This window comes from Streptomyces sp. NPDC005722, from assembly GCF_040630935.1.
Taxonomy (GTDB): domain Bacteria; phylum Actinomycetota; class Actinomycetes; order Streptomycetales; family Streptomycetaceae; genus Actinacidiphila.
The window spans coordinates 228,269-284,216 of the sequence record NZ_JBEXYN010000004.1; the positions used below are offsets into that span (position 1 = coordinate 228,269).

Here is a 55,948-nt window from a genome sequence, read left to right on the forward strand (position 1 = left end):
GCGCCCAGCGGTTCCGCCTCAACGCCGCCCACGACCTGGTCAACGTCCAGGCCGACAAGTGCGTCCAGGCGGAGGACTCGCCGGCGGTCAACGGCACCAGGCTGCGGCTGCGGAGCTGCAGCGGCGCGGACGACCAGAAGTGGAGCCGCGCCTGACGGCCGGTCCGCGAGGAAGCGCGGGCGGCGGTCAGGAGTTGTCGTTCCGTGCCAGGCACAGCACGTACTTGGTCGAGCCGTACTCCGCCAGGAACGCGGCCACCGTGCGGGGGTAGACGTCGCAGCGGCCGGTGTCGGTGGTGTCCTCGAAGCGGCCGACGACCTCGTACTGGGCCTCCGCGGAACCGCAGTCGACGACCTTCACGTCCGGGAAGAAGGTCTGCCCGTTGCTGTGGACGCAGTCGCCGGCCTCGGCGAAATCGGGGTCGTCGTGGAGCACCAGCCAGCCCGCGCCGATCAGGAGCACGGGTATCAGCAGGCCCAGGGCGGTGGGGCGGAGCAGGATCGGCCGGCCGGGGTCGGCGGGCGTGCCGGGGGCACCGGGGACCGGCTCGGCCAGGCGGTTGATCCTCCGGCGCTGGAACAGGTTGACCAGCAGCGTGAGCGGGTTGACCAGCATCGAGGCCGGGCTCCACCAGCCCTGCACCAGGCTGTTGGAGACCATCTCGCGGTGCTTGGCGATGCCGCAGCGCCGGCAGAACGGGGCCCGGACCTTCAGGAAACGCATCATCACGACCATGCCCTGGTGGCCGCGGACGGTCGCCTGGACGGCCGGCACGGAGCCGCAGAACAGGCAGGAGCGTCCGTAGCCCGGCACCTCCTGCCCGAACGGCGGCAAGGGTCTCGGCCGCGCGGCCGGGGGCACCGCCGGTGCCTGCGGCGGCGGTTGGGGTCCTGAGGGGGGCTGGGACTGCGCGGGCGTGGGCGTGGGCGTGGTCAAGGGGATCACCTGGGGTCCGTGTGAAGCCGATGTGAAGGGCGAGCGGAACCCTAGTGGGTGGTACCGACATCCATCGACCCCGTTCCCGGACGGCTTTCGCGCCTCCTTCTTGACCCGCGCGCCAGGGTCGCCCTATGTTCACAGTAGTTCCGCATGACAAAAGAAGACTTCCGCTATGTGGAATGTCGAAAGGTCGTGGGGAAGTGTGGAGCACCGGGCGCGACAACCTGGCCAGCAGGACGACGCAGGAGTGACCGAATGCCTCGAATGACCGCCGCCCGAGCGGCAGTGGAGATCCTCAAGCGCGAGGGCGTGGACACCGCGTTCGGCGTGCCCGGCGCCGCGATCAACCCCTTCTACGCCGCCCTCAAGGCCTCCGGCGGCATCCAGCACACGCTGGCCCGGCACGTGGAGGGGGCCTCCCACATGGCCGAGGGCTACACCCGTACCGCCCCCGGCAACATCGGCGTCTGCATCGGCACCTCGGGTCCGGCCGGCACCGACATGATCACGGGCCTCTACTCGGCCACCGGCGACTCGATCCCGATCCTCTGCATCACCGGTCAGGCGCCCACCGCCGTGATCCACAAGGAGGACTTCCAGGCCGTGGACATCGCGTCCATCGCCGCGCCCGTGACCAAGGCGGCGACCACCGTCCTGGAGGCGGCCCAGGTCCCCGGGGTCTTCCAGAAGGCCTTCCACCTCATGCGCTCCGGACGTCCCGGCCCGGTCCTGATCGACCTGCCGGTCGACGTCCAGCTGACCGAGATCGAGTTCGACCCCGAGACGTACGAGCCGCTGCCGGTGTGGAAGCCGGCCGCCACCCGCCGCCAGATCGAGAAGGCGCTCGCCATGATGACCGCCGCCGAGCGGCCGCTGATCGTGGCGGGCGGCGGGGTGATCAACGCCGACGCGGCCGGACTGCTGGTGGAGTTCGCCGAGCTGACCGGCACCCCGGTGGTGCCGACCCTGATGGGCTGGGGCGCCATCCCGGACGACCACGACCTCAACGCGGGCATGGTCGGCCTGCAGACCTCGCACCGCTACGGCAACGCGACCTTCCTGGAGTCGGACTTCGTCCTCGGCATCGGCAACCGCTGGGCCAACCGCCACACCGGCCGGATCGACGTCTACACCAAGGGCCGCACCTTCGTGCACGTCGACATCGAGCCCACCCAGATCGGCAAGATCTTCGCCCCCGACTTCGGGATCGCCTCCGACGCCGGCGCCGCGCTCGAGCTGTTCGTCGAGGTGGCCGAGGAGCTGAGGGCCGCCGGCGAACTGCCCGACCGCTCCACCTGGGCGGCCTCCGCCCGGGAGCGCAAGGCGACCCTGCACCGCCGGACGCACTTCGACGACATCCCGATGAAGCCGCAGCGCGTGTACGAGGAGATGAACCGCGCCTTCGGCCCCGACACCCGCTACGTCACCACGATCGGCCTGTCCCAGATCGCGGGCGCGCAGATGCTGCACGTCTACCGGCCGCGGCACTGGATCAACTGCGGCCAGGCGGGGCCCCTCGGCTGGACCGTGCCGGCGGCCCTGGGCGTGGCGAAGGCCGACCCGTCGACCCCGGTGGTGGCCCTGTCGGGCGACTACGACTTCCAGTTCATGATCGAGGAGCTCGCGGTCGGCGCGCAGCACCGGATCCCGTACGTCCACGTCCTGGTGAACAACGCCTACCTGGGCCTGATCCGCCAGGCGCAGCGGGCCTTCGACATCGACTTCGAGGTCAACCTGGAGTTCGAGAACGTCAACTCGCCCGAGCTGGGCGCCTACGGCGTCGACCACGTCAAGGTCGCCGAGGGCCTGGGCTGCAAGGCGATCCGGGTCACCGACCCGGCCGGGCTCGGGGCCGCCTTCGAGCAGGCGAAGAAGCTCGCGGCCGAGTACCGGGTGCCGGTGGTCGTCGAGGCGATCCTGGAACGGGTCACCAACATCTCCATGAGCGTCACCAACGACATCGGCAACGTGGTGGAGTTCGAGGAACTGGCCACCGAACCCGGCCACGCGCCCACCGAGATCATCCCGCTCGCGGGCTCCTGAGACCGGCTCGCCCCACGTGCCACCGGCCGCCGCGTCCTGACCTCCCGGGCGCGGCGGCCGGACTCCACGCGCGGCCGACCCGGGAACCGCGGCGGGTCCCGGGGCAGCAGGCTCAGAGCGGCCCGAACAGCCAGTTGCCGGGGGCCTCGGGGTCGGTGCCGATGTAGTACGCGCGGATGGCCGCCACCAGTTCGGCCGTGCTCACACAGCCGTCGCCGTCGGTGTCGATGCGGTTGAAGGCGGCGGCGATGTCGGTCAGCGGGGTGTTGAAGGCCCGCTGCAGGACCTCGAACTCCCCGCGCACGACGTGTCCGTCGCCGTCGGTGTCGCACAGGAGGGCGACGGCCTCGGCCGCCGGGTGGAAGACCGGGTCGAAGGCGGGTCCCTCGATGAAGGCCTTGGTCATCCCGTGGTGGTACTCCGCGGAGGACAGCCGCCCGTCGCGGTCCCTGTCGGCGTACGCCGCCAGCTCCGCCCAGACGGCGTCCAGCCGCACCGCCACCGCCTTGCCCTTGGGCGAGGTGGGGGACATGCCGAAACCGTGGATCAGCCGCGCGCCGACGTCCTGGAAGTCGGCGCGCTCGGCGTACCCGTTGCCGTCCGTGTCCAGACGGCGGAAGGATTTGTCGAGCTTGCGCTTCAGAAGGGCCGTAGACATCGCTGCGTCCTTGACGTAGTCCTGGGGTGCCGTACGGAGGGGAACCTCTCGATACTCCCCCGGGAGCGGCGGTCGCGCGACCCGAGTGACCACGGACGGTGAAGGGCAGCCCTGAGCTCGTCCCGGCTCAGGGCGTGGCGTGCGGGCCCGTCCTGATCAGTACGTCGGCGGCGTCGTTGACCGGCTGGGGCGTGCCGGTGAGGTCCATGACGAAGAGCGGCACACCCAGCCGGTCCGCGCGCAGCCGCGCCTCGTGGGCGTAGCCCGCCAGGGAGAAGAAGGCCCCGGTGGAGTCCTCGTTGAGGCAGTTGAGCCAGAGGGTCTCCACGTCCCGCAGCGGCGTCGGCCGGGTCGTCGGGTCGACCTGGGCCACGACCCCGTCGCCGCGCAGGTCGATGCCGTTCGCGGCGCGGTCCCCCGCGGTGCGCACCCCCGCGAAGCCGAGCCACTTCAGGTACTGCGCGGCGGCGGTGACCGCGTCCCTCGCGGTACGGATGGTCACCGGCCGGAACGGCGGCCGGGACGCCGGCGCGGAGGCCCCCGGGCCGTCCTGCCGCAGCGGGGGGACCGGGCGCCGCTCGGGCACCCGCAGCGCCCGGGTGTCCACCGGCAGCCGCACCACCGCCCCGCAGTCGCAGCCCAGTTCGGGCTGCGGCCACTGGTCGTCGCGTCCGCAGTCCGGGCAGCGCATGGCCACCCAGGAGTCGTCCCAGGACCGGTGGCGGATCTGCAGCGGGACGCCGCCGCGCAGGATCGGCAGGGCCAGCGGCGTGCCGCAGGCGCAGGGGAAGGTGGGTGCGGTGTAGGCGTGCTCCCGGCGGCAGGCCGGACAGCGCACGGGCACGCTCTCTGCCATGGTTCGCGACTCCTGGGCGGTACGGCGGTACGGCGTTGCGGGCGACGCGGCGGGACGGCGGTGCTCGCCGGAACGGTCCTGCCCTCCATGCTCCCGCAAGCGGAGCCCGTCGCGCACCCGTCTTGCCGTCCCCGGTCTCCGCGGACACGCACCACCGCCCGGGCACCCGGTCCGCGTCCGGCCCGGCCGCGGTACGGGTCCCCGGGCGGGGCCCGGTCCGCGCCGCCTCGACCTACCCCTCAGAAGTTCTCGGCGGCGCGGACGTTCGTGGTTCCGGGCGGCGGCGCCCCGTCGGGCGCGACGGGACGTGTCGGGGCGCCGCCGCCCGGAAGCCGGGGGTCAGCCGCCGGCCGGCAGGCCGGACAGCCGCTCCACACCGCGCAGCAGGGCGGAGTGGTCCAGGCCGCCGTCGCCCTGCGCCCGCAGGGAGGCGACGAGGTTCGCCACCACCGAGCCGACGGGCAGGGCGGCGCCGACGTTGCGGGCGGCGTCGGTGACGATGCCCATGTCCTTGTGGTGCAGGTCGATGCGGAAGCCCGGGGCGTACGCGCGGTCGAGGAAGTTCTGCTTCTTGCGGGTGAGCACCGTGGAACCGGCGAGGCCGCCGTTCAGCACCTCCAGGGCCGCGGGGAGGTCGACACCGGACTTCTCCAGGAAGACCACGGCCTCGGCGCACGCCTGGATGTTCACCGCGACGATCAGCTGGTTGGCCGCCTTGACGGTCTGCCCGGCGCCGTGCGGCCCGCACAGGACGACGGTCTTGCCGAGGGCGTCGAACAGGGGCCGCGCCTCGTCGAAGTCGGCCTGCTCGCCGCCCACCATGATGGACAGCACCGCCTCCACGGCGCCGGCCTCGCCGCCCGAGACGGGGGCGTCCAGGACCCGGATGCCCTTGGCGGCCGCGGCCTTCGCGAGGTCGACCGAGGTCTGCGGGGTGATCGAGGACATGTCGATCAGGAGCGTGCCCGGCCGGGCGTTCGCCAGGATGCCGGCCTCGCCGTAGGCGACGGCCTCCACCTGGGGGGAGGCCGGGACCATGGTGACGACGACGTCGGCGTCCTTCACGGCCTCGGCGATCGAGGCCGCGGGCGTGCCGCCGGCCGCGGCCAGGCGGTCGAGCTTGTCCTGCTCCAGCGTGTGGCCGGTGACGGAGTACCCGGCCTTGATCAGGTTCTCCGACATGGGGGAGCCCATGATGCCGAGGCCGATCCACGCGACCGTGGGAAGTGTGCTGGTCATGATGTCCTCTCCGGATTACTTGTCGGCGTCGGCGAGCCAGCCGAAGGACGCGGCGCTGCCCTCGGGACCCGGCTTGTACTCCAGGCCGACGAAGCCGTCGTAGCCCGCGTCGCCCAGCCGGCCCAGGAGGGCGGCCAGCGGCAGGGAGCCCGTGCCGGGGGCACCCCGGCCGGGGTCGTCGGCGATCTGGACGTGACCGGTGCGGTCCGCGTAGGCGTCGATCACGGCGGGCAGGTCCTCGCCGTTCATCGACAGGTGGTAGAGGTCGAGCAGGAACCGGGCGTTGCCCAGCCCCGTCTCGGCGTTGACCTTGTCGACCACCTCGACCGCGGCGGCCGCGCTCACCAGCGGATAGCGCGGCGACTCCGGCGCGTTGAGGGCCTCGACCAGCAGGACCGCGCCGACCCGGTCGGCCGCGTGCGCGGCCCGGACCAGGTTCTCCAGGGCGAGTTCGTCCTGCGCCTCGGGGCTCACGCCGTCCACCCGGTTGCCGTACAGCGCGTTGAGGGCCGTGCAGCCCACCGAGCGGGCGAAGTCGGCGGCGACGTCGATGTTGGCGCGGAAGCGGGCGGACTCCTCGCCCGGCAGGGACAGGGCGCCGCGGTCGGGGCCGGGGAGCTCGCCCGCGTAGAAGTTCAGGCCCACCAGTTGGGTGCCGGCCTCCTGCAACGCGTCGCGCAGGGCGTCGAGTTCCGACTGCGGAGGGGTCGGCATCCGGGTCCACGGCCACCACAGCTCGACCGCGGAGAAGCCGGCCGCGGCGGCCGCCGCGGGGCGCTCCAGGAGCGGGAGTTCGGTGAAGAGGATCGAGAGGTTCACATCGAAGCGCGTGGAGTCGAAGCCCATCACATGCGCCCTTCCGTAATACGGAAACTAATTTCTACTTAACGGAAGACTCCCGGAGCCGGACGGCGGCTGTCAAGAGGGATGTCCCGGAAAGCCGCTGACCAGCTAGGTTGAGGGGCGTGCGCTTGAGACTCGAATTCACCACCGAGCCCTTCGACCTGGACGAGCCCCCGCGGCACGCCGTGGTGGGCCGCGAGGTCCTGGAGACGGCCGGGCTGGACGCCGTCGACGTCGGGCCCTTCGGCAACTCGGCCGAGGGTGGTACGGAGCAGGTGGTCGCGGTGGTCGGCGATCTGTTGCGGCGCACCCTCCAGGCCGGTGCGACCCGGGTGTCGCTGCAGGTCAACGTCGTGGGTGAGGCGGACCGGTGAGCGAGCCGGTCGAGCACCCGCTCCGTGCGGCGATCAAGCCGCTCGCCGACGCCATGGGCGCCGAACTGGTGCCGCCGGGCGAGGCGCGCGGTGACGACGTCGTGCTCAGCTGGGAGGGCGCGGAGGTCGTCGCCGTACGGCTGCCGCACCTCGCGGACTCGCTCGACCACATCCTGGCCGACCTCGAGCGCCGCCACGGCAAGGCGCTGTCGGAGCTGGGGCGCAAGGAGAAGCAGACGGTCGTCCGCATCCTGGAGGAGCGCGGCGCCTTCTCCGTGCGCCACGGCGTGGAGACGGTCGCCTCGGCGCTCGGCGTGAGCCGCTTCACCGTCTACAACTACCTCAACAGGGAGAACGCGGCGAAGGAAGGCCGGTAGCCCGCGGGCCGGTGCGCGGGTCCGCGCGCGGAGGGGCCGGCGGCGGCGGCCGTCCGGGCGTCGTGGGCCGCGACTTTTCAACAAACTGTTGACGTCGTGTGGTGGACGCTCCTAGCGTGCCCTTGTGACTTCCAGCCCATCCCCGGGCCTGGCCCGGTTCAACGCCGCCGGCGGACCGGAGGCGGCGGCGCTGCTGCACGAGGTCTGCGCGAGCCGCTCCTGGGGCGCCGCCGTCACGGCGGCCCGCCCGTACGACACCCTCGACGCGCTGCTCGCCGCCTCCGACGCCGCGACGGCCCGCCTCGGCCCCGACGACCTGGCCGAGGCGATCGCGGGCCATCCGCCGATCGGCCGGCCCCGGCCCGGCGACCCGGTGTCCGCCCGCGAACAGAGCGGGGTACGGGACACCCAGCGCGCGGAACTGCTCGCCCTGAACCTCGCCTACCAGGAGCGGCACGGCCACGTCTTCCTCATCTGCGCCACCGGGAGGACCGGCGACCAGATGCTGGCCGCGCTCCAGGAGCGCATCGGCAACGACCCGGGCACCGAGCGCGAGGTCGTCCGCACCGAACTGGGGAGGATCAACCGCGTACGGCTCATCCGGCTCGTCGCGACCCCGCAGGAGGACCCCTCATGACCTCCGTGTCCACCCACGTCCTGGACACCAGCGCCGGCCGCCCCGCGCGCGGCGTCGCCGTCACCCTGGAGGTGCGCGCCGGGAGCGCGGCCCCCTGGGCGCCGCACGGCACCTCCCGGACCGACGCCGACGGCCGCTGCAAGGACCTGCCCGACCCGCCGGCGGGCACGACCCACGTACGGCTGGAGTTCGCCACCGAGCCCTACCTCACCGGTCAGGGCACCGACCACCGCAGTCGAGCCGAGGACCAGCAGGACGCCCCCCGCACCGGGGACAGCGGAGCCTTCTTCCCGGAGGTGGCGATCGTCTTCGCCGTCGAGCCGGGCGAGCACTACCACGTACCGCTGCTGCTCAACCCGTTCGGCTACTCCGTATACCGAGGGAGCTAGCACCGACATGTCGCCCACCCGACTCGGCCAGAACCAGTACGGCAAGGCGGAGACCCGCGTCGTCCACGTCACCCGCGACGGCGCGACCCACCACGTCAAGGACCTCAACGTCTCCGTCGCGCTCTCCGGCGCCATGGACGACGTCCACACTTCCGGCAGCAACGCCGCCGTGCTGCCCACCGACACCACCAAGAACACCGTCTTCGCCTTCGCCAAGCAGCACGGCGTCGCCTCCGCCGAGCAGTTCGGCATCCACCTCGCCCGGCACTTCGTCACGGGCCAGCAGTCCATCGCCCGGGCCAGGATCCGCATCGAGGAGTACGGCTGGGAGCGGATCGCGCGGGAGCATTCCTTCGTCCGTGGCGGCGGCGAGACCCGCACCACCGAGGTCACCTTCGACGGCTCGCGGTGGCAGGTCGTCTCCGGCCTGAGGGACCTCGTGGTCATGAACACCACCGACTCCGAGTTCTGGGGCTTCGTCAAGGACCGGTACACCACGCTGCCGGAGACCCGCGACCGTGTCCTCGCCACCGAGGTCCGCGCCCGCTGGCGGTTCCACTGGACCCGGGACGAGGACCCCGCCCCGCCCTGGGAGGAGTCGTACGCCGAGGTCCGCCGCCACCTCCTCGACGCCTTCGCGGGCACCTACTCGCTCTCCCTGCAGCAGACGCTGTACGCGATGGGCGACCGGGTCGTCGAGCACCGTCCCGAGGTCGACGAGGTGCGGCTCTCGCTCCCCAACAAGCACCACTTCCTCGTCGACCTCGAGCCCTTCGGCCTGAAGAACGACACCCCCGACAGCGCCGTGTACTTCGCGGCCGACCGCCCCTACGGCCTCATCGAGGGCACCGTCCTGCGCGACGGAGCCGAGCCCCGCATCCCGGAGACGGACTGAGAGGCCCCGCCATGACCGCCCCAGCAGAGCGCACCGTCATCGAGAACTGCGCCGTCGCCACCGTCGACGCGGCCGGCACCGAGTACCCGGACGGCCACGTCGTCGTCGCCGGCGACCGCATCGAATCCGTCGGCCCCGGTCGTGCCCCCGCCGGACTGGACGGGGTCGTCAGGAGGGTGGACGGCACCGGCCACCTGCTCACCCCCGGCCTGGTCAACACCCACCACCACTTCTACCAGTGGCTCACCCGGGGCCTGGCCACCGACCACAACCTCTTCGACTGGCTCGTCGCCCTCTACCCCACCTGGGCCCGCATCGACGAGCCGATGACCCACGCGGCGGCCCAGGGCTCCCTGGCCATGATGGCCCGCGGCGGGGTCACCACCGCCATGGACCACCACTACGTCTTCCCCCGCGGCACCGGAGACCTGTCCGGCGCCATCATCCGGGCCGCCGCCGGCATGGGCGTGCGCTTCACCCTCGCCCGCGGCTCGATGGACCGCGGCGAGTCCGACGGCGGACTGCCCCCGGACTTCGCCGTCGAGACCCTCGAGGACGCCCTCGCCGCCACCGAGGAGACGATCGACAAGCACCACGACGCCTCGCCCGGCGCCATGACGCAGATCGCCGTCGCCCCCTGCTCGCCGTTCTCGGTCTCCACCGAACTGCTGCGCCAGGGCGCGGTACTCGCCCGGCGCAAGGGCGTGCGGCTGCACACCCACGGCAGCGAGACCGTGGAGGAGGAGCAGTTCTGCAAGGAACTGTTCGGCATGGGGCCGACGGACTACTTCGAGTCCACCGGCTGGCTCGGCGAGGACGTGTGGATGGCGCACTGCGTCCACATGGCCGACTCCGACATCGCGGCCTTCGCCCGCACGCGGACCGGCGTCGCCCACTGCCCGTCCTCCAACGCCCGCCTGGCCGCGGGAATCGCCCGGGTCCCCGACATGCTCGCGGCCGGCGTCCCGGTCGGCCTCGGCGTGGACGGCAGCGCCTCCAACGAATCGGGCGAGCTGCACACCGAGTTGCGCAACGCGCTGCTCATCAACCGCCTCGGCGCCCACCGCGAGGCCGCGCTGACGGCCCGTCAGGCCCTGCGGCTGGGCACGTTCGGCGGCGCCCAAGTGCTCGGCCGGGCCGCGGAGATCGGTTCCCTGGAACCGGGCAAGCTCGCCGACCTCGTCCTGTGGCGGATGGACACCCTCGCCCACGCCTCGATCGCCGACCCGGTCGCCGCCCTGGTCCTGGGCGCGGCGGCCCCCGTCACCCTCTCCCTGGTGAACGGCCGCCCGGTGGTGGAGCAGGGCCGACTCGTCGCCGTCGACGAGGAGGCCGTCGCGCGCGCCACCCGCGACCAGGCCCGGCGGCTCGCGCGGATCGTGGGCCTGACGGGCTGACCGCCGCGGTCCCGCGCAGACCCCGGCCGGGGGAGGGACGGCCCCCCGGCCGGTGCCGGGTCCCGCCCTGCCCGGGGCGGGACCCGGCGTTCGCCCGCGTCCGGCGCCGACCGCGGGCGGGGCGGGGCCGGAATCGGATGGAGCGCCCCGCACCGGCTCTGTTACGGTCGCCGTGCCGGCCGCGGGACTTCGGTGCGACTTCCGGAACCTGCCTCTGAAGCAATGATTCGCTGCTCGTGCCCCCTTTCCCCGGCCGGCGTCCACAACGGGGGGAGCCGACGCCATGGGCGAGCGGGGGGCGGCCGTCGCCGCCGAGGACGTGCTGCTGTTCGTCAACGCGGCGATCACCGCGACCGGTCAGCGCGAGTTCCGTTCCGGCGCGCGGGAGCAGCGGCTGTCGCTGGACTTCCTCCACACGTACATGCTGGGCAACTACCGCGACCTGTACGCCGGGGTCCTCGCCCTCGACGTCAACGACCACAACGCGGCGCTGATCATCCGCCGGCTGCTGGAGACCGCCGCCGAGGCCACCGCCGAACAGCGGCGCAGCGAGGGCCGGCTCATCGCCGGCCGGCTGGCCCTGCTCCCGCCCCAGCGGGTGTACGGGCTCTTCGGCGACCTGCGCCGGGCCGGGGTCAACAACCGGCGCACCCGGGCGATCATCCGCGACTGGCTCGCCGCCCGCCCCGACCAGGCCTTCGACGCGGTGAAGTACCGCAGCGGGTTCAAGCGGGCACTGAGGCACGCCCATCTCGCCCCCACGGGTGAGGAACTGGGCACCTTCGTGTTCCGGCCGCTCAGCCGGGGCCGCTACGACACACCGCTGCTGGAGGCCTGGCGCCGCGCGCACTTCGCGCAGGACGCCCTCTATGAACTGCCCTACACCGTCGCCGAGGGCTTCGCCGCCAAGCACAAGGTGCCCCGCGAGGTGTTCCTCGAGCGCATCGCCCCGCGCCTGACCCGCCTGGAGACCCTGCGGCTCCAGGAGTCCGCCCACCGGCACGCGGCGGACTCCGTGCCGACCGCCCTGGACCGCATGCCGCTGACCCGTCTCGCCTCCTACGTGCTCTCGCTGCCCGCCGAGGAACGCCTGCGCAGGCGCCGCGAACTGACCGGCGCCCTGGACGCCGCGGCCGTACGGGTGGCCGGAGCGCGCCGGGGGAGCTGGGGCCGGGTCACCGCCGTCCTCGACGACAGCTTCTCCGCGTCGGGTTCGGGCACCAAGCGCCGCCGGCCGCTGGCCGTCGCGCTGGCCTGCCACCACCTGCTCGCGGCGCTCGCCGGCGAGTACACCGGGCTGTGGACGTCCGGGCGGACCGACGCCCTGCTCGTCCACCCGTACGGGGCGACGCCGCTGGGCCGGCGGATCCTCGACGCGCTGGAGACCGGGCCGTCCCGGCTGGTGGTCGTCTCCGACGGCTGGGACAACGCACCCCCGGGCCTGGCGGGCGAGGTGCTCCGGGTCTGGCGCGAGCGCGTCGACCCCGGCCGCCGGACCGAGGTCGTGCACCTCAACCCGGTCTACGACGCGGACGACTTCGACGTGCGCCGGCTGTCCCCGGCCGTGGCCACCGCCGGCATCCGCGACGCCGAGGACCTGCCCGCGCTCGTCGAACTCGCCCAGTTCGCCGAGGGCCGCACCGGCCCGGCCGAACTGGCCGCCTACCTCGACGCCCGCGTGCAGCGACTGTTCGACCGGACCGACCGGGGGGAACCCGCCCGATGACCGCACTCGACCTGACCGGCCTGGACACCCGCCCCTCCCAGGTCTGGGGCGCCGTGCGCCTGGTCCCGCTGGTGCGCGAACAGCCCGTCGAGGACCTCCGGCTGCACCCGCGGCTCCTCGGCGACGGGCCGTCCGTCGTCCAGACCGGCCCGCGGCACGACTACGTCGCGTACGTCCCGCACGCGTTCGTCGCCACCTGGACCGGTGACGGCACCCCGGCCGCCGCCTACGGCACGCAGCTGGCCGCGGACGACGACGACGCGCGCCCCGCGACGGCCGGCCTGCGCATGCACCGCCGGATGGCCCGGCGCGAGGCCAAGGGCAGGCTGCGCTTCCTCCCCCTGCACCTGGCGCTGGAGGGCTATCTGGCACTGCACTTCGGCGGCCCCTCGATCGCCTGGGAGGAGTGGTCGCAGCGCGCGCTGCGCCGGGGCCTGTCCCCGCGGGCGGAGGAGGCGTACACGGGGGCCGACGTGCGCGGACTCGCCGACGCGCTCCGGATCTTCGAGATCCACCCCGGTCAGTGCGGCGTCCTGCTCTACCTCGCCGACGCCCTGGCCGCGGCCTTCGTCGTGCCGCACCCCGACGACTACCGCGCGCTGCACCCGACCCTCGTGCGGGACCTGTACGGCGAACTCGTCCACCACTACGCCACGCTGATGCCGCCCGTCCAGGAGTTCCGCGCCCGCATCCCCGGCGCGGGCATCGACTCCCTGGCGGAGCTGCGTGCCGTGGCGGCGGGACAGGAGCGGGCCTGGGCGCGGTTCCACGACACGACCATGGCCGCCGCGCTCCTGGAGCAGCCCCGCACCTGGCGGAAGGTGTACCGGATGGGCCCCTTCACGCTCTCCCGGTTCCTGCCGGGGTTCCGCCCCGGGCAGGAGAACCACATCGGCGAGGCCGTCACGGACCGCCGGGGCCGGACCGTCTACCTCAAGACCTTCCGGCTCTCGGAGAACCAGGTGCGCCGCGGCCACCTGCTCGACCGCCTCGCCGCCCACGACTGGCACCTGGGCCGCACCGCGGCGGCCCTCGGCGTCGACGAGGCGCAACTGGGCCGGCGCCTGGAGTCGGCCGGCTTCGGCCCACTGCTGCGCCAGGACGTCCTCGACGGCCACCGGGCGCGGACCCGCACCGGCTGATCCCTACCGGTGGCCCGGGCCCCGGCCCTGGGAACGGCCCTGGGCCTCACGCAGCACCGCGCCCCCGCGGGAGACGGTGTACAGGTCGGTCGGCACCGGCCAGCCCTTCTGCCCCGCGTGGTCGCCGTTGAGCCCGCGGGCCCACTTGCTGTAGTCGGTCTCCAGACCGTTCCCGGTGATGCGGATGCCGGGCGGCACCATCCGGGCGGCGCCCGACGCCGGTTCGGCCACCGTGTGCCGCAGGGTGACGAACAGGGCCTGGTTGGCGGGATGGTCGGGTCCCGCGTCCAGGTGCCGGGCGACGACCTCCCGGCGCACCGGCAGCCACAGCCGCAGCGCGGTCCGCGCCGACCGGGGGAGCGCGAACTCCTGCCGGGTCGCGGTCGTCCGGCCGGGCAGGTTCACGGTCAGCCGGATGCGGGACTCCCCGGCCGACAGGTCGGTGACGTCGGCGGCCACCAGTCCCTCGCGGGGCACCGCCGTCGCCCACAGCACCTCCAGCGCCGCCAGCAGCCGCAGCCGGTACGGCTCGCGGCGCGGCTCGGCGGCGGTGGCGAGCGCCCGGCGCAGCACGATGTGCCCGGTGAAGTCCAGGGGCTCCTTGGTGTGCTTGGACCAGGGGCGCATCCCGCGGGCCTGCCACCCGAAGGGGGCCCGCCCGGCGGCCCGGTTGAGGTCGGCGACGCCGTCCATGATGTCGCGCTGGCTGGCGGGGGTGAGCGGCCGGCCCAGCTGCCCCGCCCGGGTGCGGTACCGGCCGGCCGCGATGCGGCCGAGCACGGTGTCGGGCCGCCCCGGGTGGCCCAGGACGGCGTCGGAGAACAGGTCGTCGAGGCTGCCCAGCGCCCGCGGTGGGACGTCGGCGGCGGCGCGCTCCAGCACCGCGGTGGCCTTGCGGAGCCGTTCCTCCCGGGAGCGGGAGGTGGCGATGCCCGGGTCGGCGAGGGCGCGTTCCAGGGCGGCGCGGAGCTGGCGGAGGGCGGGCGCGGTCACGGCAGCAGGGTAGGGGCAGGCACCGACAGACGGGGGAGACGCGTCACGGGAGGGACAAGTAATGCGGGGGTCGAGACTGTCTGGCAGACGCCCGCCCCGCAGCCCGCGCCGTGCCCGCGGGCCACCGGGCGCCTCCGCGGATCCCCACGTCGGGACCGCTGCCGCCCGCACCGCCTCCTCCTCGGCGCGAACCTGTGGATCAACGTCGTGCGCGCAGTGCGTACAGTGCGGGGCAGCAGTGGTTCACGACACCGCCCGCCCGGAGCACCGAGGGGAACACCGTGCGACTCCACGTCGACCAGCGCCACGAACGGGTAATGGAGTTGGTCCGTCAACGGGGCACCCTGCGGGTGTCCGACCTCGCCGACGAACTGGGCGTGTCGACCGTGACCGTGCGCCGGGACGTGGAGACGCTGGCCGAGCAGGGCCGGCTGCGCCGGGTCCACGGTTCCGTCCTGGCGCCCACCGCCGGTGGCGCCGCGGAGTCCGCCCGTGCGGGGGCGCGGGACGCCGAGGGGCTCGTGGTCGGCATGGTGGTGCCCACCCTCGACTACTCGTTCGGCGAGATCGTGCAGGGCGCCCGGGAGGCCGTGGAGGCGCGTGGGGGGCGGCTGGTCCTGGGCCTGTCCGGGTACCTGCCCGAGGGTGACGAGGAGCAGGCCGGCCGGCTGGTCGCCTCCGGGGTGGACGGGCTGCTGTTGACCCCGGGCTGGACGCCCGCGCCCGGGGGCGGGGCCCGGATCGCCGAGCGCGCGGTGCCCCTGGTGCTGGTGGAGCGGCTGGCGCCGCCCGGGAGCCAGGCGGCGGAGCTGGACCGGGTGCGGACGGATTCCGCGCAGGGGGCGGTCATGGCGGTGCGGCACCTGGCGGCGCTGGGACACCGGTCGGTCGCGCTGGTGCTCCAGGAGACGGCGCACGCCGGGCAGTTGCGGTCCGGGTACGCGGCCGCGGTGGCGGCGCTGGGACTGGTCCCGGCGCCCGGGTCGCCGTTCACCGCGGCGGCGGATCTGCCGGAGGCCGAGCGGGTGGACGTGGCGGTGCGGCACGTGCGCGCGCTGGTGGAGGAGCACGGGGTGCACGCGGTGCTGATGCACGGCGACGAACTGGCGGTCATGGTGGTCTCGCGCCTGCGGGCGCTGGGGCTGCGGGTTCCGCAGGACCTGGCGGTGGTGGTCCACGACGACCAGGTGGCGGGTCTCGCGGATCCGCCGCTGACGGCGGTCGCGGCACCCAAGCGGGCGGTGGGGGAGGCGGCCGTCGCGCTGCTGCTGGAGCGTGTCGCGGCGGGCGGCGGGTCGTCGCCGCGGCGGCACGTGGATCTGCTGCCCTCGTTGCGGGTGCGGGCCTCGTGCGGGGCGGCGCAGGGGGTCTGACGGGGCGGACGGAGGCGGGCGGCACGGGGGCGGGCGCCACGGGCGCGGCCGCGGGGTCAGAAGTGGCAGACCGCCAGGAGTGCCATGTCGTCGCTGCGCGGGCCGCCGGTGTGCGCGTGGACGTCGTCGAGGAGGGCGTCGAGGAGTTCGTCGGGGCCGTCGAAGGGCACGGTGGCCAGCCGGGCGACGGGGTCGTAGAAGGTGCCGCCGGCGTCGCGTGCCTCGGTGACGCCGTCGGTGTGCATGAGCAGGGCGGCGCCAGGTGGGAAGGGGAGCGTGTCGACCTCGTCGGTGACGTCGTCGAGCCCCATTCCCAGGGGCAGGGCGTGGGCCGCGGGTTCGGCGCAGCGCACGGTGCCGCCGTGCAGGACCAGTGGGGGAGGGTGGCCGCGGTTGACCAGGCGCAGTCCGCTGTCGCCGGGCGGGAACTCGGCGAGGACGGCGGTGACGAACCATTCCAGGCGGTCCATGCCCTCGCGGCGTTCGGCCGCGCGCCACAGTGCCCGGTCCATGCGGTTCGCGACGCCGGCGAGGGTGGGTTCCTCGTCGGCGGCCATGCGGAACGCGCCGAGCACCACGGTGGCGGCCTCCACGGCTGCCATGCCCTTGCCGCGTACGTCGCCCATGATGCAGCGCAGTCCGTAGGGCGTGTCCTGGACGGCGTAGAGGTCGCCGCCGATCTCGGCCTCGGCCTCGGCGGTCTCGTAGCGGGCGGCGATGCGGTAGGGGCCGACGCGTCGCGGCGGTGCGGGCAGTACGGCGCGTTGGACGGCGGCGGCGACGCCGCGTGCGGAGCGCAGCCGGACGTCGCGGACGTGGAGGAGGCGGTTGATGAACACGGCCACGACGGCGACGGCGGTGATCGAGAGCAGTTCGCTGATGCCGCCGGGGCCGCCGAGGTAGCCGAAGTGGCTGAGGATGCCCGCGTCGGCGGCGATGGCGCCGGCCCCGACCAGCGCGGTGCCGGGCAGGGACATCAGGGGGGCCGCGAGCATGGGGGCGACGGAGTAGAAGGCGGTGGCGCTGAACTGGGCGGGGGTCAGGTAGTCGACGAGGAAGCCGCCGACGAGCAGCACGACGGGGAGCATGCGGGCGTACCGCAGTACGTCGCGTCCTTCGTCGGTGAGGTCCTCGCCCCCGCTCGCCACGCGTGTGCTCCTGCCGTCGCTGTCGGGCCGCCGGACTGGATCCCAGGGTCGCCGGGGTCGGGTCGGGGGGCCAGCGGTGGCGGTCCCGGCGGGTGAACGGCGGGCGGGCCGTGCGGTCCCGGGTAGCGGGGCGGGGCGGCTCGGGCGAGGCTGGTGGCACGATCCGTGAGCACAGGGAGCAGCAGCGATGATCCGCACCGACGCCCTCAACGAGCCGGCCGTCCGCGCCTTCGTCTCGGCGGTGAACGCCGGGGACCGCAAGGCCTTCGAGGCCGCGCTCACCGAGAACGCGACGATGTCCGACGACGGCTCCGACCGCAACCTCAAGGAGTGGGCGGACCGGGAGATCTTCGAGTCGCACGGTCACATGGACGTGCAGTCCCAGGATTCGGCGGGGCTCACCCTCATCGCGGACTACCGCAACGACGCGTGGGGCGAGATGCGCACGAAGTGGCGGTTCACGGTGGACGAGGGCAAGATCAGCCGCTTCGACACCGGTCAGGCCTGAGCGCGGACCGCGCGTCGTCCGGCGGGGCCGGTCAGCCGGCCCTGACGTCGCGGTACTCCAGCAGGTAGCGCCAGAACAGCAGGCGCCTGATGCGGCTGCCGGGCAGCAGGTGTGCCGCGTCGGCGCGGATCTGCGGCAGGGGTGTGTCCGGTGGGCGTACGGGGGCCCGGACGGGTCCGGGGGTGCGGCCGCGGATCCGGTCGGTGACGGCCGCGACCGTGCGGGCGGCGGCGTTGACGGGGACGGCGGTCAGGCTGACGGCCCAGTCGGCGGGGGTGCGTTCGGGGTAGCAGCCCAGGACGAGCAGGACGCCGCCGGGCGCGAGGGCGGCGCGCAGTGCGGTGAGCGTGCCGAACGGCATGTGGTGCAGGGCGGCCAGGCAGGTGATGAGGTCGTAGTGGCCCCGGGGGAGGTCCACGCGGGTGACGTCGGCGACGCGGAAGGTGACTCCGGGGGTGGTTCCGGCGGCGGCGACGGCCTCGGGGGAGGCGTCGACGGCGTCGACGCGCAGTCCTCGGGCGGCCAGGCGCCGGGCGAAGCGGCCGGTGCCGCAGCCGACGTCGAGGGCGGTGAGTGCGCCGGGCGGGACCTTGCGCAGCAGCAGGCGGTGGTAGTGGTCGTTGTGGTCAAAGGGCATGCGGGGTGCCCTTCCAGGCCATGAGGTTGGCGAAGAGCTCTGCCTGTTCGACGGCGTCGTCGAGGGCGTGGTGGGTGTGCCGGCGGCGGGAGAGCAGTTCCGGGGGCATGGTGCCCTTGGCGACGGCGCGCAGCGGTACGCCGGCCTTGGTGGCGTAGAGGGTCTTCATGTCGAGGCAGCCGGAGTGCCCGAAGGGGCTGGATCCGGTGTAGCGGATCAGGTACCAGTACAGGAACATCCAGTCGTAGGCGGCGGGGTAGCCGGTCATGACGGGCTGGGCGCCTTCGCTGACGGTGTGCACCCAGGTGGTGAACTCGGTCATGGCGGCTGCCGGTTCGCTTCCCTCGGCGGCCAGGCGTGCCCGGTCGAGGCCGCTGACGGCGAGTGCCTGCGGGTCGGTCTCGGTTCCGGCCGGGCGCAGTTCGCGGTAGAAGGTGTCGCGCTCGGGGTCGGCGGCGGTGAATCCCGTGGCGTCCTGCCGTCCCGCGACGGCGGCTCCGAGGCTGAGCATCGAGTACGGGCCGGGGATGGGCCCGTCCGCCTCGACGTCGACCGAGATGTACAGGCTGGGCCTCGCGGCGCGTGGTCGTGCTGCTGGCATGCCGACGATCATGCCAGTGCCCCCGTGCCCGCCGGGTGTCTTTTCCCGGTGCGGGTCCGTGTGGGGCGGTGGCCCCCGGCCGGGGACGGCCGGGGGCAGGGTGGGTGGTTCAGTCGAGCAGTTCGTAGGCGGGCAGGGTGAGGAAGTCGACGTAGGTCTCGTCGAGTGCCGTCTTGAGCAGCAGGTCGTGGGCCTGCTGCCAGCGGCCGGCGGCGAAGGCCTGCTCGCCGGTCTCCTCGCGGATGGCGGTGAGTTCGCGGTCGGCCAGGGCGCGTACGAGGTCGGCGGTGGCCTTCTCCCCGTTGTCGGCGAGGACGACGCCCGCGTTGACCCACTGCCAGATCTGGGAGCGGGAGATCTCGGCGGTGGCGGCGTCCTCCATGAGGTTGAAGATGGCGACGGCGCCCATGCCGCGCAGCCATGCCTCGATGTAGCGGGTGCCGACCTGGACGGCGTTGCGCAGTCCCTCGTAGGTGGGCTTGGCGTCGAGGGAGTCGACGGCCAGCAGGTCGGCGGCGGTGACGTGGACGTCCTCGCGCAGCCGGTCCTTCTGGTTCGGCCGGTCGCCGAGGACGGCGTCGAAGGAGGCGCGGGCGATGGGCACGAGGTCGGGGTGGGCGACCCAGGAGCCGTCGAAGCCGTCGTGGGCCTCGCGGTCCTTGTCGGCCTTGACCTTCTCGAAGGCGACCGCGTTGACCTCGGCGTCACGCCGGGAGGGGATGAAGGCGGCCATGCCGCCGATGGCGTGTGCGCCGCGCCTGTGGCAGGTGCGGACGAGCAGTTCGGTGTAGGCGCGCATGAAGGGCGCGGTCATCGTCACGGCGTTGCGGTCGGGCAGGATGAAGCGCTCGCCTGCGTCGCGGAAGTTCTTGACGATGGAGAACAGGTAGTCCCAGCGGCCGGCGTTGAGGCCGGAGGCGTGGTCGCGCAGTTCGTGGAGGATCTCGTCCATCTCGAAGGCCGCGGTGATCGTCTCGATGAGGACGGTGGCGCGGATGGTGCCCTGTGCGATGCCGAGGTGGTCCTGGGCGAGGACGAACACGTCGTTCCACAGGCGGGCTTCGAGGTGCGACTCGGTCTTGGGGAGGTAGAAGTAGGGACCCTTGCCCTTGGCGAGCAGACGGTGCGCGTTGTGGAAGAAGTACAGGCCGAAGTCGACGAGGGCGCCGGGGACGGGTTCGCCGTCGACGGTCAGGTGGCGTTCGTCGAGGTGCCAGCCGCGGGGGCGCACGACGACAGTGGCGAGTTCGGCCTCGTCCTTGAGTGCGTAGAACTTGCCCTCGGGGGAGGTGAAGTCGATGCGGCGCTCGTAGGCGTCGATCAGGTTGACCTGGCCGCCGACGACGTTCTCCCAGGTGGGAGCGGAGGCGTCCTCGAAGTCGGCGAGCCAGATCCGGGCGCCGGAGTTGAGGGCGTTGATGGTCATCTTGCGGTCGGTGGGGCCGGTGATCTCCACCCTGCGGTCGTCGAGGGCGGCGGGGGCGTCGGCGACGCGCCAGTCGCCCTCGCGGATGTGGGCGGTCTCCGGGAGGAAGTCCAGGGTGCCGGTGCGGGCGATCTCGGCGCGGCGTTCGCCGCGTTTGGCGAGGAGTTCGGCGCGGCGGGGAGCGAACCGGCGGTGCAGCTCGGCGAGGAAGGCGAGCGCCCCGTCGGTCAGTACTTCCTCCGCGCGCTCGACGGGGGGTGCGGTGGCGGCGACGACGGCGTGCGGTGCGGGTCCTGGTGCGGACATGAACCTGACTCTCCTCTTGCCGGTGAGGGGTGCCGTGCGACCGGGAGAGCCGGGCGGCCACCGGGCCCCGGCCCTGGCACGGGGTGCCGGACCGGGCGGGTTGCGGCTGCGAGGCGCGCCGATCGTACGGGCGCTTCTGCTGGGTGGAGCATAGTTTTTGCATTGCGGAAGTTCAACGTTCTGTGGCACCCGGTGCAGGGGGCTCCGGCGGATCCGCCAGCAGCCGCAGGTCATCCGGGGTGTCGATGTCGGCGGGGAACGCGACGTCCCCGCACTCGACGTGTGCGATCGCCTCCTCGTGCCGCCTCAGGTAGGAGCGTGCCCCCTGGTCTCCGACCGCACTCGCGGCGATCGCCGCCCAGTGGGCGGCGCCCAGCAGGATCGGGTGGCCCCGTCTGCCGCCGTACGTGGCGGACGCGAGGGTGCGCGGCGAGGCGTAGGCGGCCACCACCCGGGCCACCGCGGTGGCCCCGATCCCGGGCTGGTCCACCAGTGCCACGACCACGGCCGGCGCGCCGGTGTCCGCCAGCGCCTCCAGGCCCGCGCGCAGCGAGGAGCCCATGCCCTGCTCCCAGTGCGGGTTCACGGTGACGGCGTAGCCGTCCAGCGCGGCCCGTTCGCGTACCTGCGCCGCCGCCGCGCCCAGCACGATGTGGACGGGGCCGCAGCCGCCGGCGCGCAGCGTCCGCGCCGCGTGCTCGACCAGCGGCCGGCCGCCGTACTCCAGCAGCGCCTTCGGGCGGCCGCCCAGCCGCCTGCCCCCGCCGGCCGCCAGCAGCAGCCCGGCGACGGCGCCCGTGCCCGCGTCGCTTCCCATGCTCCCTGGATACCGTGGACGGGGGGCGGGGGAAAGGACCGGCCATGACGCGCTGGATCATCGCCGTACGCCACGGGGAGAGCGAGGCCAACGTGGCCTTCGCCCGCGGCAGGTCGCTGCACGGGGTCCGGGACGCCGCTGTGGCGCTGACGGCGCTCGGGCGGGAGCAGTCGGCGCGCCTCGGCCGCGACCTGCTCGCCCTGCCCGCCGCCGAGGCGCCCGCCCGGGCCGGCTGCTCGCCCTTCGAGCGGGCCCGGCAGACCCTCGACGCCGTCGAGGAGGTCCGTACGGCCGCGGGGCGCGCGCCGCTGCCCGTCACCTACGACGAACGCCTGCGGGACCGCGGCATGGGCCGGCTGGAGCTGCTCACCCCCGAAGGGATCCGTGAGCGGTTCCCCGAGGAGGCGCGGCGCCGCGAGCGCGAGGGGGAGGCCGGCTACCGCCCGCCGGGCGGGGAGTCGGTGGGCGACGTCGAGGACCGCGTCCGGGACTTCCTGGAGGAGACCGCCGCCCGCCCCGGCCCGTCGCTGCTGCTCGTCACACACGACGCGGTGGTGCTGGCGCTGCGAAGGCTGCTGGGGACCCCGCCGTCCGGCGACGTCGCCGTCGCCAACGCCTCGATGGCCCGCTGGCGACGCGACGGCGCGGGGCGCTGGCGGCTCGCGGACTGGAACCGGATCGCGGGGCCCGGACGTTAATGTCGGCAAGTCGTCACGTGCGAAGAGAAGTTGCGGCGGATTTCGCTCTCCGTATAGCGGGGGAAGCGCTCCGTCGCGTTTACTGTCCTCCCCGATGCGGCGGACCGGATGGGGCCGGCCGTCCAGGGGGGAATCACCGGGGGCCTACCTGTGGGGGACGTATCAGTGGTGAAGGACGTGGCCGCCCGTGCGGCGGTCGACGACGGCGGGACCCTCGACCCGAGGGTGACCGCCCTGCGGGTCGCGGTCGCCCGCTGTCGCCGTGAACTCGCCGGGTACCGGGGCAACTTACCGGACCGACACATCGCCGAGGACGAGCTCTCCGCGCTGGCCGCCGCCGCGGCCGCCGGCGTCCCGGACGTCCCGCGGCTGCGCCGCGGCCTGCTCGTGATCGCCGGGGCGCTGGGCTCCGTCAGTGCCCTGGCCGGTGCCCTCACCGAGGTCCGGCGGGCGATCGAGCTGTTCGGCACCCCGCGTCCCGAATGACGCGGGGTGCCCGCCGGGCCGGTCAGCCGAGCTCGGCCAGCCGGGGGACGGCCGGAGCGCAGTGGCTGTCGATCCAGGCGGCCGGCTCGGCGTCCGGCGGCACCACGATGACCGTGTCGACACCGAGCTTGGCGTAACCGGCCATGTCGGCGACGAAGGCGTCGGTGTCGCCGTCGCGGATCGACGCCCCGGCGAACAGCAGCGTCTTGCGGATCCCGTCGTAGTCGCGTCCGGCCTCGTCGCAGTGCGCGCGCAGCACGTCCAGCTTGTGCGCGACCTCGGCGGTCGAGGAGGCGAAGAGGTTGCAGGCGTCCGCGTACCGGGCGACCAGGCGCAGCGTCTTCCGCTCGCCGCCGCCCCCGATCATGATCTCCGGACGGGGCGTGCTCACCGGGGCGGGGGTGCTGCGGGTCTCCGCCAGCGAGTAGTGCGTGCCCTCGAAGGCGCCGTCGTCGCTCTGGTCCCACATCTGCAGGCAGATCCGCAGCGTCTCCTCCAGCCGCTCGAAGCGCTCCGCGAGCGGCGGGAAGGGCACGCCCAGGCCCAGGTGCTCCCGCTCGTACCAGGCTGCGCCGAGTCCGAGGGTGGCCCGGCCGCCGGACAGGACGTCGAGGGTGGTCGCGATCTTCGCCAGCGGGCCGGGGTGGCGGTAGGTGACCCCGGTGACGAGGACGCCGAGGCGCACGGAGGAGGTGTGGGCGGCGAGGAAGCCCAGCGTCGTATAGGCCTCCAGCATCGCGGCCTCGGCGCCGCCGTTGTTCTCCATCTGGAAGTAGTGGTCCATCACCGACAGCCAGCCCGCGCCGGCCGACTCGGCGGCCTCACCGGCCGCGGCCAGCGCCGGCGCGAGCCCGGCAGGTCCCGCGGGATGGTCGAACTTCGTGAGGTGCAAGCCCAGTTGCATGGTCGACCCGTCCGGGGTCGTGGTCGCTACGGTGACGACCGTAGGCCTTGGAGTGCGCTCCAGGTCAAGCTTCCGATCCCGCCGCGACGCGAGTGCGACGCCGGAGTCGACACGGTGGGGTCGGTGGTCGGTGGTCGGTGGTCGGTGGTCGGTGGTCGGTGGTTGGGGGGTTGGGGGGTTGGGGGTTCGGGGCGGTCGTTCGGCTGTCGCGCCGTCTCGCGCCCTGCGGGCGCACAGCGGCTGGCTGCGGAGGGGAGGGTGGGGGGCCGGGGCCTGTCGGCGGTGTGCAGGTGGGTGGGTGGCTGGGGTTCAGGCGCCGGAGCGGGTTGCCTCTCCGGTGGCCTCAGGTCTCGTTGCCGTCCGCGGGTATAGATGGCCGGTTGCCACGCCTACTGCCGGTGGGTGGCGCGCCCGCCGTAACCCGCGACTGCGGATATTTCGGGGTGCTGCCGGTCGGTCGGCGGGAGATCGGGCCCGCTTTCGACGGTATAGCCGTCGGAAGAGGGCCCGATCTTTGCGCGGACGGAGATCGGGCTCGCTTTCAGCGGTATGGCCGTCGGAAGAGAGCCCGATGTCGGATCGGGGAAGCACCCGCAGACGCCGGTTACGGCAGGCGCGCCACCCACGAACAGTGGGCGTGGTCACCGGCCATCTGCACCCGCGGACGGCAACGAGACCTCCGCCAAGGGAGAGGAGACCCGCTCCGGCGCCTGAACCCCCGCCACCCGCCGGCGTGCACACTGCAGACGAGCCCCGGACCGCCACCCTCCCGTCCGCAGCCGGCGCCGTGCGCCCGAAGGGCGCGAGACGAACCCGCACCCACCCACCGGCGCGGCCCCCAGCCCCACCGGGTGTGCTCAGGGCGTCCCGTTGCTGGCCAGTGCGGACGACAGCTGCCGCGCCACGCCCTGCAGCACCGGCACGATCTTCTCCGTGGCCGCTTCGGTCACCCGGCCGGCGGGTCCGGAGATGGAGATGGCGGCGGCCGTGGGGGAGTCGGGGACGGTGACCGCCAGGCAGCGGACCCCGACCTCCTGCTCGTTGTCGTCCACGGCGTAGCCCTGGGCGCGGATGTGCTCCAGTTCCGCCAGGAAGGCGTCCGGGTCGACGATGGTCCGCTCCGTGGCCGCCGGCATCCCGGTGCGGGCCAGCAGGGCCCGCACCTCCTCCGGCGCGACGTGCGCCAGCAGGGCCTTGCCGACGCCCGTGGAGTGCGGCAGCACACGCCGTCCGACCTCGGTGAACATCCGCATCGAGTGCCGCGAGGGGACCTGGGCGACGTAGACGACCTCGTCGCCGTCGAGGAGCGCCATGTTGGCGGTCTCGCCGGTCGCCTCGACCAGCTCCGCCAGGTAGGGGCGGGCCCAGGTGCCCAGGAGACGGGCCGAACTCTCGCCGAGCCGGATCAGCCGGGGTCCCAGCGCGTAGCGGCGGTTGGGCTGCTGGCGTACGTAGCCGCAGTCGACCAGGGTGCGCATCAGCCGGTGGATCGTGGGCAGCGGCAGTCCGCTGCTCGCGGACAGTTCGCTGAGGCCCACCTCGCCGCCCGCGTCGGCCATCCGCTCCAGCAGGTCGAAGGCGCGTTCGAGGGACTGCACGCCCCCGGCGCGGTCTGACGCCACGTTTCCTCCCCAGGCGGACGGTGGTAGTGGTGCAGCCTACCGGCCCTGACCAGGCAGGTGACCGCCGTTCGGGGCGGTCGTGGGCGCGGCGCGGGCCGACGGACGTGGAAAACGCATTCCATTGGGTGGAATTACCCAACTGTACTGCCGGGGTCCCGTGCGTGGGCCGGGAAGGGGTTGACGGCGGCTCGGGAGCGAGCGGAGGATGCGTTTCAACAGAACGTTGAATTTCTGTGACGCCGGTGGAAGGGGAACCCCGTGTCCGAGGCCGCTGACGGGATCGAGCTCGTGCTGCGATCACCACGGGTCGTCACACCGGAGGGCGAGCGCCCCGCCGACGTGGCCGTCGCCGGAGGCCGGATCGCCGCCGTGCTGCCGTACGGGAGCGGGCCCCCGGCCGGCGCCCGCCTGGTCGACCTCGGCACCGACGCCCTGCTCCCCGGACTGGTCGACACCCACGTCCACGTCAACGACCCGGGCCGCAGCGAATGGGAGGGCTTCGCGACGGCCACCCGGGCCGCCGCGGCCGGCGGCGTCACCACGCTGATCGACATGCCGCTCAACAGCATCCCGCCGACCACCACCACCGCCCACCTGGAGGTCAAGCGAGCCGCCGCCCGCGGCCGGATCCACACCGACGTCGGTTTCTGGGGCGGCGCCGTCCCCGGCAACGGCAAGGACCTGCGGCCCCTCCACGAGGCCGGGGTCTTCGGTTTCAAGTGCTTCCTGCTGCCCTCCGGCGTCGAGGAGTTCCCGCAACTGGCCCCCGCCGAACTGGCGGAGGCGATGCACGAGATCGCCCGCTTCGACGGGCTGCTGATCGTCCACGCCGAGGACCCCGGGCTCATCGAGGGCGCCCCGCCGGCCGCCGGCCGCGCGTACGCCGGCTTCCTCGCCTCCCGCCCGCGCGCCGCCGAGAACGCCGCCGTCGAGGCGCTGATCGACCTCGCCCGCCGCCTGGACTGCCGTGTGCACGTCCTGCACCTGTCCTCCGCCGAGGCCCTGCCCCTGATCGCGGCCGCCCGCCGCGACGGCGTACGCCTGACGGCCGAGACCTGCCCGCACTACCTGACGCTGACGGCCGAGGAGGTCCCGGACGGCGCGACCCAGTTCAAGTGCTGCCCGCCGATCCGCGAGGCGGGCAACCGGGAGGCCCTGTGGCAGGGCCTGCTCGACGGCACCGTCGACTGCGTCGTCTCCGACCACTCGCCCTCCACCGCCGACCTCAAGCACCTCGACACCGGCGACTTCGGCGCCGCGTGGGGAGGGATCTCCTCCCTCCAGCTCGGCCTGCCCGCGATCTGGACCGAGGCCCGCCGGCGTGGCGGCACGCTCGCCGACGTGGTCCGCTGGATGGCGCGCGGCCCGGCCCGGCTCGCCGGGCTCACCACCAAGGGCGCCGTCGCACCCGGCCACGACGCCGACTTCGCCGTCCTGGCACCCGACGAGAGCTTCACCGTGGACCCGGCGGCGCTCCACCACCGCAACCAGGTCACCGCCTACGCGGGCCGCACCCTCCAGGGGGTCGTACGGAGCACCTGGCTGCACGGCGAGCGGATCGCCGACCACGGCACCCCGGCCGCCCCCTCCGGCCGCCTCATCGAAAGGGAGAACGCGTGACTGCCGTACCCCGGTACACCGGCGCCGCCCAGCCGTACTCCGGAGGGGACCCCTACGCCGACTACCGCGGCGCCGACCTGCCGTTCACGGGTCTCGTCGACCTCGCCGACCGGCGCCTGGGCGCCGGGGTGACCGCCGCCAACGACGAGTTCTTCGCCGAGCGGGAGAACCTGCTCGTCCCCGAGCGGCCCGAGTTCCGGGCCGAGCACTTCGGCCACAAGGGCCAGGTCATGGACGGCTGGGAGACCCGCCGCCGCCGCGGCCCCGACGCCGGCAGCCCGCACCCCGCCGACGCCGACCACGACTGGGCGCTGATCCGGCTCGCCGCGCCCGGCGTCGTACGCGGCGTCGTCGTGGACACCGCCCACTTCCGCGGCAACCATCCCCGGCAGATCGCCCTCGAGGCCACCTGCGCGGCCCTGTCCGCCGCGCCCGCGGACCTGCTGGCCGACGGCGTGGAGTGGACGGAGCTGGTGCCCCGCACGGCCGTCGGCGGGCACGCCGCCAACGGCTTCGAGGTGGCCGTCGAGCGCCGCTTCACCCACCTGCGGCTCCAGCAGTTCCCCGACGGCGGCATCGCCCGGCTGCGGGTGCACGGCGAGGTCGTGCCCGACCCCGCCTGGCTGACCGCGCTGGGCACCTTCGACCTGGTCGCCCTGGAGAACGGCGGCGCCCCCGAGGACGTCTCCGACCGCTTCTACTCCTCCCCGGTCAACCCCATCCTGCCGGGCAGGTCCCGTCGCATGGGCGACGGCTGGGAGACCCGTCGGCGCCGCGACACGGGCCACGACTGGGTGCGCTACCGCCTCGCCGCCCAGGGCACCGTCCGCGCCGTCGAGATCGACACCGGCTACTACAAGGGCAACGCCGCCGGCTGGGCCGCCCTCCTCGGCCGCGACGGCGAGGACGGCGACTGGTTCGAGATCCTGCCCCGCACCCCCCTGCAACCCGACACGGTCCACCGCTTCGTCGTCGACGTCCCGCCCGCCACCCACGTACGGCTGGAGACCTATCCCGACGGCGGCATCGCCCGCCTGCGCCTGTGGGGCTCGCTCACCGACGACGGCACCGCCCGCCTGGCCAGGCGCTGGGCCGACCTGGCCTGACGGCCCTCAGCGGACGTCCGGCACGAGCCGCACCAGGCCGAGCGAGGTCCGGTCGTCGGCCGTCGTCCCGACGCCCAGCAAGCCGCCCGCCGGGGCGGGGTCCATGAGCACCGTGGGCCGGTCGGTCTCCCACGTCCCGCACTCCTGCCACGCGACTGCGGAATCGGCGAGAACCGTCCCGGCCTCGGAGTCGGCTGCGCCCCAGCGCAGGAAGGCCCGGTGCGCGGGGAGGTGACAGGTCGTGGCGGGCCCGGCCGCCGTCACGGCCGACGGGGACCACGCCCGCCAGGTCGTCCACGGCGCACGCCCGGTCGTCGTCGTCGGGGACGGCGACCAGCGGGCCGCCCACTCGCGTCCGACGCCGACAGGTGAGCCCCTCCGGGGCCCCGGTGCCCCGGAGGGGTGCTGGTGCCGCGCGGCGCCGGCGGCTCCCTCGTACGCCGGCGCCGCGCGGGGTCGGGTCAGCCCGCCGGCGTCAGCCGGAAGGACTGGGCGGCGGTGCCGTTGCAGGTGTACTGCTGCAGCAGGGCGCCGTCGGACGGCGAGGCCCCCGCGACGTCGAGGCACTTGGAGCTGTGCCGGGCCGTCAGGACGTACGACCCGTCCGGCTGGAGCACCGGCCTCCACTGCTGGTTGGCGCCCGAGGACCACTGCCAGGTCTGCACCGGCACGGAGTCGCCCGTCGCGGGCGCGCCGCCCGTGACGTCCCAGACCTGCTCGGTGGCGGTCGCGTTGCGGTTCACCACCCGGTAGTAGCCGCCGTCGGTGGGCCGGAACTGCCACTGCTGGTTGGCCTGCCCGGCGACGCAGCTCCACTGCTGCACCGCCGTGCCGTTGGCGGTGCCGCGGTCCTTGGCGTCCACGCACTTGCCCGAGCCGGCGCCGGCCACCTGGTACCAGGCCGAGGTGCTGATGCCGTCCCCGTCGCCGCCCCCGCCGCCGGTCGGCGCGCCGGACCAGGTGAAGGTGGTCGTGGCGCGGGCCGGCAGGCTGTACGAGAAGTGCTGCCCGGCCTCGCGGACCGTCACCTGCTGCGTGGACGACGAGGAGTTGTGGGTGACCAGCACCCGCTGGCCGTCGCTGTTGACGAAGGCCGTGTTCCACACCGGGTCGGTGGCGTTGCTGCCGATCCGCACCGCGCCCGCGCGGACGAACTTCGTCAGCTGCCCCATCGTGTAGTACTCGACGGTGTAGTCGACCTGGCCGCTGCGCGCGTCGCCGTTGTGCACCGTGATCAGCCCGGTGCAGCTGTCGCAGCCGCCCGCGTGCGGGCCCCTGGCCTGGTCCAGCGCTAGCGACCACTTCACGTAGGCGCGGGCCCAGTTGCGGGTGAAGCCGGTGATGTCCCGCAGGTCCTCCAGCTGCTGGTCGCCCACCCAGGTGCCGCCGGAGTGCTCCGTCTCGTACTGCGCCACGCCCGGGTACTGGTCGTGGACCCTGCTGCCCAGCGCGTAGTCCGGCGGGGTCGGCGTGTAGCCGTGCCAGGCGACGCCGCCGAAGAGCGGGTCGTTGCGCAGGGCGGCGTCGGCGAGCTGGCCTGCGCCGGTGGTGTTCCAGTCGCCGTGGTTCCAGTCGTGGACGAGCGCCTTGGTGGTGATCCCGGCCGAACGGAACGCCGGGAAGAGGTGGTTCCTGGTGAAGTCCAGCAGCGTGGCCGCCGTCCACTCCATGGTGGGGTAGCTGCTGTTCGCGCCGCAGCACTGCGGCTCGTTCTGCACCGAGACGTAGTCGACGTGGACGCCGCGCTGCTCGTACGCCTGCAGGTACTTCACGAAGTACTGCGCGTACATGTCGTAGTACTCGGGCCGCAGCTTGCCCATCTGGGTCAGCCTGCCGTTGTCCTTCATCCACGCCGGCGCCGACCACGGCACCGCCATGACCTTCAGGTCGGGGTTGAGCTGACGCGCCCGCTGGGTCATCGGCAGGACGTCGGCGAGGTCCCGGGAGATGGAGAAGTCCGCCAGGTCGCAGCAGGTGTCGTCGTAGGTGTAGTGGCTGCGCGCGATGTCCGAGGCGCCCATCGGGTTGCGCAGGAAGCCCAGGCCTATGCCCTCCGTGGGGGAGAACAGCTTGCGCATCGTGGCGTCACGGGTGGCCGCCGACAGCGCGCCGGAAGAGTTCATCAGCCAGGCCGCGCTGTCGGTGAAGGAGGCCCCGCCGCCCTCGAAGGGCTGGTAGCGGGCGGCGGGGTCCACCGTGATGACCGTGCCGCCGCTGCCGTTGCCCGCCTCGAAGGCGGCCGGGGTCTGCTGCTGCAGGCCCCTGACGACGGTGCTGCCGTCGGAGGTGGTGGTCATCGTGACCTGGACGGCCGTGGCGGCGGCCGCCCCGGGTCCGGCGAGCAGTAATCCGGCGAAGGCCGCCGCGACCGCCGTGAGCACGGCGATCAGGCGTCCGACGTGGGGGGAGTGTGGCATCGCGGATCTCCTGTGTGGGGGTGGAGACGGGATGGCGAGGGAGGTCAGGCCGCGTTGCGGGAGCGGCTCCGGTGGGCGGTGATGATGTCGGCGTAGCGGCGGCCGCTGCCCTTCACGGTCCGGCGCTGGGTCTCGTAGTCGACGTGGACGAGGCCGAAGCGCTTGTCGTAGCCGTACGCCCACTCGAAGTTGTCCAGCAGCGACCACGCGAAGTAGCCGGCGAGCGGGGCACCGCCGCGCACGGCGCGGGCGCAGGCCGCCAGGTGCTCCTCCAGGTAGGCGGTGCGCTCGGGGTCGTGGACCTGCCCGTCGGGGCCGACGCGGTCCTCGTACGCCGAGCCGTTCTCGGTGACGTAGATCTTGCGGGCGCCGTACTCCTCGGTCAGCCGCAGCAGCAGCCGCTCCAGGCCGTCGGCGTGCACCTCCCAGTCCATCGCGGTGCGGCGGACGTCCGGGACGCGTACGGCGCGGGTGTGGGGGACCGGCCCCGACGGGTCGTCGGCAACGATGTCACGGAAGTAGTAGTTGAGGCCCAGCCAGTCCAGCGGCGCGGCGATGGTCTCCATGTCGCCCGCCTGGACGGGCAGTTCGACCCCGTACAGCTCCAGCATGTCCTCGGGGTAGCCGCGGCCGTGGATCGGGTCCAGCCACCAGCGGTTGGTGTGCCCGTCGGAGCGCAGCGCCGCGGCGACGTCCTCGGGCCGGTCGGAGGCCGGCTCGCAGGGGCTGAGGTTGTTGACGATGCCGACCTGGGCGTGCGGGACCGCGGCGCGCAGCGCCTGCACCGCCAGGCCGTGGCCCAGGTGCAGGTGGTACGAGGCGCGGACGGCGGCCGTCAGGTCGGTGAGGCCGGGGGCCATCACGCCCTGCAGGTGCCCGATCCACGCGGAGCACAGCGGCTCGTTGAGCGTCGCCCAGTGCGTGACCCGGTCCCCGAGCCGCTCGGCCACCACGGCCGCGTACTCGGCGAAGCGCAGCGCGGTCTCCCGCTCCGGCCAGCCGCCGCGGTCCTGCTGCGCCTGCGGCAGGTCCCAGTGGTACAGGGTGGGGAAGGGGGTGATGCCCGCCTCCAGCAGGGCGTCCACCAGGCGGTCGTAGAAGGCCAGGCCCGCGGGGTTGACCGGTCCGCCGCCCTGCGGCATCACGCGCGGCCAGGCGAGGGAGAAGCGGTACGCGTCCAGGCCGAGCCGGCCCATCAGGCCGATGTCCTCCGGCACGCGGTGGTAGTGGTCGCAGGCGACGTCACCGGTGTCGCCGTTCGCGACCTTCCCCGGCGTGCGGGAGAAGGTGTCCCAGATGGAGGGTGCTCGGCCGTCCTCGGCCACGGCTCCTTCGATCTGGTACGCGGCCGTCGCGGCACCCCACACGAATCCGTCGGGGAGGGCGCTGAGGTCGAGGGTCACGGACTGCCTTTCGTTCGGTGGAGACTGAGGGGCGGTGGGGCTCACTTGACGGCGCCGGCGGTCAGCCCGGCGACGAGGTAGCGCTGCAGGAGCAGGAACCCGGCGACGACGGGCACGCTGACCACGAGCGAGGCGGCCATGACCTGGTTCCAGTACACGTCGGTCTGCGTGGCGTAGCCCTGCAGTCCGACGGCCAGCGTGCGGGTGGTGTCGTTGGTCATGACGGAGGCGAACAGCACCTCGCCCCAGGCCGTCATGAAGGCGTACACGCAGACCGCGACGATCCCCGGTACGGCGGCCGGGACGACCACCCGGAACAGTGCGCCCAGCGGCCCGCATCCGTCGACCATGGCGGCCTCGTCCAGGTCCCGGGGGATCGAGTCGAAGTAGCCCGCCAGCATCCAGATGGAGAAGGGGAGCGAGAAGGTGAGGTAGGTCAGGATCAGGCCGCCGCGGCTGCCGTACAGGGCGATGCCCGTCGCGTTCCCGAGGTTGACGAAGATCAGGAAGAGCGGCAGCAGGAAGAGGATGCCGGGGAACATCTGGGTGGACAGGATCGTCACCGAGAAGAAGCGGCGCCCCTTGAACTCGTAGCGGCTGACCGCGTACGCCGCGAAGACCGCCACCACGACCGAGCAGAGCGTCGCCCCGCCCGCCACGACCAGCGAGTTCACGAAGTACCGGGCGAGCGGCACGGTGTGCCAGATGTCCGCGTACGGGCGCAGGGTGAAGCCGCTGGGGAACCAGCGGAACGGGCCCTGGACGTCCTGCAGCGGCTTCAGCGACGAGACGACCATGACGAACACCGGCGCCAGCGCGAAGGCCGTCAGCACGGTCAGCACGATCCGCCGGGTCCACACGAAGGAGCGCGGCGCGGCCATGGGGCTGCGGACGTCAGACATCCTTCCTCCTCAGGGAGGTGGCGAGCAGGTAGAGCACCGTCACGACGAGCAGGAACAGCAGCAGGAGCACGGACATCGCCGAGCCGGAGCCGAAGTTCCAGGTCACGAAGGACGACTGGTAGATGTGGATGGAGATCAGGTCGGCGGCGTCCGGCGCCGCCCGCCCGAACAGCACGTAGGGCGTGTTGAAGTCGTTGAACGTCCACAGGAACAGCACCAGCACCAGCACCTGGTTGACCGGGCGCAGCGACGGCAGGGTGATCCTGCGGATCTGCTGCCAGATCCCGGCGCCGTCCATCGCCGCCGCCTCGTACAGCTCGCGCGGGATGTTCTGCAGACCGGCCATCAGGCACAGGAACGCGAACGGCCACTGCCGCCACACCGACACCGTCACCAGCGCGAAGAAGCTGTTGTCGCCGATCAGCCAGAAGGGCCGGCCGTCGGTGAGGTGCAGCTGGTCGTGGATGACGTGGTTGATCATGCCGGTGTCCCGCTGGAACATGAACGACCAGGTGATCACCGCCGCGTAGACCGGCAGCGCGTACGGCACGAGGAACACCGCGCGCAGCAGCCCGCGGCCGCGGAAGGCGTCCTGCATCAGGATCGCGGCGGCGGTGCCGAACAGCCAGGACAGCCCGACCGCCAGCACGGTGAACTCGCAGGTGACGAGGAAGGACTTGAGCAGGTCCTCGCCGACCGGGGCGTTGAAGTCCACCGCGACGCGGTAGTTGTCCAGGCCCTTCCAGGGGGCGGCCGACCAGTCGCTGATGAAGAACTGGGTGAGCTCCTTGAAGCTCATCACGACGCCGACGACCATCGGCACCAGGTGGATGAGCAGTTCCAGCGCGAGGGCCGGGAGCAGCAGGACGTACGGGAGCGACGCGCGCCGCAGCCGCGCCGGCAGGCGCAGCCGCGACAGCGGGGCCCTCCCCCCGGCGGCCCGCCGGCCGCCGGGGGAAGGCGTCTTGGAGCTGTGCCGGACGGGCGGCACGGTGGCGGTCATCGGTTCCTTCACGCTCACGACGCCGGCATCTGCTGCTGGGCCTTTTCGAGGGCTGCCTTGACGCTCTCGGTGGTGACCGGCTTGCCGGCGGCGGCGTCGGCGAACAGGTCCTTCATCGCGGTGCCGACGGCGGTCTCGAACTGGCTCTCGTTGGCGACCTGCGGCAGCGGCGCCGCGCTCTTGGCGAGCGCGTCCGCGAGGACCTTCAGGTCCGGGGTGGCGAAGGCCGGGTCGGACTGGGCGGCCTTGACCGGCGGGAGCGAGCCGTAGGTGCCGTTGAGGAGCTTCTGCTCGTCGTCGCTGGTCATGAACTTCACGAACTTCAGGGCGCCGTCGACGTTGTCGGTCTTCTTGAAGACCGCCAGGTTGATGCCCGCGACCATCGAGTTCACGGCGGTGTCGCCGGAGGCGCCCGCGGCCTGGAACGGCACCTGGGCGACGCCGTAGTCCTCGGGCTTCATGCCGTGGGACTTCAGGGAGGAGCCGGCGGCCTGCCACAGCAGCATGGCGGCCTTGCCGGTGGCGAAGTCGGCGACGGACTGGTTGGCGGCGTACTCGGCGTTGCCGGGGGCCGTGATCTTGTCCTTGGCGATGAAGTCGATGTACTGCTTGACGGCCGCGACCGCCTCGGGCGTGGTGAAGGTCGGCTTGCCGGCGGCGTCGAAGAAGTCGGCGCCGTGCTGCTTGCCGAAGACGAAGGCGTGGTGGACGTTCTCGGAGAGGTTGCCGCCCTCGACGGCGAGGCCGTACTTGCCGCCCTTGGTGAGCTTCTTGCCGTCGGCGACGAGCTCGTCCCAGGTGGCGGGCGGGTTGGCTATGCCCGCGTCGGCGAACATCTTCTTGTTGTAGTACAGGCCGTAGGCCAGCGAGTACAGCGGCACCGCGGCCGGGTCCTTGCCCTCGGCGCCCGTGGCGCCCAGGGCGGAGGAGACGAAGCGGTCCTTGCCGCCGATGGCCTCGAACGCCTTGGCGTCGAAGGGGCGGAGGGCGCCGGTGGCCTGCAGCGAGGCGGACCAGGTGTTGCCGATGTTGAGGACGTCGGGGCCCTGGCCGGAGGTGGCCGCGGCGAGGATCCGGTTGAGCAGGTCGGACCACGGGATGACCTCGAGCTTGACCTTGATCCCGGTCTGCTTCTCGAACTTCTCCAGCTCGGGTGTCAGGGTCGCCTTGTCGGCTTCGAGGCTGGCGCCCTGGTTGCTGGCCCAGTAGGTGAGCTCCTTGGGGCTGCCGTTTCCGCCGCCGTCGGTCGAGGAGCCGCCGCCGCACGCGGTGGCGGAGGCGATGAGCGCGGCCGCGAGCGCCGCGGCGGCCGTGGTACGGGTGATGTGCATGACCGGGGATCCCTCTCCAGGGTGGGTGCCTTCGGGAAGTGAAGAACGTCACGCCTTAATTCAAGGCGTGATTTAACGTCTGAGAAAAGCTGGCGTCAAGACTTGGCGCAGCGATAGATTCAGCCGGGGAGGGAGCACCATGGCAGACCGAGGCAAGCGGACCGTACGCGACCTGCGGCGGGGCAACCGTTCGGCGCTCTTGCGTCACCTGTACTTCGAGGGACCCCTCAGCCGTCAGGAGTTGGCCAGGGACACCGGACTGAGCACAGGTTCCATCAGCAACGTCGTGGCCGAGCTCATCGCCGACGGCGTCGTCGAGGAGGCCGGCTCCGTCGAGTCCGACGGCGGCCGCCCCCGCGTCATGCTCAAGGTCGCCCCCCGGCACGGCTTCCTCATCGGCGTCGACGTCGGCGAGACCCGCGTCCGCGTCACCCTCTTCGACCTCGCCCTCACCGAACTCTCCTCCACCGACCGCCCGCTGGCCGACAGCGGCCACGACGTCACCCTCGTCGTCCAGCTCATCCTCGACGCCCTGTCCGTCGTGCTGGAGGACACCCGGGTCGACCCCGCCCTCGTGCTCGGCGTCGGCATCGGCGTGCCCGGCATCGTCGAACAGGGCACCTCCGGCGCCGGCGCGGTCGTCCACGGCCAGACCATCGGCTGGGACGCCGTCCCCCTGGGCGCGCTGCTCGCCGAGGGCACCGCGCTGCCACTGCACATCGACAACGGCGCCAAGACCCTCGGGCAGGCCGAGATGTGGTTCGGCGCCGGCCGCGGCGCCCGCAACGCGGTGATCGCCCTGCTCGGCTCCGGAGTCGGCGCCTGCGTGGTCGCCGACGGCAAGCCGTACCGGGGCGCCAGCAGCAGCGCGGGGGAGTGGGGCCACACCACCCTCCAGGTCGGCGGACGGCGCTGCCGCTGCGGCGCCCGCGGCTGCCTGGAGGCCTACGTGGGCGCCGAGGCGCTCATCGAACGCTGGGAGGCGCCCACCGGGGTCAGCGAGGAGTCCGCGATCGCCGCCCTCCTCGACGCCGCCGCGGCCGGCGACGCCACCGCCGTCGCGCTGCTCGACGAGACCGCCGAGTACCTCGGCGCCGGCATCGCCGACCTCGTCAACCTCTTCAACCCCGAGCGCATCGTGCTGTCCGGCTGGACCGGCCTCATGATCGGCCCCCTGCTGCTGGACGCCGTCCGCGAGGCCACCGCCGCGTACGCGCTGCACCACCCCTGCGCCCAGACCTCCATCGAGCTGGGCCGCCTCGGGACGGACGCGGTCACGGTCGGCGCCGCCACCCTGCCGCTGGCCCGCTTCCTCGACGCCGGCGGCCGCCCGCCCGCCCCCGCGGCACGGTCGGAGGAGCAGGCGGAACCGAATCGTCCGGGTCGTTCGTTGTCGGGTACATCAGTCTGAGCGAGAACATCCCGAGACCACCCGGAGCACCGCAGTGACCCTCCAGCAGCAGATCGTCGGCAACGCCATGCAGATGGCCGTGTGCACGCTCCAGCCCGGCCAGACCGTCTACTGCGAGGCGGGCAAGTTCCTGTTCAAGACCAGCAACGTGAGCATGGACACCCGGCTCGCGGGCCCCGGCGCCCAGCGCGACGCGCAGGCAGGCGCGGGCGGCGGCATGGGCGGCATGTTCCGCCAGGCCATGGGCACGGCCATGCAGGTCGGCCAGCGGATGCTGGCGGGCGAGAGCATCGCCTTCCAGTACTTCACCGCGAGCGGCGGCGAGGGCACCGTCGGCTTCGCGGGCGTCCTGCCCGGCGAGATGCGCGCCCTGGAGCTGGACGGATCGCGCGCCTGGTACGCGGAGAAGGACGCCTTCGTGGCCGCCGAGTCGAGCGTCGACTTCGGCATCGCCTTCCAGGGCGGCCGCAGCGGCATGAGCGGCGGCGAGGGCTTCATCCTGGAGAAGTTCACCGGCCGCGGCACGGTGATCATCGCGGGCGCGGGCAACTTCATCGACCTCAACCCCGCCGACTTCGGCGGGCGCATCGAGGTCGACACCGGCTGCATCGTCGCCTTCGAGGACGGCGTCCGCTACGGCGTGCAGCGCATCGGCGGGCTCAACCGGCAGGGCATCATGAACGCCGTCTTCGGCGGCGAGGGGCTGTCGCTGGCGACCCTGGAGGGCAACGGCCGCGTCATCCTGCAGTCCATGACCATCGAGGGGCTGGCGAACGCCCTGAAGAAGGCCCAGGGCGGCGACAAGCAGGGCCCCACCGGCGGCCTGTTCTCCACCCACGCCGGCTGACGCCGAGCCGCGCGTCCCCCCGCCCGAACGCCGCTGCCGGCCCCGTGCGGAGCCGGGCCGCCGGCGGGCGGGCCCCTTCCCGGCGGGCCCGGCCGTAGGTGGTCAGGCCGGCGTCACGGGCTGTGCGGCAGGGCCGCCCTCACAACACGCCGGCGGTCCCCAGCACGCGCCGTACGGCCCGCTCCAGCGACGCCCGCACCGCGTCCGCGTCGCCGAGGGCGGCGGTCATCATCGCGCCGTCGCGCAGCAGCATCAGCGTCGCCGCGTCCTCGGCGGCCTCCGGGTCGCCCGCCTCCGCGAGCAGCCCGGCGACCAGCCCCCGCAGCCAGTCCCGGTGGGCCACGATCGCGCGCGAGACGGGGTCGGCCGGGTCGGGGTACTCCGCGGCCGCGTTGAGGAACGGACAGCCGCGGAAACCCGGCGAGCACAGCTGGTCGCCGAGCGCCCCGGCCACCCCCAGCAGGGCCTCCCTCGCGCCCAGCCCCGTGAGCGCGGCCGTGGTGAAGGCGCGGATCTGCCCGTCGGTGGCCTGGATGTAGCTCAGGACGAGCTGCTCCTTGCCGAGGAAGTGCCGGTAGAGCGTCGCCCTGGTCGTGGACGCCTCCGTGACGATCCGGTCCATGCCCACCGCGTGGATGCCCTCGGTGTAGAACAGCCGGGCCGCGGTGGCCAGGATGCGGTCACGCGGCGGCGCGTCCGCGGCGGCATATGTGACGAGGGGAACGGCGGGAGGGGCACTCATGTCCTTGACGGTAGCGGACGGCACCGCGTAGCGTCCCGGCAAGAACGAACGTTCTGCATCGTCGTCTTCCTGCTGTCCGGGCACCCGGACAGCAGGAAGAACCCCGCACACCCCCCCCCCCCCCGGGCCCCGGCGCGCAGCCGCCGGGCCCGCCCCCGTGAGAGGACCCCCCATGCCCGTGCCCGAGACCGGCACCCCCGCCCCCGACTTCACCCTCCCGGGCGTCCTGCTCGACGGACCGGGTGCCGAGCGCGGCGCGTACTCCCTGTCCGCGCAGCGTGGCGCCCCCGTCGTGCTCGCCTTCTACCCCGGGGACGACACGGCGGTGTGCACCAAGCAGCTCTGCTCGTACACCTCCGACCTGGACCGCTTCCGCGACCTCGGGGCGACGGTCTGGGGCATCAACTTCAGCGACCTCGACAGCCACGAGCGGTTCGCCCGCAAGCGCGACCTGCGCTTCCCGCTGCTCGCCGACACCGAGCGCACGGTCGCCAAGGCCTACGGCATCACCATGCCGGGGCTCGGCCTCAAGCGCTCGGTCTTCATCGTGGACGCGGAGGGCATCGTGCGCTGGAAGCACGTCGCCCGCCTCGGGCTGAGCTTCCAGGACACCGACACGATCACCGCACAGCTGGCCGCGCTCGCCCCGCGCTGAGCGGCCCCGGCGCCGGTGCGGCGGCGGTCCGCGTCGCCCTTCCGGCCGAGCGTGAAGCTGCGCTGTTGCCGAGCTTAAGAAAAGATCGATGGACCGAACGCTCGAAGCCGGGCAGATTGCTGTGTGCCCGGCGCAACGCGCGAGCAGGCGCCGACGGGCGCCCTCGCTCCGCCCGGGCTCCCCTCGTGCCCGGTCCGCGTCCCCCCGCGCGGGCCGGGCCACATCGTCTGCCGGCAGGAGTCGCAAGAGTGAAGGCACTGGTGAAGGAGAAGGCCGCGCCCGGCCTGTGGCTGCGGGACGTCCCGGAGCCGGAGATCGGTCCCGGGGACGTCCTCATCAAGGTGCTGCGGACCGGGATCTGCGGCACCGACCTGCACATCCGTGCCTGGGACGGCTGGGCCCAGCAGGCCGTGGCCACCCCGCTCGTGCTCGGACACGAGTTCGTCGGCGAGGTCGCCGCCGTCGGCTCCGACGTCTCCGAGATCAAGACCGGCGACCTCGTCAGCGGCGAGGGCCACCTCGTCTGCGGCAAGTGCCGCAACTGCCTGGCCGGCCGCCGCCACCTGTGCCGCAACACGATCGGCCTCGGGGTCGGCCGCGACGGCGCCTTCGCCGAGTACGTCGCGCTGCCCGCGTCCAACGTGTGGGTCCACCGGGTCGCCGTCGACCTCGACACAGCGGCCATCTTCGACCCCTTCGGCAACGCCGTGCACACCGCGCTGTCCTTCCCCCTGGTCGGCGAGGACGTGCTGATCACCGGCGCAGGCCCGATCGGCATCATGGCCGCCGCCGTCGCCAAGCACGCCGGCGCGCGCCACGTCGTCATCACCGACGTCAGCGAGTACCGCCTGGACCTCGCCCGCAAGGTCGGCGTCAGCCTCGCCCTCAACGTGGGCGAGACCACCATCGCCGACGGCCAGCGCGAGCTCGGCCTGCGCGAGGGCTTCGACATCGGCCTGGAGATGTCCGGCCGCCCCGAGGCCATGCGCGAGATGATCGCCAACATGACGAACGGCGGCCGCATCGCGATGCTCGGCCTGCCCGCGGAGGACTTCTCCGTGGACTTCGCCAAGATCGTCACGTCGATGATCACCATCAAGGGCATCTACGGCCGGGAGATGTTCGAGACCTGGTACGCCATGTCCGTGCTGCTGGAGGGCGGCCTCGACATCGCCCCCGTGGTCACCGGCCGCTACTCCTACCGCGACTTCGACGCCGCCTTCGACGAGGCCGCGAGCGGCCGCTGCGGCAAGGTCGTCCTCGACTGGACCTCCTGACCCCTCCCGGCCCCGCCCCCGCGGCACGGCCCACCGCACCACCCGCAGCCTCCCAGGGAGAACCCCGATGTTCGACTCCGTCCGCGACGACCTGCGCGGCACCCTCGAAGAGATCCGCGAGGCCGGGCTCTTCAAGCCCGAGCGCGTGATCGGCAGCCCGCAGAGCGCCTCCGTATCCGTCACCGGCGGCGGCGTCCCCGGCGACGTCCTCAACTTCTGCGCCAACAACTACCTCGGGCTCGCCGACCACCCCGAGGTCACCGCCGCCGCCAAGGAGGCCCTGGACCGCTGGGGCTACGGCATGGCGTCGGTCCGCTTCATCTGCGGCACCCAGGAGGTCCACAAGGAGCTCGAGGCCCGGCTGTCCGCCTTCCTCGGCACCGAGGACACGGTCCTCTACAGCTCCTGCTTCGACGCCAACGGCGGCGTCTTCGAGACCCTCCTCGACGAGAACGACGCGGTCATCTCCGACGCGCTCAACCACGCCAGCATCATCGACGGCATCCGGCTGTCCAAGGCCCGCCGCCTGCGCTACGCCAACCGCGACATGGCCGAGCTGGAGGCGCGCCTGAAGGAGGCGTCCGACGCCCGCCGCCGCCTCATCGTCACCGACGGCGTCTTCTCGATGGACGGCTACATCGCGCCGCTCGACGAGATCTGCGACCTCGCCGACCGCTACGACGCCATGGTGATGGTCGACGACTCCCACGCCGTCGGCTTCACCGGCCCCGGCGGCCGCGGCACCCACGCCCTGCACGGCGTGATGGACCGGGTCGACATCCTCACCGGCACCCTCGGCAAGGCCCTCGGCGGCGCCTCCGGCGGCTACGTCGCGGCCCGCGCGGAGATCGTCGCCCTGCTGCGCCAGCGCTCGCGCCCGTACCTGTTCTCCAACTCCCTCGCGCCGGTCATCGCCGCCGCCTCCCTCAAGGTCCTGGACCTGATCGAGGACTCCGAGGACCTGCGCACCCGCCTCGCGGAGAACACCGCGCTCTTCCGCTCCCGCATGACCGAGGCCGGCTTCGAGATCCTGCCCGGCGAGCACCCCATCGCCCCGGTCATGATCGGCGACGCCGCGAAGGCGGGCCGCATGGCGGAGCTGCTGCTGGAGCGCGGCGTCTACGTCATCGGCTTCTCCTACCCCGTCGTGCCGCACGGCAAGGCCCGCATCCGGGTCCAGCTGTCGGCCGCGCACTCCACCGCGGACGTCGAGAAGGCGGTGGACGCATTCATCGCCGCGCGCGATGCCCTGGCAGGATGAATGGGTGATTGACGCACGACGGTTGCGGACCCTGCGGGCCGTGGCGGACCACCGTACGGTGACCGCCGCGGCCGCGGCGCTGTACCTGACCCCCTCCGCGGTCTCCCAGCAGCTCGCGGCCCTGGAGCACGAGACCGGCCACCGGCTGCTGGAGCGCGGCGGCCGCGGCGTCCAGCTCACCCCCGTCGGCGAGATCCTGCTCGCCCACGCCAACACGGTGCTGGCGCAGCTGGAACGCGCCGAGGCCGAACTGGCCGCCTACACCTCCGGCGCCGCCGGCGAGGTGACCGTGGCCTCCTTCGCGACCGGCATCGCCCTGGTGCTCGCCCCGGCCATCGCCGCGCTCGGCGGCACCGCCCCGGGCATCCGCGTCCGGGTCCGCGACGCCGAGGGCGACGAGTCGCTGCCCATGGTGCTCGACGGCCGCGCCGAGATCGCCGTGGCCGTCGAGTACCGCGGCGCCCCCCGTGCGGACGACCAGCGGCTCGCCCGCGTCCCGCTGTACGCCGAGCCCTTCGACGCCGTCCTTCCGGCCGGGCACCGCCTCGCGGACGCCGCGACCGGTTCCGTCCGCGTCGCCGACCTCGCCGACGAGACCTGGATCGGCCCCTACCCCGGCAACCCCTGCCACGACGTGGTCGTCCTCGCCTGCGAGTACGCCGGTTTCCAGCCCCGCCTGGAGCACTCCTCCGACGACTTCCGCGCGGTCGTCGCCCTCGCGGCGGCGGGCGCGGGCGTGGCCCTCGTACCGCGCAGCGCGTTGCGCGACATGGACCTGTCCGGTGTCGCCGTCCGCCCCGTCGACGACGTGGTCGCCACCCGGCGCGTGTTCGCCGCCGTCCGCCGCGGCGCCGAGGAGCACCCCCTGCTGCGCCCGGTCCTGGACGCCCTGCGCGAGGCGGCGGAGGGCTCGGGCGGCACGGACTGACCCGGACCGGAAGGTGTGAACTCCCGGGGAACATCCCGTGATTGTCGTTGACATGACAGGCTCTACGCGCGTCATCCTGGAGCCATGAGAATCCCCCCACGGATCCTTCGCATCGGCGCCCTGGGCGCCCTCGCCTCGGCCCTTCTCGTCGGCGGCCCCGCCGTCGCCGCCGCCGCGCCGGCGCCCGCCACCGCGGCCACGGTCTCCGTACAGGCCGCTTCGGCGGCCTCGGCCGGTGACATCTGCTACTCCGACCTGCCGTCGCAGGCCTACACCACGCTCCGGCTGATCGACCGGGGCGGCCCGTTCCCGTACCCCCAGGACGGGACGGTCTTCCAGAACCGCGAGGGCGTGCTGCCCGCCCACGCGAACGGCTACTACCACGAGTACACGGTCAAGACCCCCGGCTCCTCGACCCGCGGCGCACGGCGGATCGTCACCGGCCAGGGCGCCGACGAGGACTACTACACCGCCGACCACTACGTGACGTTCGACCTGATCGACTACGGCTGCTGACGCGGCCCCCTCCACCGCCCTCGGGGCGGCGCCCGGCAGGTCCCACCGGGCGCCGCCCCTCGGTGTGTCAGCGGGCGCCCGCCCGCGTCCCGAAGAGGTGCTCCAGGACGCGGGCCACGCCGTCGTCCTCGTTGGAGGCCGTGCGGTGGGGGACCGCGGCCAGCACGGACGGGTGGGCGTTGGCGACGGCGTAGGCGGTGCCCGCCCAGGTCAGGACGGGCAGGTCGTTGGGCATGTCGCCAAAGGCGACGACCTCTTCGGCGAGGATGCCCCGGGTCGCGCACAGGGCCGACAGCGCGGCGGCCTTGGTGACGCCGTGGGCGCTGACCTCCAGCAGGCCGCGGCCGCCGGAGTGGGTGAACTGGGCCGCGCCGTCCGCGGCGCGCTGCGCCACGGCGAGCAACGCGTCCGCGTCGAGTGCGGGGGACCAGGCGAGCAGCTTCACGACGGGGCCCGGCACCGTCCACAGGTCGTCGAGCGAGCGCACGGGGAGCTCGGCGTGCGCGTCCTCCGGCAGGTGGTGGCCGTACCCCGGTGCCCAGTGCAGATAGTGGCCCGTCTCCACGGCGAAGCCGACGCCGGGCGCCGCCTCCCGCAGGGCGGCGGCCACCCGCCGTGCGACGGGGACGGCGAGCGGGCTGGAGTCCGTGACGGTGCGGCTGCCGACGTCGTACACGACCGCGCCGTTGGAGCACACCGCGGTCCCGGTCAGGCCGGTGGCCGCGGCGAGCGCGTCGAGGTAGCGGTGCGGCCGGGCGGTCACGAGGACGACCTCCGCGCCCGCGCCGGCCGTGGCGCGCAGGGCGTCCAGCGTGCGGGCGGAGAGGGCGCCGTCGTCGCGCAGGAGCGTGCCGTCGAGATCGGTGGCGACCAGTCGGGGGCGGTGCATCGCCGCAATCCTACGGAACCCGGCGGAAGCCTGTGGCGTGCGGTGCGGCGATGCGGTCAGGTCACCAGAAGATCGCGTTTTTAAGTTAATTAGCAATTAATATTGACACGCTTCCGGGGTGCGGCCACAGTTTCCGCCGTGGCACCGACGCCCGGCACGACCGGAGCGGGGTGTCCCGTACCTCCAACTCCCGGGAGAACCCCATGGCTTCGCATCGCGCGGACGCGGCCGGCCGGGGCGTGCCGCGGCACGGCGAAAGCGGTGCGTTCGTCACCTTCCGTGAGTGGGGCGGACGGGGCCACCAGGCCGCGCTCTGAGTCCGGCGCGATCCTCGCGCCGCCTCTCGCAACACCCCCGCTCCACCCTGCTTCACCCCGTTCCACCTGCGTCAACCCGTGCCGTCCGGCACCAACAGGCGTGCCTCCGGGCCGTGTTCGACCCGGGGCGCAACGTCCGGAAAATAAATTAGTAATTAATCTTGACGGGACGCTGACCCCTGCGACAGGCTGTGTGCCTGCCGCACCCAGAGCCGGGCCGTCAGGGGGCCTCAGCTCCGTTCCGTGGGCACTAAGGGAGTGCACAGATGACCGCCTTCAACGCCAGCCGCCGCCGGTTCCTCGCCGTCTCCGGCGCCGTCGGCGCCGGCGCGCTGCTCAGCAGCTGCGTCACCCAGAGCCCGTCCGCCTCCGGAGGAAAGTCCGGCGGCCCGGTGACCCTGCAGTCCAACCTCTCCTCCCCGCAGGCGAAGACCTCGATGCAGCAGCTCGTGGCCGCCTTCAACAAGCGCGGCGGCGCCGAGGCCGAGCTCAACACCGTCGCGTCGGAGACCTTCCGCACGCAGCTGCCGACGTACCTCACCTCGGCCAACCCGCCGGACATCTACACCTGGTACCCGGGCTCCGTCGCCGAGTCGTACGCCAAGAAGGACCTGCTGCTCGACCTGGACGACATCTGGGGCAAGCCCGAGCTGTCCGGCTACACCGACGCCCTGAAGAACCTGTGCACCTCGGCCTCCAGCGGCAAGAAGGTCTTCGTGCCCACCAGCTACTACTGGTGGGGCATGTTCTACCGGAAGTCCAACTTCGCCAAGTGGGGCGTCCAGGAGCCGAAGAACTGGGACGAGTTCCTCGACCTGTGCGACAAGCTCAAGAGCAAGGGCGTCGCCCCGATCGGCCTCGGCGCCGGCGGCGACACCCCGTGGGTCGCCTCCGCCTGGTTCGACTACCTCAACATCCGCGTCAACGGCGCGAACTACCACCGCGAGCTGCTGGCGGGCAAGCACCGGTTCGACGACCCCGAGGTCCGCAAGGTCTTCGACACCTGGGACCAGGCCCGGCCGTTCTTCGACCCCAACGGCACGGCGATACCCTTCCAGGACGCCACCACCGCCCTCCTGCAGGGCCGCACCGGCATGATGCTGATCGGCACCTTCTTCGCCGACGCCGCGCCGAAGGACGCCCTGGGCGACCTGGACTTCTTCCAGTTCCCGATCATCGACCCCAAGGTGCCGGTCGCCGAGGAGGCGCCCACCGACGGGTACTTCGCCAGCGCCCGCGGCAAGCGCACCGACGGCGTCAAGGAGCTGCTGAGCTACCTCGCCACCGCCGAGGCGCAGGAGCTCTACCTCAAGAACTCCTCGGGCACCGCGCTGCCCACCCACCCGGACGCCAAGGACGCCGGCACCCCGCTGGTGGTCAAGGGCCGCAAGCTCATCGAGAGCGCCGCCGAGGTCACGCAGTTCTTCAACCGCGACTCCAGCGACGCGCTCCAGCCGACCGCCGACACCGCGCTGGTGCACTACCTGGCCAAGCCCAAGGAGATCGGCTCCATCCTCACCACGTGGCAGCGCAGCGCACAGAAGATCTGGAGCCAGTGACGATGGCGTTGCTCGGTTCCACACGTCGGTCCAGGGCCACCCGGGTGCCCCCGGTGGTCCTGGCCTTCGTCCTCGTCCCGCTGCTCGCCGAGGCGTTCTGGGTCTTCTGGCCGGCCATCCAGGGGTTCTACCTCTCCCTGACCTCCTGGGACGGGCTGGCCGCCCCGAAGTTCGTCGGTCTCGACAACTTCAGCGAGATGGTGCACGACCCGGTCTTCCGCACCGCCGCCGTCAACACGGTGCTGTGGCTGCTGCTCTTCGGCGGGCTCTCCGCCGCCCTGGGACTCGGTGCCGCGCTGCTGCTCCAGCAGGAGCGGCGCGGCGTCGGGTTCTACCGGGCGGCGCTCTTCCTGCCGGTGGTCTTCTCGCTGGTCGCCACCGCGTTGGTGTGGCAGGCCATGTACCAGCCGGACGGCCTGATCAACAACGTGCTGGAGGGCGTCGGCCTCGGCAGCTTGAAGCATGCCTGGCTCGCCGACCAGGACACCGCCTTCTACGCGGTGATCGTGCCCGCGCTCTGGCGCCAGGTCGGCTACGTGATGGTGCTGTACCTGGCCGGACTCAAGGGCATCGACCCCGTCCTGTACGAGGCGGCCAAGGTCGACGGCGCCACCCGCTGGCAGCAGTTCCGGCACATCACGCTGCCCCAGCTGCGCAGCGTCAACGCGGTCGTCCTGTCGGTGATCGTCATCGACTCGCTGCGCTCGTTCGACGTGGTGTGGGCGCTCACCCGCGGCGGCCCGTACCACTCCTCCGAACTGCTGAGCACCTACATGTACTCCACCGCGTTCCAGTCCCTGCGCCTGGGATACGGCTCCGCGCTCGCCGTCGTCATCTTCGTGCTGGCCTTCGGCGTCATCGCGAGCTACCTCGTGCGCGCCTTCCGGGAGGCCGACTGATGACCGCCACCCACGCCACCGCACGGGTCGAGGACCCCGCCGGCCGCGACGGCAAGGCCACCGAGGCCCCGGCCGCGGCGCCCCGCCGGCCGCTCCTGAGCGGCCGCGCCCTGCGCACCACCGGCTTCCACTTCACCGCGGTCCTGCTGTCCGCGCTGTGGCTGCTGCCGATCGTCCTCGTCCTGGTCACCAGCACGCGGACCTTCGACGACATCGCCGCGCACGGCGTCGGCAGCTGGCCGCACTCCTTCACCTTCGACAGCTTCCGCCAGGCGTGGGTGGACGGCGGCCAGCAGCGCGCCCTCATCAACAGCCTGCTGGTCACGATCCCCACCGTGCTGCTGTCGCTGGGCCTGGCCTCCATGGCCGCCTTCGCGATCAGCCGCTACGACCTGCCCTTCCGGCGCGTCCTGCTGCTGCTCATGCTCGGCGGCAACCTGCTGCCCCCGCAGATCCTGCTGATCCCGGTCTCCAAGCTCAGCGAAGTGCTCGGCATCTACGACCAGCTCTACGCCCTGATCGGGGTGCAGGTCGGCTTCGGCGTCGGCTTCTACGTCTTCGTGCTGCACGGGTTCATGCGGTCGATCCCCAGCGAGATCCAGCAGGCCGCCGTCATCGACGGCGCGGGCCCCTGGCAGATCTACTGGCGGATCATCCTGCCGCTGGCCCGCCCCGCGCTGGCCGCGCTGAGCGCCCTGTCGTTCACCTGGATCTTCAACGACCTGCTGTGGGCCATCACGGTGCTGCGCACCGACAGCCAGATGCCCATCACCGCGTCGCTCATCGGGCTGCAGGGCCAGTACGTCTCGATGTGGAACGTCATCGCGGCCGGTTCGGTGATCGCCGCCGCCCCGACGGTGGCCGTCTTCCTCAGCTTCCAGCGCCACTTCGTGGCCGGACTCAACCTCGGAGCCGTCAAGTGACCGCGCACGACCGGTGGCTGCTGCGCACCGACACCACCACCTACGCCGTCACCCTGGGCGGCGACGGCCGCTGGGCCGAACTCGCCGCCTGGGGGCCGCACGGCGCCGAGGACGGGCCCTCGCCCCTGGACTGGTCGCGCCGCACCCACTTCATCACCCCCGCCGACGCCGCCCCGGCCGAGTACATCCCGTACGGGCTGCGGCCCTTCACCGGCGCCGACCTGATCGCCTCCCGCCCCGGCGGCGACCGCGGCAGCTGGTGGCGGTTCGACGGCGCCACGCAGGACGGCGACCGGGCCCTGCGCCTGGCCTTCGCCGACGACCTCCTCGGACTGCGCACCACGCTGCACTACGAGACGGTGCCGGGCACCGACGTCGTCCTGCGCTGGACGGAACTCACCTGCACCGGCGAGGACGAGGTGCGGCTCGAGCGCTTCGACTCCGCCGCCGTCAACGTGCCCGTCCAGGGCGGCGCACGGCTGACGTACCTGGCCGGCCAGTGGTCCCAGGAGTTCCAGCTGAAGGACGTCACGCTGGAGCGCGGGCGCTTCGAGATGGAGAGCACCCAGGGCTCCGCCGGGCACGCCTACCACCCGTGGCTCGCCGTCCAGGACGCCGCCGCCCCCGCCGAGGGCGCCACCCCCACCTACGGCATCGCCCTGGAGTGGTCCGGCAACTGGCGGATCACCGCGGACGCCGAGCCCGGCGGCGCGGTACGCGTCCGCGCCGGACGCGTGCCCCACGAGGGCGCCGTGCGCCTCGCCCCCGGCGAGACCCTCGTCACGCCCCGGCTGGCCTGCGCCTTCAGCGCCGACGGCCTCGACGGCCTGGCCCGCGTCTGGCACCGCTACGAGCGGCATCTGACCGGCGGGCGCATGGACCGGCCCCGCAAGGTCCTCTACAACTCGTGGGAGGCCACCGGCTTCGACGTCGACGCGGGGAACCAGCTGGAGCTGGCCAAGGTCGCCGCCGAGCTCGGGGCCGAACTCTTCGTCGTCGACGACGGCTGGTTCACCGGACGGCCGGACGACACCGGCGGCCTCGGCGACTGGGACCCGGACCCGGCCGAATTCCCCGGCGGCTTCGACCGCTTCGTCGAGGACGTCCGTGCCCTCGGCCTGGACTTCGGCCTGTGGGTCGAGCCCGAGGGCATCAGCCCCCGCTCCAGGCTCTACGCCGAGCACCCCGAGTGGGTGTACCGGATCGACGGCCGCCCGGCGACGCTCGTGCGCAACCAGCTGCTGCTCGACCTCGGCCGCGAGGACGTCCAGGAATTCGTCATCGGCACCCTCGACCGGTTGCTGAACTCACACGCCATCAGCTATCTCAAGTGGGACATGAACCGTCCGCCCACCGAGCGCGGCCGCCCCGGCCACCCGGCGGGCGCGGACCCCGAGCGCCAGGACCTCGACGCCGCGCACGTCGCCGGCTACCTCCGCGTCCTGGACCACCTGCGCGCCGCGCACCCGCACGTCACCGTCGAGGGCTGCGCGGGCGGCGGCGGACGCGTCGAGCACGCCACCATCGCGCGCACCGACGTGGTGTGGCCCAGCGACAACACCGCGCCCATGGACCGGCTGCGCATCCAGTACGGCTACCTCCACGCGCACGCCCCGCACACCATGAGCTCCTGGGTCACCGACGCCCCCGGCGTCTTCGACCCGCGGCCGCGCTCGCTCGCCTTCCGTTTCGTCAACTCCGCCGCCGGCGTGCTCGGCATCGGCGCCGACATCCGGCACTGGACGCCAGAGCAGCGGGCCGAGGCCGCGCGGTGGATCGCCCGCTACAAGGAGGTCCGCGACGTCGTCCACCACGGCGAGGTCCACCTGCTGGGCAGCCCCGCCGACCCGACCTGCGGCGTCCAGTACGAGGAACCGGGCGGTGACCGCCTGGTGGTGACGGCCTGGAACACCGGCCTCCTCGACGGCGCGCCCCTGGTGCCCGGCCGGGCCGCCCGGCTCCGGCTGCGCGGCCTGCGGCCCGACGCCGTCTACGCCGACACCGCCACCGGCACCCGCTACAGCGGCGCGTACCTGATCCACTCGGGACTGCCGTTCGCCTGGACCGCCGATGACGACGCGGAGTTGACCGTCCTGGCCCGGCAGTGACGACAGCGGAAGAATCTGCACCCAGCTGACCCACCGACAGGAGACGACCCACCCCATGAACCCAACGGCCCGCTTCACCAACCGCGTCGCCGTCGTCACCGGCGCCGCGTCGGGCATCGGCGCGGCGAGCGCGGCACGCCTCGCCGCCGAGGGCGCGGCCGTCGTCCTCGTCGACATCGCCGCCGACCGGGGCGAGGAGACCGCCGAACGGCTGCGCAAGGACGGGGCCCGGGCCCTGTTCGTCGCCGCCGACGTCGCGGACGAGGACGACTGGCAGCGGGTGGTCACGGCCGCCCACGGCTTCGGGCCCGTGGGCGTCCTGGTCAGCAACGCGTACACGGTGACGGTCGCGCCGGCCCACGAGACCAGCCTCGCCTCCTGGGAACGGCAGCTGTCGGTGAACCTCACCGGCGCCTTCCTCGGCGTGAAGGCGACGCTGCCCGACCTGCGCGAGCACGGGGGAGCCGTGGTGCTCGTCTCCTCGGTCCACGCCCACCGGGGCATCCCCGGCCACCCGGCGTACGCGGCCGCCAAGGGCGCCCTGCTGTCGCTGTGCGGTCAACTCGCCGTCGAGTACGGTCCGGACGTCCGCGTCAACGCGGTGCTGCCGGGGCCGATCCTGACCGCCGCCTGGGACCGCGTCCCGGAGTCCGACCGCGCCGCGAGCGTGGCCGAGACCGCGGCGCGCCGGTTCGGCACCCCCGAGGAGGTCGCCGCCGCCGTCGCCTTCCTCGCCGCCGACGAAGCCTCGTACATCACCGGATCGAGCCTGCTCGTGGACGGCGGCTGGAGCGTCACCAAGGCCTCGGCCTGACGGAACCGAACGCACCGGCCACCGACCGAACAGCAAGAAAGGCAAACACATGACGCCATACGCGCGCCGCGGAGTGCACGGCCAGACCGTGGAGACCCTCGCCCGCCGAGTGCTCAGCGGCGAGATCCCCGAGGGAGCGACGCTCGACATGGCGGCCCTGCAGAGCGAGCTGGACGTCAGCCTGACGGCCCTGCGCGAATCGCTGAAGGTGCTCGCGGCCAAGGGCATGGTCGACGCCCGGCAGAAGCGCGGCACCTTCGTCCGGCCCCGCTCGGACTGGAACCTGCTCGACGCCGACGTGCTGCGCTGGCAGTTCTCCGAGGGCAGCGGCACCGGCGCCGACCTGGCACTGCTGCGCAACCTCGGCGAGGTCCGCGGGATCATCGAACCCGCCGCCGTGCGGCTGGCCGCCGCCCGCCGCACCGACGCCGACCTGGAGGAGCTGGAGGCGGCGCTGACCGCCATGGGCGAGGAGGGCGGCGCCAACCACGCCGTCGAGGCCGACCTCGCCTTCCACCGGGCGCTGCTCGCGGCCACCCACAACGAACTGCTGGAACGCATGGAGATGGTCATCGAGTCGGGCCTGGCCCAACGCGACCAACTCGTGCACAGCGCCCCGCACAGCGAGGACCCGGTGCCCAGCCACCGCGCCGTCCTCGACGCCGTACGCGACCGGGACCCGGACGCGGCGGAACACGCCATGCGCGCCCTGCTCGACCAGGCGACGCGTGACCTCGACAAGGTGAGCGGCCCGCAGGCGCCCGAGGGCGCGGACGGCTCCGACGAACAGAAGGACGGCCAGGCACAGTGAAGATCGCGCGCGTCGAGACCTTCCTCGTCCCGCCCCGCTGGCTGTTCTGCCGCATCGAGACCGACGACGGCGTCGTCGGCTGGGGCGAGCCTGTGGTGGAGGGCCGCGCCGAAGTGGTGCGGACCGCCGTGGAGGTGCTCGCCGAACACCTGGTGGGGCAGGACCCCCTGCGGATCCAGGACCACTGGCAGGTGCTCAGCAAGGGCGGCTTCTACCGGGGCGGCCCCGTGCTCTCCAGCGCCGTGGCCGGCATCGACCAGGCCCTGTGGGACATCGCGGGCAAGGCCCTCGGAGTACCGGTGCACACCCTGCTCGGCGGCCCCGTCCGCGACTCGGTCCGGGTGTACGCCTGGGTCGGCGGCGACGAGCCGGACCGGCTCAAGGAGGAGATCACCGCCCAGGTGGAGGCGGGCTTCACGGCCGTCAAGATGAACGCCGCAGGGCGTACCCCGCCGCTCGGCAGCCCCGCCGAGACGGCCGCCGTCGTGGAACGCGTCACGGCCGCCCGCGAGGCGCTCGGCCCGCACCGGGACGTCGCCGTCGACTTCCACGGACGGTTCACCGCCGCCAACGCGCGCCGCGTGCTGCACGAGATAGCCCCGCTGCACCCGCTGTTCGTCGAGGAACCCGTCCTGCCCGAGCAGGCGCACCTGCTGCCGGGCCTGGTCGCGGCCTCCTCCGTGCCGCTCGCCACCGGTGAACGGCTCTACGGGCGGGCCGACTTCCTGCCGGCCCTGACCGCGGGCATCGCCGTGGCCCAGCCGGACCTGTCGCACGCCGGCGGGATATCGGAGGTCACCCGGATCGCCTCGCTCGCCGAGACGTTCGGCGCGCACCTTGCGCCGCACTGCCCGCTCGGACCGATCGCGCTGGCCGCGAGCCTGCAGGTCGCCTTCGCCACCCCGAACTTCCTGATCCAGGAGCAGAGCCGGGGCATCCACTACAACAAGGACGCAGACCTGCTGTCCTACCTGGTCGACACCGAGCCCTTCCGGTTCGTCGACGGCCAGGCCCGCCGCACCGAACTGCCCGGGCTCGGCGTCGCGATCGACGAGGACGCGGTCCGCGCCGCCGACCGGTCCGGCCACGCCTGGCGCAACCCGGTGTGGCGCCACGCCGACGGCTCCTTCGCCGAATGGTGACCGGCGACCGGCTCCCCGTCTCGGTGGTCACCGACCCGGAGCACGGCGGCCGTTGGACCTCGCTGACGGCGGGCGGCCGCGAATGGCTCTGGCACCGCGCCGAGCCCCGGCGGCCCCTGGTCCGGCCCGGCGATCCCTTCGCCGACGCCGGTGGCCTGGAGGAGTGCGTGCCCACCGTGCGCGGCCTGCCCGACCACGGGGACGCCTGGTCGCGGCCCTGGCGCCGGGAGCCGGCCGCGGACGTCGTGGACTGCCCCGACTTCCGGCTGACCCGGCGCCTGAGCACGGAGGCGGGCGCCGCCGTCGCCGACTACAGGCTCACCGCCGAGCCCGGCTACCGCTTCGTGTGGGCCGCCCACGCCCTGCTGGAGCTCTCCCCGGACGCGTGGATCGGCATCGACGCGGGCACCGAGACCCGGCTCTACCCCGACGAGGGGCCGGGCTGGGTCACCGGGGCCTGGCCGCACGTCGAGGGCATCCCCTTCGACCGGCTCGGCCCTGACGACGGCACGGCCGTCGGCGCAGTCGTCCTCACCCCGGGGGTGACCGTGCACGACGGCCCCGACGCGCTGCACCTGGCCGTCGAGGCCGGGGGCAGTCCCGTCGCGGTCGCCCTGTGGCGCAACCTCGGCGGCTTCCCCCAGGACGCGCCGTACCGGTCGATCGGCGTCGAGCCGATGCTCGGCCGGGTCTTCGACCGCACCGGGGCGGACGACGGCGACACGGTCGTCGTCCCGCCCTCCGGCGAGGTCGCCTGGCGGCTCACGGTCACCGCGACCCGCCGCCCCTGAACACCCATCACCAGAAGGGATGTCGGATGGACCTGCTCGCCGCGCTGCGTGCCCACCGGCTGCTCGCCATCGTCCGCGGCAGCGACCCGGACGCCGCGCTGACCACCGTGCTCACCCTCGTCGACGAGGGGATCAGCCTCATCGAGGTGTCCCTCAGCGGACGTGACGCGCTCGACGTCATCGCCCGGGCGCGCACCGCACTCGGCCCGGACGCGACCCTCGGGGCCGGAACCGTGCTCGGCGCCGACGACGCACGGGCCGCCCACAAGGCCGGTGCCACCTTCCTCGTCACCCCCGCGGTCAGCGACGGCATCTCCACCGGACGGGAACTCGGACTCCCGGTGCTCGCCGGGGTGATGACCCCCACCGACATCCTCCAGGCGCTGCGGCTCGGCGCCGACGCGCTCAAGCTCTTCCCGGCGGGCAGCGCGGGCGGCCCCGGCTACCTCCGGGACCTGCGCGGGCCCTTCCCCGAGCTGCCCTTCGTGCCCGTCGGGGGCGTGGACGCCCAGGCCGCCGCGGCATACCTGGACGGCGGCGCCGTCGCCGTCGGCGTCGGATCGCCCCTGATCGGCGACGCCGCCGAGGGCGGCAGCGTCACCGCCCTGCGCGAACGCGCCCGCACCTTCCTGGACGTCGTCCGTGCGCAGGCCCGCCCGTGACCGCCACCGTGCCGTCCCCGGCCGTCCTGGGCAGCGACCGCCTCGAACTCGGCGAGGGCATCCGCTGGACGGACGGTCGCGCCGTGCTCACCGACATCCTCAGCGGGCGGTTGCTGGCCGCCTCCGAAGGCCCCGATGCGCCCCACACCCTGCTCGCCCAACTCCCCTGCCCGCTGGGCGCGGTGGCGCCGGTAGAGGGGCGGCCCGGTCACTGGGTCGCGGCAGCGGGCACCGGCATCTGCCGCATCGACCCCGCGGGCCGGACCGAATGGCTCGCCCGCCCCGAGGACGACGCCCCGGTGCCGATGCGGATGAACGACGGCGTCGCCGACCCGCACGGCCGCTTCTGGGCGGGCAGCATGGCCTACGACACCACCGAGGACGCCGGCTCGCTCTACCGCCTGGACCCCGACGGCCGTGTGACCCGCGTGCTGCGGGACATCACGATCCCCAACGGCCCGGCCTTCACCGCCGACGGCACCGTCATGTACCTCGCCGACAGCGCCCGGGGCGTCATCCGGCGCTATCCGGTCGACCCCGAGGGTGGCGACCCCGGTACGCCCGACACCTTCGTCACACTCGCCGACGGCAGCCCCGACGGCATGACCACCGACAGCGAGGGCGGTCTGTGGACCGCCGTCTGGGGCACCGGCCAGGTCCACCGCTACCTCCCGGACGGCAGCCTCGACCGGATCGTCGACCTGCCCGCAGGACAGCCCGCCGGGCTCTGCCTCGGCGGCCCCGACGGCCGGACCCTGCTCGTCACCAGCGCGCACATCGGCCTGGAGGCGCCGGGGCCGCTCGACGGTGCCGTCTTCGCCGTCCGGGTCGACGTGCCCGGCACACCGGCCGCCCCGTACCGTCCGGCGGACCGCGCCGACACCCCCTAGGAAGCCACCATGAGCACCCCCCGGCCGCTGCGACCCGGACCCGTGGTCTGCGTCGGCGAGACCATGGCCGCCCTCGCCCCCGACCCGCTCGGGCCGCTGGACGCAGCGGACCTGCTGCGCGTCGACGTCGCGGGCGCCGAGTCCAACGTCGCGCTCTACCTCGCCGACCACGGCATCCCCGCCCGATGGGTCTCCGCGGTCGGCGACGACCCCTTCGGCCGGCGGATCCGCGCCCGGATCGCCGCGGGCGGCGTCGACGTCTCCGGGGTGCGCACCGACCCCGCGCGGCCCACCGGGCTCCTGCTCAAGGACCCGGGCGCGCACGGCACCCGCGTCCACTACCACCGTGCGGGGTCCGCCGCGTCGGCGCTCACCCCGGACGTCCTCGACACCCCGGCACTGACCGGGGCCGCGCTCGTCCACCTCAGCGGCATCACCCCCGCCCTGTCGTCCGGCTGCCACGCCCTCGTCGAACGGGCGCTGCGCCCCGACCGCCCTTGGCCCGTCAGCTTCGACGTCAACCACCGCCCCGCGCTGTGGACCGGCCGCTCCGCCGCCGACGTCCTGCGACCGCTCGCCGACCGGGCCGACATCGTCCTCGTCGGCCTCGACGAGGCCCAGGCCCTGTGGGGGGAGGGCATCACCGACGCCCACTCGGTCCGCGAGTTGCTGCCGGGGCCCGGCATCCTCGTCGTCAAGGACGGCTCCCGCGCCGCCACGGCCTTCACCGGGAGCGACGTCCACAACGTGCCCGCCCTCACCGTCCGGGTGGCGGAACCCGTCGGCGCCGGGGACGCCTTCGCCGCCGGCTTCCTCAGCGGCCTGCTGCGGGACCTGCCCGTGGGGCGCGCCCTGCGGCTCGGTCACCTGACCGCGGCCTCGGCACTGCGCGTCGCCGCCGACCACGGGCCGCTCCCGGACCCCGCCGTCCTCGCCGCGCTCCTGGAGGCGGACGCGGAGACCTGGCGGACCGCCACGATCGGCTGAATCCTTCGGATGAGACCGTCCGGGGTGTCTCGTCCCGCAGGGTGACGTGTCGCGACGGGCCCCCGGGTTACCGTGCGGTACATGGACACGGTCGATCTCACGGTCTACGGCGAGGAGTTCACCGCCGATCCCTATCCCGTCTACGCCAGGCTCCGCGAGAAGGGGCCCGTGCACCGCGTGCGTACCGCCGACGTCGGGGAGCTGTGGCTGATCGTCGGCCACGACCAGGCCCGGGCCGCGCTCGCCGACACCCGGTTCGCCAAGGACTCCCGCGCACTGGGCTGGACCTCCTACGACGAGGAACTCCTCGGCCGCCACATGCTCGTCTCCGACCCGCCCGAGCACACCCGGCTGCGCAAGCTGGTGGCCCGCGAGTTCACCGGCCGCCGGGTCGAGGAGCTGACGCCGCGGGTGGAGGAGATCACCGCAGCCCTGCTCGACACGATGTTGGCCCGCTCGGACGGTACCGCCGACCTCGTCGAGGCGCTCGCCTACCCGCTGCCGATCACGGTCATCTGCGAGCTCCTCGGGGTGCCCGACCTGGACCGGGCGGCCTTCCGCGCCTGGTCGAACGAGGTCGTCGCACCGACCGGCCCCGAGGCCGAGCGCAGGGCCTTCGAGGAACTCGCGGCCTACCTCCACGAACTCATCGAGGACAAGCGCTGCGCGCCCGGCGACGACCTGATGAGCGCCCTCATCCGCA

The 55,948-nt window shown here is 73.4% G+C and carries 56 protein-coding genes (2 of these 56 cut by a window edge); 35 read left to right on the forward strand and 21 right to left on the reverse strand.

The genetic code is table 11. The features are described from left to right. Positions 1-155: the end of a ricin-type beta-trefoil lectin domain protein gene (locus tag ABZ479_RS07000; RefSeq protein ID WP_500460426.1), read on the forward strand. Its footprint begins 937 nt before the window's first position; the window shows 155 of its 1,092 coding nt (coding positions 938-1,092); its start codon lies beyond the left edge, outside the window; it ends in the stop codon at positions 153-155. 31 nt (positions 156-186) lie between these two features. Here the strand turns inward: ABZ479_RS07000 and ABZ479_RS07005 are convergent, their stop codons facing one another. Beyond that, positions 187-813 carry an LppU/SCO3897 family protein gene (locus ABZ479_RS07005; protein ID WP_500460427.1) on the reverse strand — a complete coding sequence of 209 codons (627 nt, stop codon included), beginning with the start codon at positions 811-813 and terminating at the stop codon, positions 187-189. A 381-nt stretch (positions 814-1,194) separates the two neighbouring features. Between ABZ479_RS07005 and gcl the strand changes: the two genes are divergently transcribed. Continuing rightward, positions 1,195-2,982 carry a glyoxylate carboligase gene (gene gcl / locus ABZ479_RS07010; RefSeq protein WP_500460428.1) on the forward strand — a complete coding sequence of 596 codons (1,788 nt, stop codon included), beginning with the start codon at positions 1,195-1,197 and terminating at the stop codon, positions 2,980-2,982. A 112-nt stretch (positions 2,983-3,094) separates the two neighbouring features. Here the strand turns inward: gcl and ABZ479_RS07015 are convergent, their stop codons facing one another. The 4 genes from ABZ479_RS07015 to ABZ479_RS07030 all read right to left on the reverse strand — a co-directional run bounded on the left by ABZ479_RS07015 (position 3,095) and on the right by ABZ479_RS07030 (position 6,581). Next, the gene (locus ABZ479_RS07015; RefSeq protein ID WP_499601529.1) at positions 3,095-3,640 is read right to left on the reverse strand and encodes an EF-hand domain-containing protein; all 546 of its coding nucleotides are present in this window, start codon (positions 3,638-3,640) and stop codon (positions 3,095-3,097) included. A 127-nt stretch (positions 3,641-3,767) separates the two neighbouring features. Beyond that, complete coding sequence (locus ABZ479_RS07020) at positions 3,768-4,496, reverse strand: hypothetical protein (RefSeq protein ID WP_500460429.1); 729 nt, start codon at positions 4,494-4,496, stop codon at positions 3,768-3,770. A 339-nt stretch (positions 4,497-4,835) separates the two neighbouring features. Next, positions 4,836-5,735 carry a 2-hydroxy-3-oxopropionate reductase gene (locus ABZ479_RS07025; protein ID WP_500460430.1) on the reverse strand — a complete coding sequence of 300 codons (900 nt, stop codon included), beginning with the start codon at positions 5,733-5,735 and terminating at the stop codon, positions 4,836-4,838. Between the two features lie 15 nt (positions 5,736-5,750). Then, the gene (locus tag ABZ479_RS07030) at positions 5,751-6,581 is read right to left on the reverse strand and encodes a TIM barrel protein (protein ID WP_500460431.1); all 831 of its coding nucleotides are present in this window, start codon (positions 6,579-6,581) and stop codon (positions 5,751-5,753) included. A 119-nt stretch (positions 6,582-6,700) separates the two neighbouring features. On the opposite strand from ABZ479_RS07030, the gene ABZ479_RS07035 reads away from it, so the two are divergent. From ABZ479_RS07035 to ABZ479_RS07070, 8 genes are all read left to right on the forward strand, one after another. Next, positions 6,701-6,952 carry a YkoF family thiamine-binding protein gene (locus ABZ479_RS07035; protein ID WP_499601523.1) on the forward strand — a complete coding sequence of 84 codons (252 nt, stop codon included), beginning with the start codon at positions 6,701-6,703 and terminating at the stop codon, positions 6,950-6,952. Beyond that, entirely contained in the window at positions 6,949-7,329 is a 381-nt protein-coding gene (locus ABZ479_RS07040; protein ID WP_499601521.1) for a helix-turn-helix domain-containing protein, read from the forward strand. Before ABZ479_RS07035 ends, ABZ479_RS07040 begins: the two co-directional genes overlap by 4 nt. 124 nt (positions 7,330-7,453) lie before the next feature. Next, on the forward strand, positions 7,454-7,966 hold the full coding sequence (uraD, locus tag ABZ479_RS07045) for a 2-oxo-4-hydroxy-4-carboxy-5-ureidoimidazoline decarboxylase (RefSeq protein ID WP_500460432.1): 513 nt from the start codon (positions 7,454-7,456) through the stop codon (positions 7,964-7,966). Further along, positions 7,963-8,355, forward strand: a complete 393-nt coding sequence (gene uraH, locus ABZ479_RS07050; protein ID WP_500460434.1) for a hydroxyisourate hydrolase — start codon at positions 7,963-7,965, stop codon at positions 8,353-8,355. The genes uraD and uraH overlap by 4 nt, the downstream gene beginning before the upstream one ends. A 7-nt stretch (positions 8,356-8,362) precedes the next feature. Next, complete coding sequence (gene pucL, locus ABZ479_RS07055) at positions 8,363-9,250, forward strand: factor-independent urate hydroxylase (RefSeq protein ID WP_500460435.1); 888 nt, start codon at positions 8,363-8,365, stop codon at positions 9,248-9,250. Positions 9,251-9,261: 11 nt separating this feature from the next. Continuing rightward, positions 9,262-10,647, forward strand: coding sequence for an 8-oxoguanine deaminase (locus tag ABZ479_RS07060; protein WP_500460436.1), 1,386 nt, complete (start codon positions 9,262-9,264; stop codon positions 10,645-10,647). 283 nt (positions 10,648-10,930) lie between these two features. Then, a complete protein-coding gene (locus ABZ479_RS07065; protein ID WP_500460437.1) occupies positions 10,931-12,373 on the forward strand; it encodes a hypothetical protein in 1,443 nt (480 codons plus the stop codon). Then, positions 12,370-13,515: an ARPP-2 domain-containing protein gene (locus ABZ479_RS07070; protein WP_500460438.1), complete on the forward strand. Its 1,146-nt coding sequence runs from the start codon at positions 12,370-12,372 to the stop codon at positions 13,513-13,515. The genes ABZ479_RS07065 and ABZ479_RS07070 overlap by 4 nt, the downstream gene beginning before the upstream one ends. A gap of 3 nt (positions 13,516-13,518) precedes the next feature. Here ABZ479_RS07070 and ABZ479_RS07075 read toward each other — a convergent pair whose 3' ends face one another. Next, complete coding sequence (locus ABZ479_RS07075) at positions 13,519-14,508, reverse strand: hypothetical protein (protein ID WP_500460439.1); 990 nt, start codon at positions 14,506-14,508, stop codon at positions 13,519-13,521. A gap of 281 nt (positions 14,509-14,789) precedes the next feature. Between ABZ479_RS07075 and ABZ479_RS07080 the strand changes: the two genes are divergently transcribed. Beyond that, a complete protein-coding gene (locus ABZ479_RS07080; protein WP_500460440.1) occupies positions 14,790-15,881 on the forward strand; it encodes a LacI family DNA-binding transcriptional regulator in 1,092 nt (363 codons plus the stop codon). 56 nt (positions 15,882-15,937) lie between these two features. Here the strand turns inward: ABZ479_RS07080 and ABZ479_RS07085 are convergent, their stop codons facing one another. Continuing rightward, a complete protein-coding gene (locus tag ABZ479_RS07085; RefSeq protein WP_500460441.1) occupies positions 15,938-17,029 on the reverse strand; it encodes a PP2C family protein-serine/threonine phosphatase in 1,092 nt (363 codons plus the stop codon). Between the two features lie 187 nt (positions 17,030-17,216). Between ABZ479_RS07085 and ABZ479_RS07090 the strand changes: the two genes are divergently transcribed. Beyond that, complete coding sequence (locus tag ABZ479_RS07090; protein ID WP_500460443.1) at positions 17,217-17,537, forward strand: nuclear transport factor 2 family protein; 321 nt, start codon at positions 17,217-17,219, stop codon at positions 17,535-17,537. A gap of 31 nt (positions 17,538-17,568) precedes the next feature. On the opposite strand, the gene ABZ479_RS07095 is transcribed toward ABZ479_RS07090, so the two are convergent. The 4 genes from ABZ479_RS07095 to ABZ479_RS07110 form a co-directional block, all read right to left on the reverse strand. Further along, entirely contained in the window at positions 17,569-18,174 is a 606-nt protein-coding gene (locus tag ABZ479_RS07095; RefSeq protein ID WP_500460444.1) for a class I SAM-dependent methyltransferase, read from the reverse strand. Then, entirely contained in the window at positions 18,164-18,775 is a 612-nt protein-coding gene (locus ABZ479_RS07100; protein ID WP_500460445.1) for an exonuclease, read from the reverse strand. The genes ABZ479_RS07095 and ABZ479_RS07100 overlap by 11 nt, the downstream gene beginning before the upstream one ends. A gap of 109 nt (positions 18,776-18,884) precedes the next feature. Next, a complete protein-coding gene (gene aceB, locus ABZ479_RS07105; protein WP_500460447.1) occupies positions 18,885-20,507 on the reverse strand; it encodes a malate synthase A in 1,623 nt (540 codons plus the stop codon). Positions 20,508-20,679: 172 nt separating this feature from the next. Then, positions 20,680-21,324 (reverse strand): nucleotidyltransferase family protein, encoded by a 645-nt coding sequence (locus ABZ479_RS07110; RefSeq protein WP_500460448.1) that lies wholly within the window; start codon positions 21,322-21,324, stop codon positions 20,680-20,682. Between the two features lie 44 nt (positions 21,325-21,368). Here ABZ479_RS07110 and ABZ479_RS07115 point away from each other — a divergent pair, with 44 nt between their 5' ends. Beyond that, positions 21,369-22,022: a histidine phosphatase family protein gene (locus ABZ479_RS07115; RefSeq protein WP_500460449.1), complete on the forward strand. Its 654-nt coding sequence runs from the start codon at positions 21,369-21,371 to the stop codon at positions 22,020-22,022. 165 nt (positions 22,023-22,187) lie between these two features. Next, positions 22,188-22,508, forward strand: coding sequence for a DUF5955 family protein (locus ABZ479_RS07120; RefSeq protein WP_500460450.1), 321 nt, complete (start codon positions 22,188-22,190; stop codon positions 22,506-22,508). A gap of 22 nt (positions 22,509-22,530) precedes the next feature. Here ABZ479_RS07120 and ABZ479_RS07125 read toward each other — a convergent pair whose 3' ends face one another. Both ABZ479_RS07125 and ABZ479_RS07130 read right to left on the reverse strand, forming a co-directional pair. Beyond that, positions 22,531-23,412 carry an LLM class F420-dependent oxidoreductase gene (locus ABZ479_RS07125; protein ID WP_500460452.1) on the reverse strand — a complete coding sequence of 294 codons (882 nt, stop codon included), beginning with the start codon at positions 23,410-23,412 and terminating at the stop codon, positions 22,531-22,533. Positions 23,413-24,269: 857 nt separating this feature from the next. Next, a complete protein-coding gene (locus ABZ479_RS07130; protein ID WP_500460453.1) occupies positions 24,270-25,034 on the reverse strand; it encodes an IclR family transcriptional regulator in 765 nt (254 codons plus the stop codon). Positions 25,035-25,292: 258 nt separating this feature from the next. On the opposite strand from ABZ479_RS07130, the gene allB reads away from it, so the two are divergent. After that, positions 25,293-26,654 (forward strand): allantoinase AllB, encoded by a 1,362-nt coding sequence (allB, locus tag ABZ479_RS07135; RefSeq protein ID WP_500460454.1) that lies wholly within the window; start codon positions 25,293-25,295, stop codon positions 26,652-26,654. Further along, a complete protein-coding gene (gene alc / locus ABZ479_RS07140) occupies positions 26,651-27,760 on the forward strand; it encodes an allantoicase (protein ID WP_500460455.1) in 1,110 nt (369 codons plus the stop codon). The genes allB and alc overlap by 4 nt, the downstream gene beginning before the upstream one ends. Positions 27,761-27,766: 6 nt before the next feature. Here the strand turns inward: alc and ABZ479_RS07145 are convergent, their stop codons facing one another. From ABZ479_RS07145 to ABZ479_RS07170, 6 genes are all read right to left on the reverse strand, one after another. After that, a complete protein-coding gene (locus tag ABZ479_RS07145; RefSeq protein WP_500460456.1) occupies positions 27,767-28,024 on the reverse strand; it encodes an Imm21 family immunity protein in 258 nt (85 codons plus the stop codon). Between the two features lie 197 nt (positions 28,025-28,221). Then, positions 28,222-30,177: an RICIN domain-containing protein gene (locus ABZ479_RS07150; protein ID WP_500460457.1), complete on the reverse strand. Its 1,956-nt coding sequence runs from the start codon at positions 30,175-30,177 to the stop codon at positions 28,222-28,224. A 44-nt stretch (positions 30,178-30,221) separates the two neighbouring features. After that, complete coding sequence (locus tag ABZ479_RS07155) at positions 30,222-31,580, reverse strand: GH1 family beta-glucosidase (protein WP_499601484.1); 1,359 nt, start codon at positions 31,578-31,580, stop codon at positions 30,222-30,224. 41 nt (positions 31,581-31,621) lie between these two features. Beyond that, entirely contained in the window at positions 31,622-32,482 is an 861-nt protein-coding gene (locus tag ABZ479_RS07160) for a carbohydrate ABC transporter permease (RefSeq protein ID WP_499601483.1), read from the reverse strand. Beyond that, positions 32,475-33,485, reverse strand: coding sequence for a carbohydrate ABC transporter permease (locus ABZ479_RS07165; RefSeq protein WP_499601994.1), 1,011 nt, complete (start codon positions 33,483-33,485; stop codon positions 32,475-32,477). Before ABZ479_RS07165 ends, ABZ479_RS07160 begins: the two co-directional genes overlap by 8 nt. Positions 33,486-33,499: 14 nt before the next feature. Continuing rightward, positions 33,500-34,816, reverse strand: a complete 1,317-nt coding sequence (locus ABZ479_RS07170; protein WP_500460459.1) for an ABC transporter substrate-binding protein — start codon at positions 34,814-34,816, stop codon at positions 33,500-33,502. 139 nt (positions 34,817-34,955) lie between these two features. Here ABZ479_RS07170 and ABZ479_RS07175 point away from each other — a divergent pair, with 139 nt between their 5' ends. Next, entirely contained in the window at positions 34,956-36,227 is a 1,272-nt protein-coding gene (locus ABZ479_RS07175; protein ID WP_500460461.1) for an ROK family transcriptional regulator, read from the forward strand. A gap of 34 nt (positions 36,228-36,261) precedes the next feature. Beyond that, a complete protein-coding gene (locus tag ABZ479_RS07180; RefSeq protein ID WP_500460463.1) occupies positions 36,262-37,074 on the forward strand; it encodes an AIM24 family protein in 813 nt (270 codons plus the stop codon). A 139-nt stretch (positions 37,075-37,213) separates the two neighbouring features. On the opposite strand, the gene ABZ479_RS07185 is transcribed toward ABZ479_RS07180, so the two are convergent. Then, positions 37,214-37,816, reverse strand: coding sequence for a TetR/AcrR family transcriptional regulator (locus ABZ479_RS07185; protein ID WP_500460464.1), 603 nt, complete (start codon positions 37,814-37,816; stop codon positions 37,214-37,216). Between the two features lie 172 nt (positions 37,817-37,988). On the opposite strand from ABZ479_RS07185, the gene ABZ479_RS07190 reads away from it, so the two are divergent. The 5 genes from ABZ479_RS07190 (at position 37,989) to ABZ479_RS07210 (ending at position 42,453) form a co-directional block, all read left to right on the forward strand. Further along, complete coding sequence (locus tag ABZ479_RS07190; RefSeq protein ID WP_499601475.1) at positions 37,989-38,471, forward strand: peroxiredoxin; 483 nt, start codon at positions 37,989-37,991, stop codon at positions 38,469-38,471. A 248-nt stretch (positions 38,472-38,719) separates the two neighbouring features. Next, positions 38,720-39,748: an L-threonine 3-dehydrogenase gene (gene tdh, locus ABZ479_RS07195; protein ID WP_500460465.1), complete on the forward strand. Its 1,029-nt coding sequence runs from the start codon at positions 38,720-38,722 to the stop codon at positions 39,746-39,748. A 67-nt stretch (positions 39,749-39,815) separates the two neighbouring features. Further along, positions 39,816-41,009, forward strand: a complete 1,194-nt coding sequence (locus ABZ479_RS07200) for a glycine C-acetyltransferase (protein ID WP_499601472.1) — start codon at positions 39,816-39,818, stop codon at positions 41,007-41,009. Positions 41,010-41,013: 4 nt separating this feature from the next. Continuing rightward, complete coding sequence (locus ABZ479_RS07205) at positions 41,014-41,937, forward strand: LysR family transcriptional regulator (RefSeq protein WP_500460467.1); 924 nt, start codon at positions 41,014-41,016, stop codon at positions 41,935-41,937. 84 nt (positions 41,938-42,021) lie between these two features. Continuing rightward, on the forward strand, positions 42,022-42,453 hold the full coding sequence (locus ABZ479_RS07210) for a guanyl-specific ribonuclease (protein ID WP_500460469.1): 432 nt from the start codon (positions 42,022-42,024) through the stop codon (positions 42,451-42,453). 67 nt (positions 42,454-42,520) lie between these two features. Here the strand turns inward: ABZ479_RS07210 and ABZ479_RS07215 are convergent, their stop codons facing one another. Next, positions 42,521-43,342 (reverse strand): HAD family hydrolase, encoded by an 822-nt coding sequence (locus ABZ479_RS07215; RefSeq protein WP_500460471.1) that lies wholly within the window; start codon positions 43,340-43,342, stop codon positions 42,521-42,523. A 583-nt stretch (positions 43,343-43,925) separates the two neighbouring features. On the opposite strand from ABZ479_RS07215, the gene ABZ479_RS07220 reads away from it, so the two are divergent. The 12 genes from ABZ479_RS07220 to ABZ479_RS07275 form a co-directional block, all read left to right on the forward strand. Then, the gene (locus ABZ479_RS07220; protein ID WP_500460473.1) at positions 43,926-45,218 is read left to right on the forward strand and encodes an ABC transporter substrate-binding protein; all 1,293 of its coding nucleotides are present in this window, start codon (positions 43,926-43,928) and stop codon (positions 45,216-45,218) included. A gap of 44 nt (positions 45,219-45,262) precedes the next feature. Then, positions 45,263-46,117, forward strand: coding sequence for a carbohydrate ABC transporter permease (locus ABZ479_RS07225; protein ID WP_500460475.1), 855 nt, complete (start codon positions 45,263-45,265; stop codon positions 46,115-46,117). Beyond that, positions 46,117-47,040 carry a carbohydrate ABC transporter permease gene (locus tag ABZ479_RS07230; protein ID WP_499601466.1) on the forward strand — a complete coding sequence of 308 codons (924 nt, stop codon included), beginning with the start codon at positions 46,117-46,119 and terminating at the stop codon, positions 47,038-47,040. Before ABZ479_RS07225 ends, ABZ479_RS07230 begins: the two co-directional genes overlap by 1 nt. Next, complete coding sequence (locus ABZ479_RS07235) at positions 47,037-49,148, forward strand: alpha-galactosidase (protein WP_500460477.1); 2,112 nt, start codon at positions 47,037-47,039, stop codon at positions 49,146-49,148. The genes ABZ479_RS07230 and ABZ479_RS07235 overlap by 4 nt, the downstream gene beginning before the upstream one ends. 55 nt (positions 49,149-49,203) lie before the next feature. Next, complete coding sequence (locus ABZ479_RS07240; RefSeq protein ID WP_500460478.1) at positions 49,204-49,962, forward strand: SDR family NAD(P)-dependent oxidoreductase; 759 nt, start codon at positions 49,204-49,206, stop codon at positions 49,960-49,962. A gap of 49 nt (positions 49,963-50,011) precedes the next feature. Further along, on the forward strand, positions 50,012-50,773 hold the full coding sequence (locus ABZ479_RS07245) for a FadR/GntR family transcriptional regulator (protein WP_500460479.1): 762 nt from the start codon (positions 50,012-50,014) through the stop codon (positions 50,771-50,773). Next, a complete protein-coding gene (gene dgoD, locus ABZ479_RS07250; protein ID WP_499601459.1) occupies positions 50,770-51,915 on the forward strand; it encodes a galactonate dehydratase in 1,146 nt (381 codons plus the stop codon). The genes ABZ479_RS07245 and dgoD overlap by 4 nt, the downstream gene beginning before the upstream one ends. Then, on the forward strand, positions 51,909-52,706 hold the full coding sequence (locus tag ABZ479_RS07255) for a hypothetical protein (RefSeq protein WP_500460480.1): 798 nt from the start codon (positions 51,909-51,911) through the stop codon (positions 52,704-52,706). The genes dgoD and ABZ479_RS07255 overlap by 7 nt, the downstream gene beginning before the upstream one ends. Before the next feature lie 26 nt (positions 52,707-52,732). Then, the gene (locus ABZ479_RS07260; RefSeq protein ID WP_500460481.1) at positions 52,733-53,368 is read left to right on the forward strand and encodes a bifunctional 4-hydroxy-2-oxoglutarate aldolase/2-dehydro-3-deoxy-phosphogluconate aldolase; all 636 of its coding nucleotides are present in this window, start codon (positions 52,733-52,735) and stop codon (positions 53,366-53,368) included. Continuing rightward, positions 53,365-54,258, forward strand: coding sequence for an SMP-30/gluconolactonase/LRE family protein (locus tag ABZ479_RS07265; RefSeq protein ID WP_500460482.1), 894 nt, complete (start codon positions 53,365-53,367; stop codon positions 54,256-54,258). Before ABZ479_RS07260 ends, ABZ479_RS07265 begins: the two co-directional genes overlap by 4 nt. Before the next feature lie 9 nt (positions 54,259-54,267). Further along, positions 54,268-55,245 (forward strand): sugar kinase, encoded by a 978-nt coding sequence (locus ABZ479_RS07270; protein WP_500460484.1) that lies wholly within the window; start codon positions 54,268-54,270, stop codon positions 55,243-55,245. Between the two features lie 81 nt (positions 55,246-55,326). Next, positions 55,327-55,948, forward strand: the 5' portion of a protein-coding gene (locus tag ABZ479_RS07275; RefSeq protein ID WP_500460486.1) for a cytochrome P450 family protein. It continues 590 nt past the right edge of the window; only the first 622 of its 1,212 coding nucleotides appear in the window; the start codon lies at positions 55,327-55,329; its stop codon lies off the right edge, out of view.

Excerpts from the sequence above, each read along its gene's own strand:
- aceB (WP_500460447.1), bottom strand. The coding sequence starts at position 20,507 with ATGTCCGCACCAGGACCCGCACCGCACGCCGTCGTCGCCGCCACCGCA.
- ABZ479_RS07025 (WP_500460430.1), bottom strand. The coding sequence starts at position 5,735 with ATGACCAGCACACTTCCCACGGTCGCGTGGATCGGCCTCGGCATCATG.
- ABZ479_RS07015 (WP_499601529.1), bottom strand. The coding sequence starts at position 3,640 with ATGTCTACGGCCCTTCTGAAGCGCAAGCTCGACAAATCCTTCCGCCGT.
- pucL (WP_500460435.1), top strand. The coding sequence starts at position 8,363 with ATGTCGCCCACCCGACTCGGCCAGAACCAGTACGGCAAGGCGGAGACC.
- ABZ479_RS07170 (WP_500460459.1), bottom strand. The coding sequence starts at position 34,816 with ATGCACATCACCCGTACCACGGCCGCCGCGGCGCTCGCGGCCGCGCTC.
- ABZ479_RS07210 (WP_500460469.1), top strand. The coding sequence starts at position 42,022 with ATGAGAATCCCCCCACGGATCCTTCGCATCGGCGCCCTGGGCGCCCTC.
- ABZ479_RS07215 (WP_500460471.1), bottom strand. The coding sequence starts at position 43,342 with ATGCACCGCCCCCGACTGGTCGCCACCGATCTCGACGGCACGCTCCTG.
- ABZ479_RS07020 (WP_500460429.1), bottom strand. The coding sequence starts at position 4,496 with ATGGCAGAGAGCGTGCCCGTGCGCTGTCCGGCCTGCCGCCGGGAGCAC.
- ABZ479_RS07150 (WP_500460457.1), bottom strand. The coding sequence starts at position 30,177 with ATGCCACACTCCCCCCACGTCGGACGCCTGATCGCCGTGCTCACGGCG.
- ABZ479_RS07260 (WP_500460481.1), top strand. The coding sequence starts at position 52,733 with ATGGACCTGCTCGCCGCGCTGCGTGCCCACCGGCTGCTCGCCATCGTC.
- ABZ479_RS07220 (WP_500460473.1), top strand. The coding sequence starts at position 43,926 with ATGACCGCCTTCAACGCCAGCCGCCGCCGGTTCCTCGCCGTCTCCGGC.
- ABZ479_RS07175 (WP_500460461.1), top strand. The coding sequence starts at position 34,956 with ATGGCAGACCGAGGCAAGCGGACCGTACGCGACCTGCGGCGGGGCAAC.
- ABZ479_RS07165 (WP_499601994.1), bottom strand. The coding sequence starts at position 33,485 with ATGACCGCCACCGTGCCGCCCGTCCGGCACAGCTCCAAGACGCCTTCC.
- ABZ479_RS07190 (WP_499601475.1), top strand. The coding sequence starts at position 37,989 with ATGCCCGTGCCCGAGACCGGCACCCCCGCCCCCGACTTCACCCTCCCG.
- gcl (WP_500460428.1), top strand. The coding sequence starts at position 1,195 with ATGCCTCGAATGACCGCCGCCCGAGCGGCAGTGGAGATCCTCAAGCGC.
- ABZ479_RS07270 (WP_500460484.1), top strand. The coding sequence starts at position 54,268 with ATGAGCACCCCCCGGCCGCTGCGACCCGGACCCGTGGTCTGCGTCGGC.
- ABZ479_RS07100 (WP_500460445.1), bottom strand. The coding sequence starts at position 18,775 with ATGCCAGCAGCACGACCACGCGCCGCGAGGCCCAGCCTGTACATCTCG.
- ABZ479_RS07110 (WP_500460448.1), bottom strand. The coding sequence starts at position 21,324 with ATGGGAAGCGACGCGGGCACGGGCGCCGTCGCCGGGCTGCTGCTGGCG.
- ABZ479_RS07125 (WP_500460452.1), bottom strand. The coding sequence starts at position 23,412 with ATGCAACTGGGCTTGCACCTCACGAAGTTCGACCATCCCGCGGGACCT.
- ABZ479_RS07065 (WP_500460437.1), top strand. The coding sequence starts at position 10,931 with ATGGGCGAGCGGGGGGCGGCCGTCGCCGCCGAGGACGTGCTGCTGTTC.
- ABZ479_RS07030 (WP_500460431.1), bottom strand. The coding sequence starts at position 6,581 with ATGGGCTTCGACTCCACGCGCTTCGATGTGAACCTCTCGATCCTCTTC.
- ABZ479_RS07090 (WP_500460443.1), top strand. The coding sequence starts at position 17,217 with ATGATCCGCACCGACGCCCTCAACGAGCCGGCCGTCCGCGCCTTCGTC.
- ABZ479_RS07060 (WP_500460436.1), top strand. The coding sequence starts at position 9,262 with ATGACCGCCCCAGCAGAGCGCACCGTCATCGAGAACTGCGCCGTCGCC.
- ABZ479_RS07070 (WP_500460438.1), top strand. The coding sequence starts at position 12,370 with ATGACCGCACTCGACCTGACCGGCCTGGACACCCGCCCCTCCCAGGTC.
- ABZ479_RS07200 (WP_499601472.1), top strand. The coding sequence starts at position 39,816 with ATGTTCGACTCCGTCCGCGACGACCTGCGCGGCACCCTCGAAGAGATC.
- ABZ479_RS07245 (WP_500460479.1), top strand. The coding sequence starts at position 50,012 with ATGACGCCATACGCGCGCCGCGGAGTGCACGGCCAGACCGTGGAGACC.
- ABZ479_RS07255 (WP_500460480.1), top strand. The coding sequence starts at position 51,909 with ATGGTGACCGGCGACCGGCTCCCCGTCTCGGTGGTCACCGACCCGGAG.
- ABZ479_RS07160 (WP_499601483.1), bottom strand. The coding sequence starts at position 32,482 with ATGTCTGACGTCCGCAGCCCCATGGCCGCGCCGCGCTCCTTCGTGTGG.
- ABZ479_RS07185 (WP_500460464.1), bottom strand. The coding sequence starts at position 37,816 with ATGAGTGCCCCTCCCGCCGTTCCCCTCGTCACATATGCCGCCGCGGAC.
- ABZ479_RS07095 (WP_500460444.1), bottom strand. The coding sequence starts at position 18,174 with ATGCCCTTTGACCACAACGACCACTACCACCGCCTGCTGCTGCGCAAG.
- ABZ479_RS07230 (WP_499601466.1), top strand. The coding sequence starts at position 46,117 with ATGACCGCCACCCACGCCACCGCACGGGTCGAGGACCCCGCCGGCCGC.
- ABZ479_RS07240 (WP_500460478.1), top strand. The coding sequence starts at position 49,204 with ATGAACCCAACGGCCCGCTTCACCAACCGCGTCGCCGTCGTCACCGGC.
- ABZ479_RS07115 (WP_500460449.1), top strand. The coding sequence starts at position 21,369 with ATGACGCGCTGGATCATCGCCGTACGCCACGGGGAGAGCGAGGCCAAC.
- uraH (WP_500460434.1), top strand. The coding sequence starts at position 7,963 with ATGACCTCCGTGTCCACCCACGTCCTGGACACCAGCGCCGGCCGCCCC.